Genomic DNA, 54,876 nt, shown 5'->3' with positions numbered 1-54,876 from the left:
GTCGCGCAGCCGTGCGGCCATGCGGTTGGCGTGCGTGGCCAGTTCGTAGAACAGGCCGTCCTCGAACAGCGCGGCGAACTGGGTGCCCAGCACCATGCCCTTGGCCAGCAGCGCGCCGCGCTGCTTGAGCAGGTAGCGGAAATCCGCTTTCAAGGCCGGGTCGAGGATCACCAGCGCCTCACCGAGCAAGGCACCGTTCTTGGTGCCGCCGATGTAGAACGCATCGGTCAGCGCGGCGACGTCGGCCATGCGCAGGTCGTTGCCCTCGGCGGTGAGCGCGCTGCCGATGCGCGCGCCGTCCAGGAACAACAGCAGGCCGTGCGCGTCGCAGAACGCGCGCAGCGCCTGCAGTTCGTGCTTGCGGTACAGCGTGCCGACCTCGGTGGTGTTGGACACGTAGACCAGCCGCGGCTGCACCAGGTGCTCGTTGCCGTGCTCGGCCAGCAGCGGCGCGATCCGCTCCGGCGTGAGCCGGCCGTCGGCCGCGTCCACGGTGAGCACCTTGTGCCCGGTGGCCTCGATCGCGCCGGTCTCGTGGGTGGCGATATGGCCGCAGGCCGCAGCGATCACCGCCTGGTGCGGACGCAGGAACGCGGCGATCGCGGTGAGGTTGGTCTGGGTGCCGCCGACCAGCAGGTGCACGTCGGCGTCGGCGCAGCCGATCTCGGCACGGATCAGCTCGGCGGCGCGCGCGCTGTGCCGGTCCAACCCATAGCCGGCATTCTGCTCGGCGCTGGCCGCAGCCAGGGCGGCGAGCAGGCGCGGATGCGCGCCTTCGCTGTAGTCGTTGCGGAAGCCGATCCGCGGCGCGGCGGCGCTCACAGCCCCTTCGCCGCTTCGGCGACCGCGCGGAACAGCGCGCGGCCCTTGTTCATCGTCTCGTCCCATTCGGTCTGCGGGTCGGAGTCGTAGACGATGCCGGCGCCGGCCTGCACATGCAGGCGGCCGTGCTTGATCACCGCGGTGCGGATGGCGATGGCGGTATCGGCGTCGCCGTGCCAGCCGAGGTAGCCGATGCTGCCGGCGTAGACGTTGCGCTTGATCGGCTCCAGCTCGCGGATGACTTCCAGCGCGCGGATCTTCGGCGCGCCGCTGACGGTGCCGGCGGGGAAGGTGGCGCGCAGCACGTCGGCGTAGCTGAGCCCGGGCAGCAGGGTCCCGGTGACCTCGCTGACGATGTGCATGACGTGGCTGTAGCGCTCGATCACGAAGCGCTCGCCGACGGCGACGCTGCCGGCCTGCGAGACCCGGCCGGCATCGTTGCGGCCCAGGTCGATCAGCATCAGGTGTTCGGCGCGCTCCTTCGGATCGGCGAGCAGCTCCGCCTCCAGCGCCTGGTCCTCTTCCGGGGTCTTGCCGCGCGGCCGGGTGCCGGCGATCGGGCGCACGGTGACCTGGCCGTTCTCCAGCCGCACCAGGATCTCCGGCGAGGAGCCGACCACCTGGGTGTCGCCGACGTCGAGGAAATACATGTACGGCGACGGATTCAGCGCACGCAGCGCGCGGTACACGTCCACCGGGCGCGCAGTGAACGGCACGCTCAGGCGCTGGCTCAGCACCACCTGGAAGATGTCGCCGGCGCGGATGTAGTCCTTGGATTTTTCCACCGCGGCGATGAAGCCCTCGCGGGTGAAGCCGGAGACGAAGTCGCTCTCGTCCAGCACGTCGCGCGCCAGCGGCGCGGGGTAGCCGGCGCCGGGCTGGCGCAGCGTGGTGGTGAGCGCATCGAGGCGCGCCTGCGCGCGCTCCCAGGCGTCGGCCTCGGCCGGGTCGGCATGCACGATCAGGTACAGGCGGCCCTTGAGGTTGTCGAAGACCGCCACTTCCTCGGACAGCATCAGCAGGATGTCAGGGGTGTCCAGCTCGTCGCGTGCGACACCACCGGCCAACCGCGGCTCGATATAGCCGATGCATTCGAAGCCGAACCAGCCGACCAGGCCGCCGGTGAAGCCGGGCACGCCTGCGAGCTTGGGCACGACATGCTGCGCGCGCAGCGCCTCCACTTCGGCAAAGGGATCGGCGACCTCGCGGCGCTCGATCAGCTCGCCATGGTCGCGCACGTCCAGGGTATGGCCGCGGAAGGTGTACACGCGGCGCACCGGCAGGCCGATGATCGAGTAGCGACCGAAGCGTTCGCCGCCTTCGACCGATTCGAACAGATAGGTGTGCGGGGCGTCGGCGAGCTTGAGATAGACCGACAGCGGCGTGTCCAGGTCGGACAGCACTTCGCGGACGACGGGGATGCGGGTGTGACCTTCAGCGGCGTAGCGCTGGAACTGCTCGCGGGTAATCAAGACGGCTTTCCTTCCGGGACTCGGTGACAGGGCGGACGACGGCTGCAGGCCACCATCGCCACGCACGGCGAGCGGAAGTGAAGGAACGCGGGGTCGTCAGGCTGGACACGGCGGCTACTTTACCGCAACTGCGGCGACTGGCAACGGTTGCAGACGCCACCAATCGATCGCGGCGCGGAGGTGGTCGGTGAGGATGTCGCGTCGGGACTGAAGTCCCTCCCACAGGGATCCATTGCCTGGGTACATCTCCGTAGGAGCGGCCTCAGCCGCGACGGGCGTTACCGGGGATGCCGGTCGCGGCTGAAGCCGCTCCTACGAGAGCAACACGCGAGCGACACGATCGCAGATGGAAGGCGTGCGCTGCGGGGTTCGCTAGCGCCCGCGTGCCTGCAGCAGCGGCGAGGCCGGCGGCAGGTGCATGCGCAGGCGGCCGGGCACGCAGTCGATGCGGAAATGGCGCGAGGTTTCCGGTTCGCCATCCAGGTTCAGGGTCAGCGGCTGCGCCGCTTCGATCCGCAGCCACGGCAGGCGCGCGCGCACCGCCACTCGCTCCAGCGCGGCCTGTTTGCCGGACGTGACCAGGGTGCCCAGGGTCGCGGCGACTTCGCCGGTCAGTTCCGGCACCAGGGTCAGGTCGAGCAGGCCATCGTCGAGCAGCGCGTCCGGGCACAGCACCTGGCCGCCACCGGCCTGGCGGCCGTTGCCCAGGCCGAGCGCGATGAAATCGCCTTCCCAGGAAAACTCCGGCCCCTCGAAACGGGCCCGGATCGGATCGATCCGGCCCAGCCGGCTCATGCCGGTGACCAGGTAGGCCAGCCCGCCCAGCATCTTCTTCAGGCCTTCGTCGGTCTCCACCGTGACCTGGGTACCGAAGCCGCCACTGGCGACATTGGCGCACCAGTGCGGGCCGTGCTCGGCCTCGATGCGCAGCAGGTCGATCGGCTGCGCCGTGGTGCGGGCGATCAGTTCCAGCGCCTCCAGCGGCGGCAACGGGATGCCGGTGGCCGTGGCGAAATCGTTGGCCGTGCCCAGGGCCACCAGGCCCAGCACCGGCAATGCCGCGGCCGCCTCCTGGCGATGCGCCAGCGCGCTGGCAACCTCGCTCAGGGTGCCGTCGCCACCGGCGGCGACGATGCAGGCGGCGCCATCGGCCACCGCCTCGGCCACGTAGCGCTCGGCATCGCCCTGCTCCCAGGTGACCCGCACCTGCAGCGGCACGCCGCGTGCACGCATGTCCATGACCGCCTCGCGCAGCGTCTCGTCGCCGGCCGACTTGCCGTTGAGGATCAAACGCCAGTGCGCTGCAGCCATGCCAACCATCCCGGGGTGAGGCGCCCACGCTAACGGGCGCGGCATGGGCGATGCGTGAATCCCGGCGCGGCCGTTGTCATACGCACGTCACCGTGCGTCCGGAACATGGAAGGCCATAGCAAGGAAGACGGATGGAGGCAGGATCAGCCTCCGATTTATCTCCCAGGGGCCGCACCGGCGACGGTGCGGTTCTTTTCTTTTGGCCGCCCGGCGCCGCTCAGCCGGCGGCGAACCTGGCCAGCGCCTCGCCCTGCAGCCGGTAGACGGTCCACTCGTCCTGCGCGCGGGCGCCGACCGCTTCGTAGAAATCGATCGCCGGCTGGTTCCAGTCCAGCACCGACCATTCGAAGCGGCCGCAGCCCTCGGCCACCGCCTGCCGCGCCAGATGCTGCAGCAGCGCCTTGCCGGCGCCGACGCCGCGGTGCGCCGGGTCCACGTACAGGTCTTCCAGGTACAGGCCGTTGCGGCCCAGCCAGGTGGAGTAGTTGTAGAAATACACGGCGTAGCCGATCGGCTGGCCGTCGGCCTCGCAGATCAGTGCCTGCGCGCGGGCGTCGGCGCCGAACAGGCTGGCGCGCAGGCCGGCCTCGTCGGTCTGCACCGCGTCCTCGGCGCGCTCGTAGCGCGCCAGGTCGCGGATCAGGCGCAGGATCAGCGCCGCATCGTCGGCCACCGCCGGGCGGATGTGCAGCACCGCCATCTCAGCGCCCCGCCACCGCGGCGCGCATCTGCTTGATCACCTCGGCGTAGTCCGGTGCGTTGAAGATGGCCGAGCCGGCGACGAAGGTGTCGGCGCCGGCGGCGGCGATCGCGGCGATGTTGTCCGGCTTGACGCCGCCATCGATCTCCAGCCGGATCGGCTTGCCGCTGGCGTCGATGCGGGCGCGGATCGCGCGCAGCTTGTCCAGCGCCGAGGGAATGAAGGCCTGGCCGCCGAAGCCCGGGTTGACCGACATCACCAGCACCAGATCCAGGTCGTCCAGCACCCAGTCGAGGATGTCCACCGGGGTGGCCGGGTTGAGTACCAGTCCGGCCTTGCAGCCGTGCGACTTGATCAGCTGGATGCTGCGGTGCACGTGGCGGCTGGCCTCGGGGTGGAAGCTGATGATGCTGGCGCCGGCCTCGGCGAAATCCGGGATCAGCCGGTCCACCGGTTCCACCATCAGGTGCACGTCGATCGGCGCGGTGACGCCGTGCTTGCGCAACGCATGGCAGACCATCGGGCCGATGGTCAGGTTCGGCACGTAATGGTTGTCCATCACGTCGAAATGGATCCAGTCGGCGCCGGCGCGCAGCACGGTATCCACTTCCTCGCCGAGGCGGGCGAAATCGGCGGACAGGATGGACGGGGAGATGATGCAGTCGGACATGGCGGGGTCTCAGCGCTTGCGCAGGGTGCGGATACGGTCGTAGGCGGTGTTGAGCTGGCTGGCCTTCTTCTCGGCGCGGGCACGCAACTCGGGGCTGGCGCTGGCGACCTTGTCGGGGTGGTACTGGGACATCAGCCGGCGGTAGGCCAGTTCGATCTCGGCGTCGGTGGCGTCGCGGGTCAGGCCCAGCTCCCGGTACGGATCCTCGCGCTGGGACAGCTTGAACCAGTCAGCGTCGAAGGCATGCCCGATCAGCAGCCCGATCAGCGCGCCCAGCACCGGCGTGGGCCGCAGCAGCAGGGCCCCGGCGATGGCGCCGAGCAGTTTTCCGTACCAGGGCATGGGGCAAGGGCGGGCGCGGCGTCAGGGCCGTCCATTTTACGGCACAGCGGGGCATTCCGGCCGTACACTACGCGGCCCGCCGTCCGCCGCGGGCCCGCCGGGTCCCGGGACGGTCGCCATTGCGAAGTCCGTAGGAGTGCCTGTGTCCACCACGCTGTTGCAATCCGATCTGCCCGGCCTGCCCTTGCGCCACCGCGGCAAAGTCCGCGACGTGTTCGATCTCCCCCGCGAGCGCCTCCCGGCCGACGCGCCGCCCGGCGACTACCTGCTGATGGTGGCCACCGACCGCCTCTCCGCCTTCGACGTGGTGCTGCCGGACCCGATCCCCGGCAAGGGCGAGATGCTGTGCCAGGTCTCCAACTTCTGGTTCAAGAAGACCGAACACCTCATGCCCAACCACCTCACCGGCATCGACGTGGCCGCAGTGCTGCCCGAGGGCGTGGACACCGCGCTGTATGCCAAGCGCGCAGTGGTGACCCGCAAGCTCAAGCCGGTGCCGGTGGAAGCCATCGCCCGCGGCTACCTGATCGGCAGCGGCTGGAAGGACTACCAGCGCACCGGCAAGGTCAGCGGCATCGAACTGCCCGATGGCCTGCGCCAGGCCGAGAAGCTGGCCGAACCGATCTTCACCCCGTCGACCAAGGCCGCCGTCGGCGACCACGACGAGAACATCGACTTCGACGCCATGGTCAAGACCGTGGGCGCCGAACTGGCCGAGCGCGTGCGCGACGCGACCCTGCGCATCTACCGCTTCGCCGCCGACTTCGCCGCCGAGCGCGGCATCCTGCTGGCCGACACCAAGTTCGAGTTCGGCACCGACGCCGACGGCCGCCTGTACATCATGGACGAGATGCTGACCCCGGACTCCTCGCGCTACTGGCCGGCCGACCAATACGAGGTCGGAACCAGCCCGCCGAGCTACGACAAGCAATTCGTGCGCGACTACCTGGAGACGCTGGACTGGGGCAAGACCGCGCCCGGCCCGCGCCTGCCGCAGGACGTGATCGACCGCACCCGCGCCAAGTATGCCGAGGCGCTGCAGCGGCTGGCGGGGATTTCGATCGACTGAGTGGGGGGCCATGCGCCGGGTGGCCGGCGCATTGGGCTGATTGCACGAGGCGTCACCATGCGGTTCCTGGACGCGATCGGGCTGCTCATGATCCGATGGCTGTGCCCGACCAGGCTCGGGCACCCGCACGGATGATTGCCTGCCCCCAGAAGGATGCGTTGGCCAGCTCGCCTCGACTTTTTGCCGCGTTCGCACTTTCCATGGCACTGGCCGCCTGCAACCCTCGGCAGGCCGACGCCGCACCGACCGCAAACCCCGTCGCTGACGCATCCACCCGATCGCAGACAGCGCGCCAGGATGACGGCATTGCAGCGCTCGCCGAGTCCTTGCACCTGCGTTGTGAAAATGCGGCCAAGGGAAGCGGCTGCGTTTCGGGCAACATGGACGCCGGCGATTTCTACGATGTCGACATATCCCCACGCTGTGGCACAGACGGAAACTTCGCAGGCGTAGCCGACCACGACACCACACTTCTGGACGCCTTGCCGGTAACCGGCAGCAAGGCACAGGTCGCCGCCAAGCTGTCCGATGGGCAATTCGTCTGCATCCTCGCGACCGCGCATGCGGGTCAACAGGCCACCTACTACTACGTGGTCGCCCTCCCGCCTGCGAGCGTCAGCGCATGCCAGGGCAAGGCAATCTGCAAACAGTATGGCGAGCGTCCGGTCGACTTCGTGACGCAGCGCAAGCGGGGTCGACCGTGCACCATCCCAGCCAATGCGCGTCCTGAAGGCGACTGTGCGCAGGGATGGATCGAACCGCAGAAGCTGGATTTCTTCGCGAACGGACTGTGATCCGTCGCCACGCGCGGGGGTGCTCGATAGTGGTTGAGCGGGCGACTGCAACCCCGGCGTTGGACGATGTGGCCCCCGCGGCAATGCGCTGCCTCGGCTTCAGCCCCGACAAGCTGAAGGAGGTCAGCGTGGCGAACGACAAGGCCTTCGTCGCCGGGACCACGCCGGGCTTCCGTGCGGCGGTGGACCTGCAGCAGCCGGCACCGCCGCTGGAGCAGACCAGCGCGCAGTTGGCCCGCCAGTCCGCGCAGCAGCAGGAGTCGGTGCAGCGCGAGCAGCAGCAGGAAGCCAACAGGAGCATGGCGCGCGCCTGAGCCGCCAAACGGTGTGGGGCGATCGTGCCGACAGCGCGATCGCCCCTGATCGGCGACGCCACCGCTTGCCTGCGATGACCGGCCAGGCGGCGTCCGACGCATCTCGGACCTCGTTCGTCGAAACGGAAAAGCACGCCTCATACCTGCATCGGGCACGATCGAGCCGCCTGCAAGGTCCCCCTGTAGGCGCGGCTTCAGCCGCGACGGGCACGTTCCCGCTCAAACCCGTCGCGGCTGAAGCCGCTCCTACGGGACACGTCCCAGAGATTCTAGAGCCCCTCGAAAGGTCGCTCCGCTGGCCGGGCAGCCTGCATGCGGGCTGCGCGGGCGGGGAACGTTGCGGAGTCGGGTCCAACCGGTAAACGGGAAGGGCGTCCGTGCAGCGGGCAAAGGCTGTCCGCTCCGCCGGATCACCGCGGACGATCCCCTCGCCGCGGTCCTCGCCTCCCGCGGCCCGGTGTCTCCGCATCGCGCCAGCGATGGCGCTATGCTGGGCCGGTTCCTGGGAGGGAAGATGGATACCACCGCCTACGCGCGCCCGATCGACCGTTATTTCGCCAGTTATTCCGACGATCACCGCAATGTCGCCAACCAGCGCATCCACGTGGTCGCGGTGCCGGCGATCCTGTGGTCGGTGGTGGCGCTGCTGTGGTGCATCCCGGTGGGCGGCACCTGGTTCCAGAGCGGGCTGTGGGCGGCGCTGGGCATGTTCGCGGCGTGGATGTACTACAACCGCCTGTCGCGCCCGTTGGGCTACGGCATGCTGGCGGCGTTCTTCTTCTGCGGCTGCCTGTGTCGGCTGCTGGAAGCGCACCTGGGGCTGCAGGGGCTGTTGTGGCTGGCGATCGGCGTGTTCGTGGTGGCCTGGATCGCGCAGTTCATCGGCCATGCGCTGGAAGGCCATCGTCCCAGCTTCCTTACCGACCTGACCTACCTGCTGATCGGCCCGGCCTGGGTGCTGGCCAAGCTGTACCGGCGCATGCACTGGCGCTACTGAACGCGGCCGAGAACGCTGCCGGGCATCGCCAAATGAGCGGGGACGCCGGGTTTCCCTCGTCCACTCGATTGCAGCCCTCATCCGCATCGAGCTGGCGACTGCCGCGGTGCGACATCGAATCAACCCTGCTTCGCCGTGTCCCCGGTCTCCAGACCCAGCATCGCCGCATCCGGCGCGAAGGCGCGCGGCGCGTAGCCGAAATCCTGCCGCGCCGGTTGCAGATCGAACGCCAGGTCCTCGCGCATGCGCTGCAGCGCGGCGCGGTTCATGCCCTGCAGGCGGCCGCAGGCGTGGGCCAGCGTCAGCGCCAGTGCGAACAGCGCGTGCGGCAGCGACAGCAGCCGCGCCGGTGGCCTTAGGACGGCCAGGACCCGCCGCACCATCTCGCGATAGCTGAGCGTCTCGCCGCCACCAAGGGCATAGCTGCGCCCGTGCGTGGCCGGATGCGCCAGCACCGCCAGCGCCGCGTCGGCCAGGTCCTGCACGTGCACCGGCTGGCGCAGGCCGCTCGCGCTGCGTGGCAGCACGAACCAACCCGTGCGCCGCGCCAGCGCCGCGATCGCGCTGAGGGTGCGGTCGCGGCCGGCGCCATAGACCAGGGTCGGCCGCAGCACGGTCGCCGCCGCACCGCGCTCGGCGGCGACCGCGAACACGATGGCTTCGGCCTCGCGCAGGCGCCGGGCGACGTCGCGCTCGGCCGCATCCAGCGAGTCGCGCTTGACCTCCAGGCTGGTGGAGCCGAAGGCGACCACGCGCGCGGCCGCGACCGGCGCGCGCCGGTACCAGTCGGCGAAGGCGTCCAGCGGCCCGCAACTGAACACCACCTCGGCGGCCACCGGCGGCGCCTGCAGCGCGCTGAGTTCGCCGGCATGCCAGTGCAGGCCCGGCTGCGCCGCGCGCGCCTGGCGGGAATAGGCATGCACCTCCCAGCCGGCGGCCAGCAGGCGATGCAGCAGACGCTCGCCGATCTGGCCGCTGCCGCCGAACACCAGCGCAATGCGCGGCGACGCAAGGAACGAAGAGGAAGCGGATGCGGCGGCAGGCGAATCGGTCATCGACACAGGATAGTGCGTGTCCCGCCATTTGCGTCCGGACCGCGCACCGATCGGCACGCTACGGCCGGTGGCGACGGCAAGGCGCGGCGCAGGCATGCGCAGCCGCCGACGATCGCGATGCTCACCGCCGACCTGGCCCGCGCCGCGCGCAGCGCCGCGCGCATCGAAGGCGACGCCGCTGTGCTGCAGAACGCACCCCAACCTGGAACGCACGCGCAACATGGCAGGCGCACGCGTGCAGCGCCGACCTGCGACATTACCCACGCACGCGCGCTCGCAAGCGCGTCACTTGCCCGCAGCTACGCTGTCGGCATGCCCGTGCACGCCTTCCGTTCCCGCGCCGGCCACCGCCGTGATGCGCCTGTTACACTCGGGCTCCTGCTCGCGAATCTCGTATTCCCTGCATGATCCCAGCCCTCGACATCCTGCTGGCCTTGCCATTTCTGATGGCAGTGGCCGTGGTTGCCCTGCGCCACCGCTCGCGCGCCACCCTGGCCTGGGCCGCGGCGCTGGCGCCGTTGGCGGGACTGGCGGTGCTCGGCGCGCTGACGCCCACGGTGCTCGAAGGCGGCATCGTTCGCGCCGACCACGCCTGGTTGCCGCAGATCGGCCTGCAGTTCTCGCTGCGCCTGGACGGGCTGGCCTGGATGTTCGCCGGCCTGGTCCTGGCGATCGGTGCGCTGGTGGTGATGTACGCGCACTACTACCTGAGCGCGCGCGAGAACGCGGCGCGCTTCTATGGCTGCCTGCTGCTGTTCATGGGCGCGATGCTGGGCATGGTGATCGCCGGCAATCTGTTGCTGCTGATGGTGTTCTGGGAACTCACCAGCATCAGTTCGTTCCTGCTGATCGGCTTCTGGTCGCACCGCCAGGACGCGCGCGACGGCGCGCGCATGGCGCTGGTGATCACCGGCGGCGGCGGCCTGGCGTTGCTGGGCGGCGTGCTGCTGCTCGGGCGCATCGTCGGCAGCTACCAGCTCGACGCGGTGCTCGCCGCCGGCGACGTGATCCGCGCCAGTGCGCTGTATCCGTGGGCGCTGGGGCTGATCCTGCTCGGCATCTTCACCAAGAGCGCGCAGTTCCCGTTCCACTTCTGGTTGCCGCACGCGATGGCCGCGCCCACTCCGGTGTCGGCGTACCTGCACTCGGCGACGATGGTGAAGGCCGGCGTGTTCCTGCTGGCGCGGCTGCATCCGGCGCTGGCCGGCAGCGACCTGTTCTTCTACACGGTCAGCGGCATCGGCGCGATCACCCTGCTCACCGGCGCCTGGTTCGCGATCTTCCAGCACGATCTCAAGGGCCTGCTGGCGTATTCGACGATCTCGCACCTGGGCCTGATCACCATGCTGTTCGGGCTGTCCACACCGATGGCGGTGGTGGCCGGCGTGTTCCACATCCTCAACCACGCGGTGTTCAAGGCCTCGCTGTTCATGGCCGCCGGCATCATCGACCACGAGACCCACACCCGCGACATGCGCCGGCTCGGCAACCTGCGCCGCTGGATGCCGATCACCAGCGCGCTGGCGATCACCGCCTCGCTGTCGATGGCCGGCATCCCGCTGCTCAACGGCTTCCTGTCCAAGGAAATGTTCTTCGCCGAGGCGCTGGGCGCCGACGGCCCGGCGGCGATGCGCGTGTTCACCGCGACTTCGGCGCTGCTGGCCGGCGTGTTCGGCGTGGCCTACAGCCTGCGCTTCGTCTACGAGACCTTCTTCGGCCGCGGCCCGCGCGACCTGGACACGATGCCGCACGAGCCACCGCGCTGGATGAAGATTCCGGTGGAGATCCTGGTGCTGGTGTGCGTGGCGGTCGGCATCGTGCCGGCGCTGACCGTGGCGCCGGTGCTGCGCGCTGCCGCCGGCGCGATCCTCGGCGATGCCCTGCCCGACTACAGCCTGGCGGTGTGGCACGGCTGGAACGCGCCGCTGGCGATGAGCATCGCCGGCGTGGTCGGCGGCGTGGCGCTGTATTTCGGCCTACGCCGGCTGACCGCGCTGTATACCGAAGTGCGCCGCTCGCTGGGCAAGCGCGTGTTCCACTGGCACGTGCAGACCCTGTTCGGCCTGGCCGCGCGCTTCACCCGCGTGCTCGCCAACGGCAGCCTGCAGCGCAGCCTGCGCTGGCTGGTGCTGGCCGCGGTGGTGGTGGCCGCCGCGCCGCTGCTACGCGCGGCGCCGCTGTGGCAGCAGTGGCCGGCGCCGCAGGGGATGCCGCTGCTGGGCTGGGGCCTGTGGCTGCTGATCCTCAGTTGCGCGCTGTCCACGCTGTTCCTGTATCGGCAACGGCTGCTGGCGGTGCTGGTGCTGGGTGGCAGCGGGCTGGGCGTGAGCCTGGTGTTCGTGTTCCTGTCGGCGCCGGACCTGGCGCTGACCCAGTTGCTGGTGGAGATGGTCACCCTGGTGCTGATGCTGCTGGGCATGAACTACCTGCCCAAGGCCTCGCCACCGGAGCCGCGGCGCTGGCGGCGTTGGCGCGATGCGGCCCTGGCGATCGCCGCCGGTGGCGGCATGGCGCTGCTGGCGTATTCGGTGATGACCCGGCCGGCAACGACCATGGCCGGCGAACTGCTGCAGCGCGCGCTGCCGGAGGCCTATGGCCGCAACGTGGTCAACGTGATCCTGGTGGACTTCCGCGGCTTCGATACCTTCGGCGAGATCACCGTGTTCGGCATCGCCGCGCTGGTAGTGCACGCGCTGCTGCGGCGCGCGCGGATGGCACCGGAGAAGGTCATGCCGGGGCCGCCGATCAAGCTGCCGGTACCGGCCGACCTGGCGCAGCTGATGTTCCCGCTGACCATGACCGTGTCGATCTTCCTGTTCCTGCGCGGCCACAACGCGCCCGGCGGCGGCTTCATCGCCGGGCTGGTGCTGGCGGTGCCGCTGCTGATGCAGTACGTGATCCAGGGCGCGGCCTCGGTGGAGTCGCGCTTCGGCTTCGACTACATCCGCTGCATCGGCCTGGGCCTGCTGCTGGCCACGCTCGGCGGCATGGTCTCGATGCTGTTCGGCGTGCCGTTCCTGACCAGCGGCCATCTGGACCTGGACGTGCCGCTGATCGGCAGCGTGCCGCTGGCCAGCGCGCTGATCTTCGATACCGGCGTGTACCTGGTGGTGTTCGGCGGCACCATGCTGACCCTGTCGATGATGGGCACGATCAAGCCTTCGCGCACCCGCGATTCGCAGCGCGGGCAGATCGATCCGACGCGGCGGTCGGCCATCACCGGGGAGATGCCCTGATGGAACTGGCACTGGCGAGCGCGATCGGGGTGCTGACGGCGGTCGGCGTGTACTTGCTGCTGCGCGCGCGCAGCTTCGACGTGATCCTGGGCATGACCGTGCTGTCCTATGCCACCAACCTGCTGATCTTCGCCGGCGGCCGGCTGGTGCAGGGCAAGGCGCCGGTACTGCGCGACGGCATCGCCCCGACCCTGGCCGAGCACGCCGATCCGCTGCCGCAGGCGCTGGTGCTGACCGCGATCGTGATCGCCTTCGCGATGACCGCGGTCAGCATCGTGCTGGCGATGCGCAGCCGCGGCGACAACCACAGCGACCACGTCGATGCGCGCCCGGACCCCGATCCTGCCGACGGGGAGGCGCCGTGACCCATCTGCTGATCCTGCCGATCCTGATCCCCTTGCTCGGCGCGGCGCTGTCGCTGTTCGTGGAGCACCGCCGCTACGGCCGCAAAGTGCGCCGCGTGGTCGCCTGGACCGCGATGGCGGCGCTGGCCGCGGCGGTGCTGGCGCTGTGCGTGCAGGTGAGCGATGGCCAGGTCCACGCCTACCTGCTCGGCGACTGGCCCTCGCGGCTGGGCATCGTGCTGATGGCCGATCGCCTGTCGGCGTGGATGCTGGCGACCACCACCCTGCTCGCCGGCGCCTGCCTGCTGCACGCCTGCGCCGGCTGGGACCGCCGCGCGCCGCATTTCCATGCGCTGTTCCAGTTCCAGCTGGCCGGCCTCAACGGCGCGTTCCTGACCGGCGACGTGTTCAACCTGTTCGTGTTCTTCGAGGTGATGCTGATCGCCTCCTACGGCCTGCTGCTCAGCGGCGGGCGCAGCCTGCGCCTGCGCGTGGGCTTCCACTACGTGGTGTTCAACGTCACCTCCTCCACCGTGTTCCTGATCGCGCTGGGCCTGCTGTACGCGCTGCTCGGCTCGCTGAACATGGCCGAGCTGTCGCAGCGCGTGGCGCAGGCGCCACCGCAGAACGTGGCGCTGATCAAGGCCGCGTTCGGCCTGTTGCTGCTGGTGTTCTGCGCCAAGGCCGCGCTGCTGCCGCTGTACCTGTGGCTGCCGGAGACCTATGCGCGCGCGCCGGCGCCAGTGGCGGCGCTGTTCGTGATCATGACCAAGGTCGGCCTGTATGCGGTGCTGCGGGTGAGCACGCTGATCCTGGGCAGCCAGGCGCAGGCGCTGGACGGCTACGGCCGCAACTGGCTGCTGTGGCTGGGCCTGGCGACGTTGCTGCTGGCCGCGCTGGGGGTGCTGGCGGCGGTGCGCCTGCGGGTGCTGATCGGCTACCTAGTGATCGTGTCGGCGGCGACGCTGTTCGTGGCCTTCGCCCTGGACGCGCCGGGCACGCTCGGCGCCGGGCTGTACTACCTGGCGCACAGCAGCTTCGTCGCCGCGGCGCTGTTCATGATCGCCGACCTGATCCGGCGTCGCCGCGGCGGCGCCAGCGACCGCAAGGAGATCATCGCGCCGCTGCCGGGCAAGACCGTGCCCGGCGTGCTGTTCCTGATCGCGGCGATCTCGGTGGCCGGGCTGCCGCCGCTGTCCGGCTTCCTGGCCAAGGTGGCGATCCTCAGCGCGACCCCGGGCGGGCTGAACGCGCCGGTGTGGGCCGCGGTGCTGCTCAGCAGCCTGATGGTGATCATGGGCCTGACCCGCGGCGGCGTGCGCCTGTTCTGGCGCGTGCCCGGCGACCAGGAGGCAGCCGAGGACGGCACCGTCGAGCTGCCGCGCCCGGCGCCGCGCAAGGCGCCGGCGCGGCCGCTGGAAACCGCCGCCACCGTGCTGCTGCTCGGCTACGGCGTGGCGATGACCGTGGCCGCCGGGCCGCTGCTGCGCTACAGCGAAGCCGCCGCCGCGCAACTGCTGCGCCCGGCCGACTACACCACCCAGCTGCGCGCCACCGCGCCGATCCTGCGGGAGCCCTGACATGTCCGCCCGTCCCTGGTCGCGCCGCCTGTTCCCGTCCTGGCCGCTGAGCCTGACCATCATCGCGTTCTGGCTGCTGATGAGCGACAGCTTCAGCCTCGGCCAGCTGCTGCTGGGGGCGGTGCTGGGCGTGGCGGTGCCGCTGTTCGCCGCGCGCCTGGACCGCGAGTTCGCCCGCATCGGCTCGCTGCGCTCGGTACCGAAGATGCTGTGCGTGGCGGCGTGGGACATCGTGCGCTCCAACGTGGTGGTGGCGCTGCAGGTGCTCGGCCCGGAGAAGCGCATCCACCCCGGCTTCATCTGGGTGCCGCTGGACATCGCCAACATCCACGGCATCGCCGCGCTGACCAGCATGATCACCCTGACCCCGGGCACGGTGTCGGCGGCGCTGTCGGACGACCGCAAGTACCTGCTGGTGCACGTGCTGCACCTGGACGATGCCGAGACCGTGATCCGGCAGATCAAGACGCGCTACGAGGCGCCATTGATGGAGATCTTCCCATGAACAGCCACATGTTCATCGAGACCACGATCGTGGTGTGCATGCACGTGGTGGCGCTGGCGATGCTGCTGGCGCTGTGGCGGCTGCTGCGCGGGCCGACCGTGCCCGACCGCATCCTGGCGCTGGACACGCTGTCGGTGACCGCGATCGCCGAGCTGATGCTGTTCGGCATGTACCTGGATTCGCCGGTGTACTTCGAGGCCGCGCTGATCATCGCCATGCTCGGCTTCGGCAGCACCGTGGTGCTGAGCAAGTACGTGCTGCGCCGGGACATCGTCGAATGATCGGCGTGTTGCAGGTGGGGCTGTCGCTGCTGCTGATCGTCGGCTGCTTCTTCATCCTGATCGGCGCGCTGGGGCTGGTGAAGCTGTCGGACTTCTTCAAGCGCCTGCACGCGCCGACCAAGGCCAGTACGTTGGGCGTGGGCTGCGTGCTGCTGGCCTCGGTCGGCTACCACCTGTTCCTGGGCCAGGACCCGCAGCCGCGCGAGCTGCTGATCACCGCGTTCCTGTTCATCACCGCGCCGATCAGCGCGCACATGATGGCCAAGGCGGCGCTGTCGCTGATGCTGGAGCAACGCCCGCAGGTGCCGGGCAGCGACCATGCCGAGCAGGAAGGGCTGCCGCCGCCGGAGCAGCCGGACGGGCGCTGAGCGTGCGGGTCTGCGTAGGAGCAGCTTTTCCGATTCCCGATTCTCGATTCCCCACTCTCGGCACTCACGCCACCAACGCCAGCTCCAGCCCCACCCACGCCAGGAACGCCACCAGCAGCACTGCACCCTCGCCGCGGCTCAGGCGCATGTCGCCGCGCAGCATCGGGTACAGCACCACCGCCAGCGCGATCGCCGCCGGCAGTTCCAGCCGCACGAACGAGGCCGGCAACGGCAGCGGCCGCAGCGCCGCCATGCCGCCGATCACCACCAGCAGATTGAACAGGCTCGAGCCCAGCACGTGGCCGACCACCATGTCGCCCTGGCCACGGCGCGCGGCGGCCACCGCGGCGGCCGCTTCCGGCAGCGCGGTGCCGATGGCCACCGGCAGCAGGCCGACCAGCAACGGCGACAGGCCCCAGGCCGCGCCCAGCCGCGGCGCGTGCTCCACCACCAGATTGGCGCCGGCGTTCAACAGCACCAGGGCGATCAGCAGGCGTAGCAGGTTCAGCACCAGTCCGGTCCGGGTCACCGCGTAGCCGGACACGCCGAGCTGGCGCGCGGCCGGCTCGTGGCGCGCGCGCAGCAGCAGGAAGACGACCACGCCGACGAAGGCCAGCAGCAGCGCCACGCCTTCGGCGCGCGAGATCGCGCCATCCAGACCGAAGCCGATCAGCGCCAGCGTCGCCAGGGTCAGCAGCACCAGCAGCGGCGGCAGCAGGCGCGTGCGCAGCAGCAGCGGCGCCGCCAGCGCGGCCAGGCCCAGGGTCAGGCCGAGATTGGCCAGATTGCTGCCGACCGCGTTGCCCAGCGCCAGGTCCTGCGCGCCGGCTGCGTAGGCGCTCGCATTGACCGCCAGTTCCGGTAACGAGGTGCCGAAGGCCACCAGCAGCAACCCGGCCACGAACGGCGAGGCGCCGCAGCGCTGCGCCAGGCCGGAGGCGGCCTTCACGATCGAATCCCCGCCCAGCGCGAGGAACGCCAGCCCCACCAGCACCCACCCGATCGCACCGGCCATCGCCGACTCCCTGCCCGCAAGATGCGGCGATTCTATGCGCAGCGCCGATGACGCCGCCGTGGTCGTGCCCGGCCGGTCATGGCACGCTGCCGCGGCCGGTCGCGTGCAGGCCGCCACCACTGCACGGCGTTCATGCCCGACCGTGTCTGCTAGCGCCTGCGCCGCGCCCGCCCGCGCCCTCCCTCGCCGCCGCCACAGGAGCCGCCCCATGTCCCGTCCCGATTCCACGCCGCCGCGCCGGCGGCCCTGGCCGGCGCTGGCCGCCATCGCCGCGATCGCCGCGGTGCTCGCCGCCGCCTTCGCCTGGAGCGCCGGCTGGCTGGGCGGCCCGCAGCGGCTGACCGCGCAGCGCATGACCGACGCCATCGAAGCCGGCGGCCCGCCGCATCCGGGCTTCCGCCGCGCGCACAGCAAGGGCGTGTGCGTCAGCGGCTATTTCGAGGGCAACGGCCAGGGCAGCGCGCTGTCCTCGGCGCGGGTGTTCGCACAGGCCTCGGTGCCGGTGCTGGGCCGCCTGTCGATCGGCGGTGGCGACCCGCATGGCGCCGACGGCGCCGCCCGCGTGCGCAGCATGGCGCTGCAGTTGCGCAGCGACGACGGCCAGGAGTGGCGCACGGCGATGAACAGCTTCCCGTTCTTCGTGGTCGCCAGCCCCGAGGGCTTCATGGCGCAGACCGTGGCCGCGCGCCCGGACCCGGCCACCGGCAAGCCGGACCCGGCGAAGATGGCGGCGTTCCTGCAGCGCTACCCGGAAGCGAAGAAGTTCCAGGAATGGGCCAAGACCGCGCCATGGTCGAATAGCTGGGCCAACACCCAGTACAACGGCGTCAACGCGTTCCGCTTCACCGCCGCCGACGGCAGCACGCACGCGGTGCGCTGGTCGATGCGCCCGCAGACCCCGTTCGCACCGCTGTCGGCCGAGCAACGTGCCAAGGCCGATGCCGATTTCCTCAGCGAAGACCTGCAGGCGCGGCTGGCGCGCGGCCCGCTGCGCTGGGACCTGGTGCTGACCGTGGCCGCACCCGGCGATCCGGTCGACGACCCCTCGCAGCCCTGGCCGCAGGACCGCCAACAGGTGGTCGCCGGCACCCTGGTGCTGGACCATGCCGAGCCGCAGGCCACCGGGCCGTGCCGCGACCTCAACTACGATCCGCTGATCCTGCCGCGCGGCATCGCCGGCTCCGGCGACCCGATCCTGGCCGCGCGCTCGGCGGTGTATTCGCAGTCCTTCAACCGCCGCGAGCGCGAGATCGCCCGTGGCCAGGCGCCCGACGCCACCGGCACGCCGCACGGAGGTGCGCAATGAACCGCGACGACCGCGCCGCGCACTTCAACCTGCTCGCGCGCGTACTGCACTGGCTGATGGCGGCGATGATCCTGACCATGCTGTTCGTCGGCGTGGGCATGGTCGCCTCGGTATCGCAGCGGCCCTGGCTGCTGGACCTGCACCGCCCGCTCGGCATCGCCATCCTGCTGCTGGCGCTGGTGCGCCTGGGCAACCGCCTGCGGCACCGGCCGCCGCCGCTGCCGGCCGATCTGCCGCGCTGGCAGCAGGTGGCCGCGCACGCCTCGCACTGGCTGCTGTACGCGCTGATGCTGGCGATGCCGCTGCTGGGCTGGTCGATGCTCTCGGCCGGCGGCTACCCGATCGTGCTGTGGCCGGGCGTGCAGTTGCCGCCGATCGTCCCGCACAGCCCGGCGCTGTATGCCTGGCTGCGCAGCGCGCACGGCTGGCTGGCCTACCTGCTGTTCGCCACGGTGCTGGCGCACCTGTGCGCGGCGCTGTTCCATGCTTGGGTGCGCCGCGATGGCGTGTTCTCGAGCATGGCGCGCGGCCCGGCGGCGGACGCGCGGCGCGAGCAGGGGTAGTCCACCCGACGACATCCACGCGCCGCGCACGCTGGCCCGCTGAGCGCACAGCGGCTGGCGCGGTGGCGCCATGCGCGAGCCGCGCCCAGCGTTTGTGTCGGCGCCGACATGGTCGCGGCTGCGGGCGGCCAGTACACTTGTCGGCGGACGGGCGCGCTCGTCCGCCCCTGTTCTTCCCGCGCACCGGGTATCCCCCTGGGAATCCGGCGCCGCGGCCGCGCCAGCCAGCGCCGTTGTCCCGCAGCCCGCCACCTCGGCGGGCGGGCCCGCACGCCAAGCCAGCTCACCCTCGATCGTCGCCCGGCGCCGCATCCGCGCCGGCGATGGCCCTGCCTGCTGCCTTGGAGTCCGCGATGTCACGTGTTACCCCCACCTGCCGTTTTCCGCGCCGTTCGGCCCTGGCCGTGGCCTGCCTGCTGGCCGCCGTGCCGGCGTTCGCCGCGACCCCGAGCGCGTCCGCCGACGACGGCGCGGACGATGCCGAGCGCGACGTCACCACCCTGGACAAGATCAGCGTCAAGGGCGAGCGCGCCGAGGGCTACAGCGTGCGCAAGACCAGTGCCGGCACCCGCTTCACCCTGGCGCCGCGGGAGATCCCGCAATCGGTGAGCATCATCAGCCACCAGCGCATCGAGGATCAGGGCCTGGACGACATCATCGACGTGCTGGAGAACACCACCGGCGTGTCCAGCACGCGCTCGGACAGCGAGCGCTTCGAGTTCTACGCGCGCGGTTTCTATATCGACAACTACCAGTTCGACGGCATCCCGACCACGATGGTGCAGAACTGGAGCTACGGCGATTCGGCGCTGGACCTGGCCCTGTACGACCGCGTGGAGGTGGTGCGCGGCGCCACCGGCCTGCTCACCGGCGCCGGCAATCCTTCGGCCTCGGTCAACCTGATCCGCAAGCACGCCGACAGCGCCGAACTGACCGGCAGCGTCACCGTCAGCGCCGGCAGCTGGGGCCGCACCCGCTCCACGGTCGACGTCACCACCCCGCTCAACGCCAGCGGCACCGTGCGCGCACGGGTGATCGGCAGCTACCTGGACACCGATTCGTACGTGCAGCGCTACAGCCAGCGCAAGTCGCTGGGCTATGCGGTGATCGATGCCGACCTGACCCCGGACACGCAGCTGAGCGTGGGCTACGACTACCAGAACAAGCACTCCGACGGGGTCACCTGGGGCGGCTTCCCGCTGTGGTATGCCGACGGCAGCCGCACCGACTACCCGCGCTGGTTCAACCCGGCCGCCGACTGGACGTTCTGGGACACCACCAGCAAGCGCGCCTTCGCCACCCTGCAACACGGCTTCGGCAACGGCTGGCAGCTCAAGCTCAACGCCACCCACGACCAGACCGACGTCACCGACAAGCTGTTCTACCCGTACTACACCATCTACGGCTTCGACCGGCAGACCGGCGCCGGCGTGGTGCCGTACTCGGGCTACTACATCATCGGGCGCAAGGTCGACGGCCTGGACGCCTACGCCGAAGGCCCGTTCCAGTTGGGCGGGCGCGCGCACGAACTGATGGCCGGGGTCAGCTACAACCGCCGCCGCTACGTAAACACCGGCGCCTTCGACTTCCCCGGGCCGCTGCCCAGCTACCTGGGCTGGACCGGCGCGTATCCGGAGCCGGCCTGGTCGCCGATCAGCGAGTTCAGCCGCGGCACCGTCACCCAGAAGGCCGGCTATGCGGCGGCGCGGCTGTCGCTGGCCGATCCGCTGAAGCTGATCGTGGGCGCGCGCTACACCGACTGGAAGGTGGACGGCAGCGAGGGCGGGGTGGGCTACGTCCTGCACCAGGAGAAGACCACGCCCTATGCCGGCCTGGTGTACACGCTCGACGACGTCTGGTCGGTCTATGCCAGCTACACCGACATCTTCCAGCCGCAGACCGCGCGCACCGCCAGCGGCGCCTACCTGGATCCGGTGATCGGCAAGAGCTACGAGGCCGGAGTCAAGGGCGCCTGGTTCGACGACCGCCTCAACGCCGCGCTGTCGGTGTTCCGCATCGAGCAGGACAACGTCGCCCAGGCCACCAGCGGATTCGTGCAGGGCACCACAGAGACCGCCTACATCGCCGCGCAGGGCACGGTCAGCCGCGGCGTGGAGTTCGAATTGAACGGCGAACTGGCGCCGGGCTGGAACGCCACTTTCGGCGCCTCGCGCTATGTCGCCAAGGATGCCGCCGGTGCCGACATCAACAGCCAGCTGCCGCAGACCACGCTCAAGCTCTACAGCAGCTACACCCCGCGCAGCCTGAGCGAACTGACCTTCGGCGGCGGCGTCAACTGGCAGAACCGCATCTACTACGTCGACGCCACCTACGGCCGCTTCGAGCAGAGCGGCTACGCGCTGGTCAGCGCCTTCGCGCGCTACCGCCTGTCGCCGGCGTTCTCGGTGCAGCTCAACCTCAACAACCTGCTGGACAAGCGCTACTACGCGCAGATCTACGGCTACGGCGCCTGGGGCGAGCCGCGCAGCGGGACGCTGAGCTTCAGCTGGTCGTTCTGAGCCGACCGCCGACGCCCACGCATGCCGCGGCGCGGCATGCGTGGCGATGGAGGAGGCGCTTAGGCCTCGACGGCGCGCAGCGGCGCGTCGCCGGCGGCGGCGACGCGGTTGCGGCCGCTGCGCTTGCCGCGGTACAGCGCCGCGTCCGCGCAGCGCAGCAGGTCCTCAGTGCTGCGGCCGTGGTCCGGGTAGGCGGCCACGCCGATCGACACGGTCACCGGCGGCAGCGCCTGGCCCTGGTGCTGCACCCGCAGGTCCGCCACCGCGGCGCGGATCTGCTCGGCGCGGCGCTGCGCCACGTCGGCGGCGGCGCCGGGCAGGATCACCGTGAACTCTTCGCCACCGTAGCGGCAGGCGATGTCCTCCGGCCGCACCAACCCGGCCAGCAATTGGCCGAACGCCGCCAGCAAGGCATCGCCGCCGGCATGGCCGAGGCGGTCGTTGAGCGCCTTGAAGTGGTCCAGGTCCAGCATCATCAGCGCCAGCGGCTGCTCGCGGCGCTCGCAGCGGGCCAGCTCGCGCAGCAGCGATTCTTCCAGGTAGCGGCGGTTGTACAGCCCAGTCAGCGGATCGCGGATCGACTGCATGCGCAGGCGCTGGCGCAACTGCAGGTTGTGCAGCGCCATCGCCAGTTGTTCGGCCACCACCTCGACCAGCGGCAGGCGCTCGAGCACGGCCGGGTCGCGGCTGGACAGATGGATCAGGCCCAGCGGCTCGCCCTGCACCACCATCGGCACGCAGGTGCCATGCAGCACCGCGCCGGCGGCGTGGGCACAGGCCGGCGCGGCGCCAGGCCGCTGGATCTGGGTGGCGCGGCTGCGCAGGCCTTCGCAGCCGTTGAGCGGCAGCGTCGGCGCGCACAGCGCATCCTCGCCCCAGTGGGCCACGCAGACAGCCTGCTCGCCCGCCGCGTCGGTGCAGTACACGCTGCAGCCGGCGTCGCCGAGCAGGCGCTCCAGGGCCTGCCGCGCGACCTCCACCGCCTCGTCCGGCTGCACGCAGCTCTGCAGTCCGCGGCTGCAGCGGTTGAGCGTGCGCAGATCCTGTTCGGTGCGCTGCATCTGCTGCACCGTGCCCACCAGCAGCGCATTGGCCTGGTGGCCGCGCTGCTCGGCCTGGCTGCGGCGGCCGATCTCGCGGCGCAGCAGCAGGTACAGCACCAGGGTCAGCACACACACCGCCGGGATGCCGACCACTGCCAGCCGGCGCAGCAGGTCGGCGTTGGCGGCGGTGGAGCGGGCACTGCCGGCCAGCGCCGCGCGCTCGCTGCGCACCATGGTGTCGGTGTTGCGGCGGATCGCCTGCGACAGCGCGCGGCCACGGCGCGCGCGCTCGGGGTCGGGCTTGAGCGTGCCCGCCGCCTTGCCCTGGAAGCGGGCCACGGCGCGCGCGCTGTCGCGCATGCGTGCCTCGATCTGGGCGCGGACCTCCTGTAGCCGCTGCTGCTGGGCCGGGTTGTCCTGCAACAGCGTGGCCAGCTGCTGCAGCCGCGGCGGCAGCGCACGCTGGCACTGCTGGAAATCGACCAGGTGTTCGTGGGTTTCCAGCAGCAGGAAACCGCGTAGGGAGGCATCGCAGTCGGCGAGGTTGAGCTGCAGGCCGTCGATCTCGGCGATCACCCGGTGGCTGCGTTGCACCGCCGCGGTATCGGCGAGGAAGCGCTGGCTGCCCACCAGCACGCCGCCGCTGATGCCCAACAGCAGCAGCAAGGCCAGCGGCACGCCATAGCGGTTGATCGTGGTGGAGGGCATGGCGTCGGCCAATGGGTGGGTGGGAGGCCGCGCGCGCCCTGCACTGCGCTGCGCAGTCAAGCGCAGGGAGCCATGCAAGTTCCAGGCCGAACAACGTGCCGGATCACAGCCAGCCCTTCTGCCGCGCCAGCCGCGCCGCCTCGATGCGGTTGCCGACCCCGAGCTTGCCGATCGCCTCGGACAGGTAGTTGCGCACCGTGCCCGACGACAGCCCCAGCTGCGTGGCAATGTCGCCGGCCGAAGCGCCCTCGCCGGCCAGGCGCAGCACCTGGCGCTCGCGGTCGTTGAGCGGGTCGGCCTCGGACCAGGCTTCCAGCGCAAGTTCCGGATCGATCGCGCGGCCGCCGCGGTGGACCTGGCGGATCGCCTCGATCAGCCGCTGCGGCGGCGCGTCCTTGAGCAGGTAGCCGCCGACCCCGGCGTCCAGCGCCCGCCGCAGGAAGCCGGGGCGGGCGAAGGTGGTGACGATGATGACGCGTACCGGCAGCTGCTGGCGCTGGATGCGCTGGGCCAGTTCCAGGCCGCTGAGGCCGGGCATCTCGATATCGGTGACCAGCAGGTCGGGGGACTGCGCCTGCAGTGCGCGCCAGGCGGCCTCGCCGTCGGCCGCGCTGGCGACCACGTCCAGATCCGCTTCCAGGCCCAGCAGTGCGCCCAGCGCACCGCGCACCATCGCCTGATCCTCCGCCAGCACTAAACGAATCACGGCACCCCCCGGTCCTTGTCGGCCCATTGTAGTGCCCGGGCCGGGCCGGCGCTCAGCCGAGCGCGGCGTCCTGGTCGGCCGGGGCGGGCATCCGCGCCGCCGTTGCGGCCTCCGGCACGACGGCCGCCTCGGCCCGCGGCAACGGCGCCGCGGCGACCAGGCAGGTGCCCAGGCCACGCTCGGAGGCGATGCGCAGGCTGCCGCCCACCGCCTCCAGCCGCTCGCGCATGCTGCTCAGCCCGGTACCCGGCTGCAGCGCGCCGCCGCGGCCGTCGTCGCGCAGTTCCAGCAGGGCCTGGCCGCGCTCGCACCACAGCCGCAACTGCGCGTGATTGGCGCGGGCATGGCGCTGGATGTTGGTGGCGGCCTCGCGCAGCACCAGCGCGAACACCGTCTCCAGCTGCGGGCATGGCGGCAAGGCCTCGACCTGGTAGCGGAAGGTCACCCCCGACGATTCCAGCAGCAGCTTGGCCGCGGCGATCTCCGCCGCCAGTTGCGCGGCGCGGATGCCGCTGACCGCGCGCCGCACCTGGCCCAGCGCCTCGCGCGCGACCTGCCCCACCTCCTCCATCTCGCGCCGCGCCGCGGCCGCGTCATGGGCGAGCAGGCGCGTGGCCAGGTCCGACTTCAGCGCGACCAGCGACAGGGTATGGCCGAGCAGGTCGTGCAGGTCGCGGCCGATGCGCTCGCGCTCGGCCACCGCCGCCAGGCGCCGCACTTCCTCGTGGCTCAGGCGCAGTTGCGCCTCGCCGCGCGCACGGCGTTCGAAACTGATGTTCATCAGTCCCACCGACAGACCGACCACCATCGCGCTGACCATGTACAGCGGCGACCAGCCGCGCAGCGTCCAGGCCAATGCGAACGAGGCCAGCACCAGCAGCATCGCCGCCACCGCCCGCTTCGGCTCGAAGCAGAACGCCAGGAAGGCGCAGGCATAGATGATGTAGCACTGCGCACCGGGGTTGTACGGCAGCACCACGAACGCCAGCGCCGCCATGCCGGCCACGCACCAGGGCAGGTAGCGCCGGTGGCGGTAGTAGGCCACGTAGTACAAGGCCAGGAACACCAGGTAGCTGGCCAGCGTCGGCGGGAACCAGTTGCGGAAGTAGTACGGCTCGTACAGCGGAGTGACGAACAGCCAGATCGACCACACCAGCGACAGCCACACGAACCAGTGGGTGCTGGGCTTGGCCGAGCTCCAGCCGATGCGGCGGGCGATCAGCGAGTCGGGCGAGGCGTGCAGCAAGGCGATCACGTCGGGCTCCCAGGGCGGCATGGCCGCCGCGGCGCATAGCTTAGCGAAGGCGCCGGCGCGCGGAACCGCGCGGCGACGCCGGGATGGACGCGGCGTGCCATCAGCCGCGGCCCAGGCGCCGCTGCGCCAGCGCGTAGAACACCACCGTCACCGCCAGCAGCGCGGCGACGTGGCCGGCACTGCCATGGCAATCGCCCTGCCCGACCACGCGCAGCGCCAGTTGGCCCAGGTGGTAGGACGGCCACAGCGGCGCCAGCGTGGTCAGCCACGCCGGCAGCAACTGCAGCGGGATCCACAGCCCCGACAGGAACGCCATCGGCAGATAGATCAGGTTGACCAGCGCCGGCGCACCGCTGCCGCCGGCGTAGGCGCCCAGCGCCAGCCCGAGCGCGCAGAACGGCAACGTGCCCAGCACGTCGACCAGCAGCAGCCAGAGTCGTTGGCCCGGGCTCAGCATGACCCCGCCGAGCAACCCGGCCAGCACCTGCAGCAATATCCCGATCGCCAGCGCGAACGCCATCGCCAGTGCGGTCCGTGCCAGCAGCAGCGCCATCGGCGGCACCGGCATCGCCCGCTTCAGCGCCAGCAGGCCGCGCTCGCGGTCCAGGGCCAGGCCGACACCGAACCCGAACAACGCCGGCGCCATCACCCCGAACACGCTGTAGCTGGCCATCAGGTACACCGCCGCGTCGTGGCGCCCATGATTGAGCAGCACGCCGAACAGCAGGTAGAACAGCGGCGGGAACAGCAGCGTCGGCAAGGCGAACGACGGCGTGCGCAGCCAGCGCAGCACTTCGTAGCGGATCTCGCGCAGCAGCAGCGCGAACTGGTCGCGCAACGACCAAGTGGCCGCCGGAGGGACAACGGAAAGATCGATCGGGTTCATGCGGCCTCCGCACGGGTGATGGCGAGAAAGGCGTCGGCTAGGCCGGCGCGGCGGACCTCCAGCGCCGTCAGCGCCGGATCGCTGGCGAGCAACCGCGCCACCACCGGTTCGGCCGGTTCGGCGACCACCTCGAGCACGCCGTCGCGGGTGTCGGCGCGGCGCACCTGCGGCCACTGCGCCACCTGCGCCGCCGGCAACGCGCTGCGGCAGCGGATGGTGCATTGCTCGAAGCGCGCCCGCAGGTCGGCGACACTGCCCTCGGCGATCAGCGTGCCGCGCTGCAGCACCGCCACCCGATCGGCCAGCGCCTCGGCTTCTTCCAGATAGTGCGTGGTCAGCAGCACCGCGCAGCCGTCGGCGACCAGTTCGCGGATCGCCCGCCACAGGCCTTGCCGCGCCTCGATGTCCAGGCCGGTGCTGGGCTCGTCCAGGAACAGCACCTGCGGCCGCCCGCAGATCGCCATCGCGAACTGCACGCGCCGCTGCTGGCCGCCGGACAACTGGCCGTAGCGGCGCGCCATCAGTCCTTCCAACCCGGCCAGCACCACGCAATCGGCGACGCTGCGCGGGCGCGGGTAGTAACCCCGCGCCTGCAGCAGCAGTTCGCCCACGCGTAGCGTCTCCGGCAGCCCGGCGGTCTGCAGCATCGCCCCGGCCTGGCGGCGCGCCGCCAGCGAGCGCGGGTCCTGCCCGCACAGGCGCACGCTGCCGGCATCGGGTGTCTGCAGCCCGAGCAGCAGGCTGACCGCGGTGCTCTTGCCGGCGCCGTTGGCGCCCAGCAAGGCCAGCAGCTGACCGCGGTGCAACTGCAGGTCGACGCCATCGAGCGCGAGCAGCGCGCCGTAGCGCTTGTGGACGCCGCTGAGCTGCGCCAGCGGCAACGCATCGTGGTCGGGCATGGGACACTCCGGTGGTGGCAGGGAGTGCCAAGGCTGCGCCGCGGCGGGGACGCCGCCCAGTGCGGCGCGTCAACTGCATCGAATGACATCTGTCACTGGCAGCCCCGGCACGATTGCCGCATGCTGCGATCCACGCCGAGGGGCGGCGTTCTCCCGCTACAGCGCATCGCAGAAAGTGACTTCCGGCCATGCCAACGGCGGCCCGGGACTCGCACACTGCAGCGCGCCGACCGTTTCGTTCAAGGACACGATGAGTACTTCCTCCGACCTGCTCAAGGAACTCCGTATCGACCGCAAGGCGCCGCCGAGCGAGCCGCCGTCGCGGCGCGGACTGTGGATCGCCGTGGTGCTGCTGGTGGTGCTGCTCGCCCTCGGCGCCGGCGCCTGGCTGCTGTTCGGCCGCAGCAAGCCGCTGGAGGTGCGCACCGCCGCGGTGGTGGCGATCGCCCCCGGCAGCAGCAGTGCCTCGGTGCTGGACGCCAGCGGCTACGTGGTGGCGCGGCGCATGGCCACGGTGTCGGCCAAGATCACCGGCAAGGTCCGCGAGGTGCGCATCGAGGAAGGCATGCGCGTGGAGGAAGGCCAGGTGATGGCGACGCTGGACCCGATCGACGCCAACGCGCAGCGGGTGCTGTCGGCCTCGCAACTGGACGCGGCGCGCAGCCTGGTGGCCAACATGCAGGCGCAGGTGCGCCAGGCCGATGCCGACGCGCAGCGGCTGCAGACCCTTGCCGGCCAGCAACTGGTTTCGCGGTCGCAGTACGAGCAGGCGGTGGCGCAGCGCGATGCCCTGCGTGCGCAGTTGCAGAATGCGCAGCGCAACGTGGCGGTGGCCGGCAACCAGCTGTCGATCTCCGATCTCAACGTCGACAACACCATCGTGCGCGCGCCGTTCTCCGGCGTGGTCACCGCCAAGGCGGCGCAGCCGGGCGAGATCGTCTCGCCGCTGTCGGCCGGCGGCGGCTTCACCCGCACCGGCATCGGCACCATCGTCGACATGGATTCGCTGGAAATCGAGGTCGAGGTGGGCGAGTCCTACATCGGCCGGGTCAAGCCGGGCATGCCGGTGGAAGCGGTGCTCAACGCGTATCCGGACTGGAAGATCCCGGCCGAGGTGATCGCGATCATCCCCTCCGCCGACCGCGGCAAGGCCACGGTGAAGGTGCGGGTGGCGCTGAAGCAGAAGGACGCGCGGATCGTGCCGGAGATGGGCGTACGGGTCAGCTTCCTGGAGGCGCCGCAGCCGCAGGCGCAACACACGCCGCAGGGCGTGCGGGTACCGGGCGCGGCGATCGTCAAGCGTGCCGGCCAGGACGTGGCGTTCGCGGTGAAGGAGGACAACACGGTCGAGCAGCGTGCGCTGAAGACCGGCATCGCCCTGGGCGACGACCGCCAGGTGCTGTCCGGCCTGGCCGCCGGCGACACGGTGGTGCTGGATCCGCCGGAGGCCTTGCATGCCGGCATGCAGGTGAAGACGGCGGAGGCCGCGGCGCAGTAGCAACGCACAAGGGCGCGCTGCGCACTGCACCAGCGCCTCGACGTCGTAGCTGTCCGATGTAGTCAGTTCCAACTGCGCCTGCCGCAGCCAAATCGCTCAAGCTCCAGTTCTTGCAGTTGCTGTTGCCGTGCTTGCTTCTGCTTTTCCGATCCCCTCGGCGCAATTGCCATGGGGAAACGAGTACCCGAGTGACGCCGTTGCTGTTGCTTCTGCTGTTGCTTCACCGCCGTTGCGGTTGCTCTTGCTTTTGACTTACCGGGTTCCCTTCCGCAGCGGCGGATGGACCGGGGAAACACCCGAAGGGCGGCGCACAGGGATGTGCGCCGTTCGCGGCAGGGGCAGGATGCCCCTTCCGCGAATCCCCGGTGCATCCGCGGACCCGGAGCGCGCAGCGCGGAGGGCGCAAGGCAGGGCGCGCTTTCTTTTGGTTACTTTTCTTTGCGCGAGCAAAGAAGTGCTTCTCAGCAGCCGAAGGCTGATCAAAGTAACTCGCCCGTTAGGGCGAAAGCCTTTGCTGTTGCTTGAATTTTGCGTGTCAGACGAGAAGGTCTGTAGGAGCGGCTTCAGCCGCGACCAACGTAATCGGTCATGCATGTCGCGGCGTAAGCCGCTCCTACAATCCAGCGGTAACCGCAGTCGCGGCAAATGCAAGAGCAAAAGCTTTCGCCTTGCGGCGAGTTACTTTTGCTTGTGCAAAGAAAAGTAACCAAAAGAAAGCACACCCTGCCTACGCGCCCTCCGCGCTAACGCGCTCCGGGTCCGCGTCCAGCACGGGGATCCGCGGAAGGGGCATCCTGCCCCTGCCGCGGACGGCGTACATCCATGTACGCCGCCCCTTCGGGGTTTTTCCCCGCGCTGGCCGCCGCTTCGGAAGGGAACCCGGCAAGTCAAAAGCAAGAACAACAGCAACAGCAACAGCAACAGCAACAGCAAGAGCAAGAGCAGAAGCAACAAGTGCACTTGCTACCGCAACCGCAACCGTAATCCCTCGCCGCCATCGGCGACCACATCGCCTCCACCTCGTCCACCGCCAGGAACACCACCATGTCCACCCTCGTCACCCTGCGCAACGTCACCAAGACCTACCAGCGCGGCCCCGAGAAAGTCCAGGTCCTGCACGGCATCGACCTGGATATCGCCCGCGGCGACTTCGTCGCCCTGATGGGCCCGTCCGGCTCTGGCAAGACCACCCTGCTCAACCTGATCGGTGGGCTGGACTCGCCCAGCGGCGGCGAGATCGAGATCGAAGGCCAGCGCATCGACCGCATGAGCGGCGGCCAGCTCGCCACCTGGCGCAGCCACCACGTCGGCTTCGTGTTCCAGTTCTACAACCTGATGCCGATGCTCACCGCGCAGAAGAACGTCGAACTGCCGCTGCTGCTGACCTCGCTCGGCGCCGCCCAGCGCAAGCGCAATGCCGAGATCGCGCTGACCCTGGTCGGCCTGGCCGAGCGCCGCAACCACAAGCCCAGCGAACTGTCCGGCGGCCAGCAGCAGCGCGTGGCGATCGCCCGCGCCATCGTCTCTGATCCCACCTTCCTGATCTGCGACGAACCCACCGGCGATCTCGACCGGCGCTCGGCGGAGGACGTGCTGGGCCTGCTGCAGGAACTCAACCGCAGCCATGGCAAGACCATCGTCATGGTCACCCACGACCCCAAGGCCGCCGAGTACGCCACCCATACCGTGCACCTGGACAAGGGCGAGCTGGCCGACGCGCCGGCCGCGCACTGAGCGAGGCGATGCCATGAAGTATTTCTCGTTGATCTGGGCGCAACTGTTCCGCAGCAAGACGCGGACCGTGCTGACCCTGTTCTCGGTGATCGTCGCGTTCCTGCTGTTCGGCCTGCTCGACTCGGTGCGCGTGGCGTTCACCGCCGGCGGCTCGGTGGAAGGGGTCAACCGCCTGGTCGTGGCCTCGCGCCTGTCGATCACCCAGTCGCTGCCGGTGCGCCTGGAAGCGCAGATCCGCAGCGTGCCCGGCGTGCGCGACGTGACCTATGCGATGTGGTTCGGCGGCATCTACAAGGATCCCAAGGACTTCTTTCCGAACTTCTCGGTCGCGCCGAACTTCTTCGACGTGTACAGCGAATACGAGATGCCGCCGGAGCAGCTCAAGGCCTTCCGCGACACCCGCACCGGGGCGGCGGTGGGCGAAGCGCTGGCGAAGAAGCATGGCTGGAAGGTCGGCGACGTGATCCCGCTGCAGGCCACCATCTTCCCGCGTGGCGGCAGCAACGACTGGCCGCTGGAGCTGAAGGCGATCTTCCGCGCCAAGGACCGCGCCAACGTGCAGGCCGAGAACCAGTTGATGATGAACTGGAAGTACTTCGACGAGAGCAACGACTACATCAAGGGCAAGGTCAGCTGGTACACGGTGCGGCTGGACAACCCGGAGCACGCCTCGCGCGTGGCGCAGGCGATCGATGCGCTGTCGGCCAACTCCGACCACGAGACCAAGTCGCAGACCGAGTCGGCGTTCCAGCAGGCCTTCGTCAAGCAGTTCGCCGACATCGGCCTGATCGTCACCTCGATCATGGGCGCGGTGTTCTTCACCCTCGTGCTGCTCACCGGCAACACCATGGCGCAGGCGGTGCGCGAGCGCATCCCGGAACTGGCCACGCTCAAGACCCTGGGCTTCCAGGACCGCACGGTGCTGACCCTGGTGATCGTGGAGTCGGTCTTGCTGATCGTGCTCGGCGGCCTGCTCGGCATGGCGCTGGCGGCGGCGGCGATCCCGGTGCTGGCCAGCGCCAGCCGCGGCGCGCTGCCGGTGCACGCGGTGCCGGTGCAGACCTGGCTGATCGGCGCGGCGCTGATGCTGGTCATCGGCGTGGTGGTCGGCCTGTTGCCGGCGCTGCGCGCGCAGCGGCTGAAGATCGTCGACGCCCTGGCCGGGCGTTGAGCCCGCGCTTTCTCTCCAGCACATCGATGCCACGGACGGCGACGCAGACCCGAGGAACAACGCAATGAAGATGCAATGGTTATGGAATGTCCTGGCGATCGCGGCGCTGGCGATCGGCCTGGGAATCTGGATCGCCCTGCCCTGGTTCATGGTCCTGGCGCTGGTGGCGGTGCTCGCCGTGCTGCTGCTGGTCACCCGCAGCGGCCGGCTGTCGCTGGCGGCCGCGCGCATCGGCATCGCCAGCCTGCCGCAGCGCTGGGGCGCCAGTTCGGTGATCGTGGTCGGCATCGCCGGCGTGGTCGGCGTGCTGGTGGCGATGCTGGCGATGGGCCAGGGCTTCCAGGCGACCCTGGAGAGCACCGGCGACGACACCACCGCCATCGTGCTGCGCGGTGGCTCGCAGGCCGAGACCAACTCGGTCATCACCCGCGACCAGGTGCCGCTGATCGCCAGCCTGGCCGGCGTGGCGCGCGGCGCCGACAACCGCCCGCTGGTCTCGCCGGAGCTGTCGCAGGTGGTGAACCTGCTGTCCAAGTCCGACGGCACCGACGTCAACGCACAGTTTCGCGGCGTCGGCGAGCAGGGCTGGACGGTGCACGACAAGGTCAAGATCCTGCAGGGCCGTCGCTTCACCCCCGGCCTGCGCGAGATCGTGGTCGGCAAGGGCGCGCAGTCGCAGTTCCGCGGCCTGCAGCTCGGCCAGACCCTGACCCTGGGCAACCAGACCTGGACCGTGGTCGGCGTGTTCGCCAGCGGCGACGCCCACGACTCGGAGCTGTGGACCGACACCCAGACCCTGGCCACCACCTACAACCGCAGCGCCTATCAGTCGATCAGCGTGCGCACCCAGGGCCAGGACGGCTTCCGCCAGTTCAAGGCGGCGATGGACGCCGACCCGCGGCTGAAGCTGGACGTGTTCACCACCCGCGAGTACTACCGCAAGCAGGGCGGCAATCTCAGCAAGGTGCTGGAGGTCCTGGGCACCTTCATCGGCACCATCATGGCGATCGGTGCGGTGTTCGGCGCGCTCAACACCATGTACGCCGCGGTCGCCACCCGCGCCCGCGAGATCGCTACCATGCGCGCGCTCGGCTTCCGCGGGCTGCCGGTGGTGATGGCGGTGATGCTGGAGACCATGCTGCTGGCGCTGCTCGGCGGGGTGCTGGGCGGGTTGATCGCCTGGGCGATCTTCAACGGCTACAGCGTCTCCACCCTGGGCAGCAACTTCAGCCAGGTGGTGTTCCAGTTCAAGGTGTCCCCGCCGCTGCTGTGGACCGGACTGAAGTGGGCGCTGGGCATCGGCCTGGTCGGCGGCCTGTTCCCGGCGCTGCGTGCGGCGCGGTTGCCGATCACCACCGCCCTGCGCGCGCTGTAACGCCAGCGCTGAACGCACCGGGCCGGGACCCCTGTCCCGGCCCGGCCCAATGGCGGATGACGCGTCATCGTTTCGTCATCGAAACGCGGTAGAACGGCCGCCGCCGAGGCGCTAGCCTGCGCGGCCATTTGGTTCCACGCCGCCACGTCCATGTCCTCGCGCCTGCGCCTGTTGCTCGTCCTCTGCGCCAGCCTGTGGCTGAGCGCCTGCTCCTCCACCTCGCTCAGCGACCGCCTGGTCGCGCCGGGCGGCGTGTCGCCGTTGATGGACGAGGAACGCATCCAGAGCCTGCTGGCGACCCTGCCCAACCGCAGCGGCCACGTGGTGGTGCCGGGCGGCATCCCGATCTTCTGGCGCGCGATCGACCCGGGCGACTACCACATGCGCTACCGCTACGAGCACGCCGGCCGCGACGCCGGCGGCCACGAGCACGCCGACTTCGCCATGGAGGTGGCGACCCCGGCGCCCGCCACGCATGCCGCCCCACGCGGCACCGTGGTGCTGCTGCACGGCTGGATGATGGACGGCGACTCGCTGCTGCCGTGGTCGCTGGACCTGGCCCAGGCCGGCTACCGCAGCATCAGCATCGACCTGCGCAACCACGGCCGCTCCGGCGGCGGCCCGGCCGGCTATGGCACCCGCGAGTCCGACGACGTGGTCGCGGTGATCCGCGCCCTGCGCGCCAGCGGCGAGGTACAGGGCCCGGTGTACCTGTTCGGTGTGTCCTATGGCGCGGCCACCGCGCTGTTCGCCGCGCAGAAGCTCGGCGACCAGGTCGATGGCGTGGTCGCGATGGAATCGTTCGCCAACGCCGGCCGCGGCATCCGCGACATGATCCCGCACATGCTCGCCAGTCGCCCGCGCGGCTGGATGGCCAGCGCGGCGATGGACCTGGCGCGCTGGCGCTACGGCGGGCAGAACCTGGACGCGGTGATCGCCAACGCCAACCAGCGCCTGGCGCTGAACCTGGACCAGGTCGACGTCACCGCCGCCGCGCGCGCCGCGCCGACCTGCGTGCTGCTGCTGCACGGCAGCGCCGACCAGCACATCCCGGTGGCGCACGGCCGCCTGCTGGCGCTGGACGCCCCGCGCGCCCACTACCTGGAGATGCCCGGCGAGAACCACCTGAGCCTGCCGATGCGGCTGGACCTGCTGGCGCCGACCGTGGAGGACTGGTTCGCCGACCTGCCGGCGCCGCGCCACGGCGGCCGCTGCCCGCAGCCGCTGCCGCCGCGCCTGGATCCGGAGCTACAGCTGACGGGCGGCCCTGCCGCGAGCGGTAGCCGCGGCTGAGCGGCGGGATGACCAGCCATTCGGCTGTGGAAAGCGGGGAGTCGGGATTGGGGATTCGTAACAGCGGGCTGTACTGTCGGCCTGCTGGTTCCGCGGCGGTTCAGGCTCTTGCCAATCCCTAATCCCGAATCCCCGCTCGCCGCCACAGACTCTCACCGGCGAACAGCAGCAACCCGATCCAGATCGCGGCGAAGCCGATCGCCTTGCCGGCGTCGAACGGCTCGCGGAAGAACCACACGCCCAGCAGCAACTGCAGACTCGGCGCGATGTACTGCAGCAGCCCGACCAGCGACAGCGGGATGCGCCGCACGCCGTAGGCGAAGCCGATCAGCGGCACCGCGGTGACCACGCCGCCGAACGCCAGCAGCAGGTCGTTGCGCCAGCCCCATTCGCCGGCGAAGCCGCCGCCGTGACCAGCCTCGCCCCACAGCACGAAGCCCAGCGCCGGCAGGAACAGGTACAGGCTCTCCACGCCCAGCCCGGCCACCGCATCCACCTGCACCAGCTTGCGCAGCAGGCCATACAGGCCGAACGAGCCGGCCAGGCCCAGCGCGATCCACGGCAGCGTGCCGGCGTCGACGGTCAGCCAGGCCACGCCGAGCGCGGCGCAGGCCACCGCCAGCCACTGCAACGGGCGCAGCCGCTCGTGCAGCACCAGCACCCCGAGCAGCACGTTGACCAGCGGATTGATGAAGTAGCCCAGGCTGGTCTCGATCACGTGGCCGGCATTGACCGCCCAGATGTACAGCCCCCAGTTGAAGGCGATCGCCAGGCTGCTCAGCGCCAGCGTGGCCAGCGCGCGCGGCTGCGCGGCGATGCGTCGCCACCATTGCAGGCGCGCGCTGTACGCCAGCCACGCCACCACCAGCAGCGTGCTCCAGACGATGCGGTGGGCGATGATGTGCGGCGACGGCACCGCCTGCAGCAGGTGCCAGTACACCGGCACCACGCCCCACAGCGCGAAGGTCGCCGCGGTGATCCACAGCCCGCGCCGCGCGTCCTGCGCGGAGGCCGCGGTCATCGCCGGGTCCTCGCCACGGTGATCACCACCACCCCGGCCAGGATCACCGCCATCGCGCCGACGTCGCTGGCGCTGAAGCGCTCATGGCCGAGCCAGCTGCCCAGCGCCACCGCGATCACCGGATTGACGTAGGCATAGCTGCCGGCCAGGGCCGGGCGCACGTTCTGCAGCAGCCACACGTAGGCGGTGAAGGCGACGATCGAGCCGAACACGCACAGGTAGGCCACCGCCAGCAGGCCCTGCGCGCTCGGCAGGGTGTGCAGGCGTTCGCCGCTGAGCAGGCCGATCGCCACCAGCATCACGCCGCCGCACAGCATCTGCCCGGCAGCCGCCATGAACGGCATCGGCAGGTCGCGCCCGCGCGACCACACCGAGCCGAACGCCCAGCCGATCGGCGCGATCAACAGCAGCACCAGGCCCAGCGGACTGGCAGTGAGACTGCTGCCGGCGTTGAGCCACACCACCCCGGCGAAGCCGACCACGATACCCAGCCACTCGCCGCGGCTGGCATGGTGGCCGCGCAGCATGCCGAACAGCGCCATCCACAGCGGCACCGAGGCCACCGCCACCGCCGCCAACCCCGACGACACCTGGCGCTCGGCCAGCACCACCAGGCCATTGCCGCAGACCAGCATGAGTGCGCCGAGCATGGCCAGCGGCCGCCACTGCGCGCGCGTGGGCGCGGCCACGCCGCGCCAGCGCAGCACCGCGTACAGCACGCTGCCGGCGATCACGAAGCGGGTCCCGGACACCACGCTCAGCGGCGGTGCACCGCCTTCCAGGGCGAAGCGGATCGCCAGATAGGTCGAGCCCCAGACGACGTAGACCAGGAACAGGGCGAGAACGACGAAGCCACCGCGCGCAGGCGCGGCGGCGACAGGAGCGGACGGCATGGGACGGCGCCAGAGACAGCGGGGGCGCTATTCTAGAGCACCTGCTCTGCGCGCAAGCCGTCGGAACCGCGCGTGTCGCGCCGCCGCCGCGTGCAGATCACTCGTCGAGAAAGGAGTCGTGGATGACATCACACCGCACCTGGATCGCGCTGCCCTTGCTGGCCGCGCTCGGCAGCAACAGCGCGGCAAGCACGCCCGCTGCGCCCTGGGATCTGACCGGGCACCAGCTGCTGGAAGCCCCGCTGGACGGCTCGCTGGCGGCCGACCTGGGTCCGCAGCAACCGCAGGAACTGCGGGTCATGGTGTCCTCGCGCACGGCGGCGGCCTACATGCTCGGCATCGCGGCCGGCAGCGAGGGCGTGCGATGGTGCCGACCGGCCGGCCAGTCCGGTCCACCGGATGTCCAGGCCCTGGTCGCCGATCTCGGCGCGCTGCCCGACACGCGCCTGGACGCGCGCGCCAGCGACCTGGTCGTGCAGGCCTTGGCCAAACGGTATCCCTGCAAGTCCACGCCGCGCCGCCCATCGCGCTGAGGCGCCCGACTGCCTGCAGGGTCGCGTCGGCGCGGCGAGACGGTGATTCGCCACAGCTGGCGCGATAACCGTAGCGGGTGCCGGCGGGTCATTCACCGTGGCAGCACAGCCGGCCGCCACCCGCCGCAGCGGCGCCCGGCGTGCCACCCGCACCACCAGGCCGGTGTTGCAGGCCAGTACGAGCGCGCCGCGTCGCGTCAGTGGCCGCCCTGTGCGCGGCCGTCCCGCGCCGCGCTCCCGCGGAGGAAACGCGATCGGTCTCGCGCAAGGAGTGTGCTGCTCAATGCAGTTCCGGCACTGACGTCTTCGCCGATCAATGGACGTCCATGCCGACGCGGCTGGCACCTGCTCCGGCGCTGCGCGGTCACCCGAAAGACCTAAGAGACGGTTCAGCCGCACGGGCGTATCTGTACGCACATACACCTGCTCGCCGAGCACCGCCATGGCTATCGATACCGCACTGTCGCCGCTGGGCACCGTCACTCCGTATGGCGCCTCGCCGTATGGTTTTTCCAGCCCCGGCGCCTCCAGCGACGCGGCCCAGGCCGGCAATCCGGTCGTCAGCAGCAACGATCCGGCCGCCGTGCAGCAGGCCGTGGAACTGTCCGGCGACGCCTCGGTGATCTTCAGCCTCGGCGGCCTCGCGGGGACCATCCCGGCCGACACGGGCCTGACCTACAACGCAGCCGGGCTGTTCAACAGCATCGTCAGCGCGGGCCCGAGCGACGCGCGTTCGACCACGACCACCGGCACCTCCGGGTCCAGCACCGATCCCTCGACGTCGACCAGCGGCACCGGCACCGCGACCTCGACGACCACCTCGCCGTATCCCACCCTCGACCAGGCCACCCAGACGTACGACGAGGGCCTGCTCGGGACCATCAGCGCGCCACCGTCGATGCCCGGCTTGTACAACGCCAATGGTGTCTTCAGCAGCCAGGGCCTGTCCCCGCAGCTGTCGTCCCTATTGCAGTCCAACCCCAGCCTCAGCGGCACGGTGACCGGCGACCTGCTCAATCAGGGCATCGTCGGCGGGTTGATCGATACCACCGCCTGAGCGGCGGCGGCCCTGCAGCGCCAGCGTGCGTCTGACCGGTCGGCGGCCCTTCTCGTCACGACGCGCCCGACAGCGCACGTCCCCCGTAGAGCGGCGTCAGCCGCGACAGGCGTGACCGATAACGCCCGTCGCGGCTGAAGCCGCTCCTACGGATGACCCTGCAGCACCATTGGGAAGTCCCTTCTGCCACAACCGTGCGCGTCGGCGGCCATCGCCAACAGGCGCCAGCACTGCGCAACCCGCTTGCCGTGGTGGCCAGCGTGCCGCAGACCCGGCATCGTCTTCCTGCGAGATCGCTCAGCCCGGCATCGCCGGGCCACGGCCTTCAGACGCATCGCACGCCGGCAACGCATGCCGCTCCAGTGCGTCGGCGTCGCCGCCGGTCTCGCCGGCCAGCGCATCGTTGGCCGCCTGTGCCGCATCTCCCATGAACAGGGAAGCGGACAGCAGCAACATGCGCATCGGGTTCACGGTCACGACCTGGCAACAAGCGGGCCGCACAGTGTAGAGAATGGCGTCGCGCCGAGACAGCGCGGCGACGTTTTCGCGTGCGCGAGGCGAGGTGCCGTTCAGCGCGCGAGGCGGTCCAGCCAGCAGGCCAGGCCCTGCGCATTGAGCTCGATGTCCATGTGCAGCACCCGCTCCACGCCGGCATCGTCCAGCGGACAGCCATGCAGCCGCGCGCGCTCCAGATACAACGCGGTCAGCGCCGCGACCAGGCAACGATGGCGGTCGGAACGGCCGTCGCAGCCGCGCGCGATCGCCACCATCGCCTCCAGTTGCTCCAGCAGTTCCGCCGCCAGCGTTTCTGCGCCTGCCACCGGGCCGTAGTGGGTGAGATACAGCGTCTGCGGGGCGTAGCCGAGCATGCGCTGGATCGAGGCCTGCATCGCCTCCGGCTCGAACTGCACCGGCGACGAGGTCGGGATCGCGAACGCACCGCGCGGGCTGTCCAGTTCGCGGTAGGACAGGCCGAAGGTGTCGCCACTGAACCAGCTGCGGCTGCGCGCGTCCCACACGCACAGGTGATGCCGTGCGTGCCCCGGAGTGTCGATGCACAGCAGTTCGCGTCCAGCCAGCGACACGCGATGGCCGTCCTCGGCCACCACCACGCGCTCTGCCGGCACCGGCAGAATGCTGCCGTAGCTGCGCGCCATCTCCGCCTCGCCGTACACCGCGGTGGCGCCGGCGATCAACCGCGCCGGATCGATCATGTGCGGCGCGCCACGCGGATGCACCAGCAGGCGCGCGTTCGGCAGGTGCTGCAGCAGCGCACCGGCACCGCCGGCGTGGTCCAGATGCACGTGGGTGAGGATCAGCCAGTCCACGTCGGCCGGCGCCAGGCCGGCGTGCGCCAATGCGTCCAGCAGCACCGGTACGGCATGGCTGGTACCACAGTCGACGAAGGCGCCGCGCCCGTTCTCCACGATCAGGTAGGCGGCATCGAACTGCGCGCGCTGGAAGCCGGTGTCGACGAGATGGATGCTGGGATCGCGTGGCATGGCGCAGAAGCGTGGCTGGGCGAGGCTCCATTCTAGGCGGTATGGAGGGCGCTGCCAGTGCTGCGCGGCAAGGGCCAGGTGAGGACGAATGACGTAGCGGCCCAGACGATGTAGGCGCCGTTTGTGGGAGGAACGTCAGTCCCGACTGCATACGCCCCAGCAAACACACGCGCTGCGGATGTCGCAATAGAACGCGTCATTCGTCTGTAGGAGCGGCTTCAGCCGCGACAGGCCTTCCTGGGAATGCTTGTCGCGGCTGAAGCCGCTCCTACGACGAACCGCCGCGTGTGCTCAGCCCGCCTCGCGCAACCGCGCCAGCGCCGCCAGCACCGTCTCGGCCGGCGCAGCCAGGGTCACCGGTGCCGCCTGCAGCGCATCGGCCTGCGTGGCCTGCTTGAGCGCGGCGATGGTCTGCCCGGCATCGCGCGGCGAGGCGAAGCCGCCGCTCTGCAACAGCAGCGTGCCCTCGCCATCGAGCAGCTTGAAGTAGAACTGGCCGTCGGCCTCGCGGTACTGCTTGAAGCTCGGCAGCGCCGGCTTGGCCGTCGCCGTGTCGGCAGCGCCGCCGGCCTGCGCCGCCAGATCGCGCAGGCCCACCGCGTGCCGCAGTTCAGCCAGGAACGGGATTGCATAGCGTTCGCGCAGGCGCTGCGCGTTGTCGCGCAGCATCGCCTCGATGTCCTGCGGGCGCGCCATCAGCGCCTCGTAGCGCACCCGCATCGGCGCGATCTCGGCCTCGATGCGCTCGAACAGCTGCTGCTTGGCCTCGCCCCAGCCGATGCCGGCGGCGAACGCCTGCGCGAACGCGGCCGTCTCCTCGGCGCTGGCGAAGGCCTGGTACAGCTGGAACAGGGCCGAGCCCTCGGTGTCCTTCGGCTCGCCGGGCGCGCGCGAATCGGTGACGATGGCGAACACCCGCTTCTTCAGCTCCTCGCGCGGGGCGAACAGCGGAATGGTGTTGTCGTAGCTCTTGCTCATCTTGCGCCCGTCCAACCCGGGCAGCGTCGCCACCTGTTCGTCGATCAGCGCATCGGGCAGGACGAAGTGCTCGCGGCCGTAGACGTGGTTGAAGCGCTGCGCGAAGTCGCGCGCCATTTCGATGTGCTGGATCTGGTCGCGGCCCACCGGCACCTGCTGCGCCTTGAACAGCAGGATGTCGGCGGCCATCAGCACCGGGTACATGAACAAGCCGGCGGTGACGCCGGCATCGTCGTCCTCGCCGTCGGCGCGGTTCTTGTCCACCGCCGCCTTGTAGGCGTGCGCGCGGTTGAGGATGCCCTTGCCGGCGACGCAGGTCAGGAACCAGGTCAGCTCGTTGGTCTCCGGCACGTCCGACTGGCGGTAGAACCACACCTGCGCCGGATCCAGGCCCGCGGCCAGCCAGGTCGCCGCGATCTCCAGGGTCGAGCGCTGGGTGCGCGCCGGATCCTGCGCCTTGATCAGGCTGTGCAGGTCGGCCAGGAAGAAGAAACTCTCGATGCCGGGGCGCCGGCTGGCCTGCAACGCGGGACGGATGGCGCCGACGTAGTTGCCCAGGTGCGGCGTGCCGGAGGTGGTGATGCCGGTGAGAACGCGGGTGGTCATGCGGAAGGGACGGTCCGGGAAGTAACCCGTCGAGTTTACCCGCTGCGCGACAACCCCGTTCCGGCGCATGGGGCGTTCAATCCGGCGTCCCCGTCCTGGAGTCGCCGCGATGCACGTTCCTGCGCCGTCCCTGCCCCGCCGTTCCCTCGCCGCCCTCGCCTTCGCGCTGTCATGCATCGGCGGGCTGTGCGGCTTCCGTCCATTGCCTGCGCCACCGGCCTCGGCGCCGGCGGTGCAGTTGCAGGTGATCGATCGCGACGCCGGCGGCGTGCCGCTGCCCGTGCACGCCTGGCGCGGCGAGCGCTGGATCGCGGCCACGCCCGGCCACCGCTACGCGCTGCGCCTGACCAACCTGACCGGCGCACGGGTGCTGGTGGTGCTGTCGGTGGACGGCGTCAACGCGGTCAGCGGCCAGACCGCGGCCAGCGACCAGCGCGGCTACGTGCTGTCGCCCTGGCAACGCACCGAGATCGCCGGTTGGCGCAAATCGTCCGAGGACGTGGCGCAGTTCGTGTTCACCGACCTGGACGACAGCTACGCGGCACGCACCGGACGCCCGCGCAACGTCGGCGTGATCGGCATGGCGGTGTTCGACGAAGCGCGGGCATGGCCCGATGCCGCCTTGAGCGACGCGAACGCCGACACCGACAAGCTCGCCACCGAAGCCGCGCGTGCGGCAACACCGGGCATCCCGGCGCCGAACGCGGTGCCTGCACCGGCAGCGGCCGCAGGCATTCCCGAGCGCAGTGCGGCCGCGCCGCTCGCCGCGACCCCGGCGGCCGACGCGCGGGCATCTGCGCGCGAGGGCAACGCCCCTGCGGCCATGCAACAGCGTCTGGGCACCGGCCACGGCGCGCGCGAATGGTCGCCCTCGCGCGTCACCGAGTTCCAGCGTGCCAGCGACGTGCCGATGCAACGCACCGAGGTGCGCTACGACAGCCGCGCGCGGCTTGTGGCCCGCGGCGTGCTGCCGCGCGACCTGCCGCCGCCGCGCGTGGCGGTCGCGCCGAACGCCTTTCCCGGCGACTACGTGCCGGATCCGCCGGCGCGCTGAGCCAGCACACCCGCAAAAAAAGCACGGGCCGCGAGGCGGCCCGTGTCGACGACGCTGCCGCGGTGCGCGGCTCAGTCGTGGTATTCCTTGCCCAGGCTGTCGCGGAAGGCGTGCACTTCCTTCTCGGCGCGGTCGCGCGCCCAGCCATAGCGTTCCTGCAGCTTGCCGGCCAGGTATTGGGTGTTGCCCTCGGCGACGTCGAAATCGTCGTCGGTCAGGTCGCCCCACTGCGCCTTGATCTTGCCCTTGAGCTGGGTCCACTTGCCGGCAATGATGTCTTTGTTCATGGCATCTCTCGTGATGTGTGAACGGCGCTGCGCGCCGGTCATGCAGCATCGCGCAGCCGGTGTCGCAACCCGATCAACGCAGCGTCAGCGATGCATGAGCATGGTGAATCGTTACGCTTTAGCCGGTGGCCACGCAAAAAAAACGGGCCGGCAAGCCGACCCGTTTTTCGTGACTGAGACCAGGCTCAGTTCTTGGCAGCGTCTTCGACCTTCTCGCCCGCCTTCTGCACGTCCTTGCCGGCACCGGCAACGGTGTTGCAGCCGGACAGCAGGCCCACCGAGAACATCGCCAGCAGCATCCACGCAAACGTACGCTTCATGGGTTTCACTCCTTTACTTGGTCATGGGACGCGGCACACAGGCCGCGCGAAACTCAGCACTTGCCAGCGCTGCAATCCTGCGCCTTGTCTTCCACCTTCTCGCCCGCCTTCTGCATGTCCTTGCCGGCGCCGGCAACGGTGTTGCAGCCGGTCAGCACGCCAGCGCAGAACAGGGTCAGCATCAACAGGGTGGTCAGTCGCTTCATCGTGTCTTCCTCGGGCAATCGCAGGTGGTCGGGTGGACGGCGATAGGCGTCGCCGCGCTACCGTCTGGCGGTGAATCTGCCGTCACGACTGTGGATTTCACGTGAATGAACCGGCGGCCCATTCAGGCTGACGCCACCGGATCAGTCGCGCATCAGCGTCGATTTGCCGAACAGGCTCTCCACCAGGTCCACCGCCAGTTCCGCGGTCAGGTTGCGATGGTCCAGCACCGGGTTCAGCTCCACGATGTCCAGCGAGGCCATGCGTCCGCTGTCGGCGATCATCTCCATCACCAGCTGCGCCTCGCGGTAATTGGGGCCGCCCGGAACGGTGGTGCCCACGCCCGGGGCGATGCTCGGGTCGAGGAAGTCCACGTCGAAACTGACGTGCAGGTGGGTGTCGGCATCCAGCCCGTCCAGCGCCGCCTCCATGGTCCGCTTCATGCCCATCTCGTCGATGTAGCGCATGTCGTACACGTCGACGCGGTGCTGCTTGATCAGCCGCTTCTCGTCCGGGTCGACCGAGCGGATGCCGATCTGCCGCACCTGCTCCGGGCGCAGCGCCGGCACGCTGCCGCCGAGTTCGGTCAGCGCCTGCGGCCCCAGCCCGCACAGGCAGGCCACCGGCATGCCGTGCACGTTGCCCGAGGGCGTCACCTCGCTGGTGTTGAAGTCCGAGTGCGCGTCCAGCCACAACACGCGCAGCTTGCGGCCCTGCTCGCGGCAATGCCGCGCCACTGCGGTGATCGAGCCGATGCCCAGGCAGTGGTCGCCGCCGAGCACGATCGGCATGCGCCCGTCGCGCAGTTCGGCATAGCTGGCCTCCATCAGCGCGCGGTTCCAGGCCACCACTTCGACCAGGTGGCGATAGCCGTCGACCGGCGCCTGCCAGGGATTGCGCGGACCGTCGATGTTGCCGATGTCGCGCACCTCCACGCCACGATTGGCCAGCGCCTCGTGCAGGCCGGCGATGCGCAGTGCCTCCGGCCCCATGCGCGCACCGCGATGACCCGCACCGATGTCGGTAGGCACGCCGATCAGGGACACCGGCAAGAAAGACGACTTCATGCGCATACGCTCCAGCCAAAAAAAGTGGCCCAGTCTAGCGGGACCGGCATGACACGACCCGCCGCGGCGCAGCAGGTGGCGCGCGCGTGGAAGTTGCAGCCGTGTTGAATGACGGGGTGCGACGCATGCGGGACATCGGCGGCTGTGCCGGATGCGAGAAGTCGGGGCCGGCGCCTGGAGAGGCAACGCATCGATGCACACGCCATCGACGCAAGCCTCCAATGACTGGCAACACCGTATCGCGCGTTCTGCGTCGCCCGCGCTTTGCCCAAAGAGGGCGGGCGCGCTTGGTCGGATCGTCCGGCCAAGGAAACTCGCACCAAGTCGGCGCGACACATGCCAACGACGTGCGGTTGGACGTCGACGACGCAGGCTGGCTAAGCTTCTCCGCCGCTTCTGGAGATCGCCTTGGATAAGCCCTTGATCGTGACCCTGGAGGCCGCCTTCGCCGGGCTCACGTTCCTTCCCTGGTTCGCATGGGCGCACAACAGCCTGAACCCCACGCTGATCCTGCACGCGGACCACGTGGAGTACCGCGTCCTGCGCACGCGCACCCGCCCGTACCGTGAGATCGCCAGGGTAGACTACCGGAAGACATGGGGAACCGAGAACGTCGTGCTGGAGTTCCAGGCAGCGAAGACGACCTTCATCGCGAACAGCGGGCTGCTCCGGCGCACCAGAGAGGCCATCGCCTTCTTGCAGCAGCAGGGATGCCCGCTCTCCGCGCGCGCGCAGGCCTTGCTGTTACCGCGAAGCGCGTAGCGCCACTCCCAACAGCGCACCGTGATCCAAGCGCGCTTCGGTTGACGGGCTATTGCTTCGCGCGTTTGCTGCTGCGTGCTTGCCAATCCGCCGCGCCGGTCGCGCAGTCCGGATGGATAGTCGTGAGCACACGCGACAGAAAGCAAAAAGCCGCTGTTTCAGCGTGTTGCTGGCGCGCCGCGGACATCTGCAGGTGCCGACGGAGCGAGAGATGGTGCCACTTATCGGACACGAATCCCCTTGCCCTGCAAGGCTTTCAGGGGTGGCGTGTGCCTTTCGTGCGCCCGGGTAGGGAAACGCATGCCGGAACGGGGTTTCCCGTATCGGCCCCCTTGAAGCCTCGACCTGATTGGGACCACCTTACCCGTCTTCAAAATGGTCGGGGGTGACGTTTGCGTCCAGCATAGCGAACAGGCGCGGCGGTAGCATGGGACAGGCCGCGGAGACTACCCATGATTGAGACCGAAGAGTTCACCATCCTCGAGGCAGAGGCCAAGCACAGCCCGGCAAATGGGCTATCGGGCCGGGGGCTGCAGTGGGTCGGCATTCGGAGCGTCAGCGCCGACTGCAAAAAATGCGACTACAGCTGGTACGCCTTCAGCGGCGACGGAACCTTGGACATGCCGGTAGGCGCCGCCCTCTTGACCTGCCCGCATTGTCGCAACCACGGGCAGTTGCCCATGCGCGAGCTGAAGGCGCTCAGCGAGGGAGCTGCCTAGGCGGCTACGGGCAGCCCAGCCTGCGATCGCCCGAAAGCGGGCGGCCTCTTGCCTAACTGGTGTGCCGCGCCGTCTCTTTGTCGCCGGCGCACCCGCCATTCCCAGGCTTGGCCTGGGCATGTCCATGGCTGGCGATCGTAGTCCGCCGCCTTGGCGTGCGCCCAAGCGGCTTAGCTTCCGCATCGAGTCTTGGTCATGATGGGAGGATACCGACCGCCCGTCTCACGTATTCAGATTGAGCTGGGCAGCGGTCATTATCCTGTCTGCGTTCATCGGCACGGTGAGGGTAACCTGCGAACAGAGTGCTAATGCCTCAGCCATGCCTATCTCGCAGTGAAGTGGCAGAGCTTTGCCGCTCGCCCCAGCGTGCTCGGCAGGCTAAGTTTCTTCAGTAGAATGGGATACGGCACTACCTAGACGCGCATGGTTGGCCAGTGATTTTGCGTTCTGCAATCGAGACAACTGCAAAGCAATAGCCCGCTATTCCCGAGTGGAAGTCGAACAAGGTTCCATAGCGATCGGCACCATTGAAGCAAACCCCGCCGTAGCGGGGTTTGTAAAAATCAGTCGTTGGGCTTTGCCATCTCAGCGACTTTTAGAATAGCGTCCGTATGGACCAATGGTTCGACAATAGCACCGGCCTCGCGCAAATCAGCCGCGACCTCCTCTGCAGCCTTGAGCCTTTTCTTTCCGTCGCTAGCTTTATCAATGGCAAAAAGCACTGTTTTTGGAAGCCTTCTGTGTTTCCTAAGACGATTTATCCTAGATATCCACAAATTTCCATGCTCAAATATCTTATATGGCTCTTCTTGCGTTAGATTGAGCGGCTTTATCACAATCTGCGAAGCAGTGGGGCCAGTCGAAACGAATGGAAATTTGACTGGATAGTCCTCGTCGCCTACGAATGTATCAGTGAAATAAGCACGCAGGTCAGCGGTCACAAGCAACTCGTCCAAACGCTGGCGCATCGTCGTTTCGTGATATTCCTTAGTCGCGAAGTCACGCTCCACAAATCGGTCATAGAGTAGCTGCAACGTCTTGTGCGGATGGTCAGAGGCCATGATCGTACGGGTAGCTCCGAACCGGATTAGTGCCTCCCGAGGGCGAGTAATTTCATCGAAAGCCAACCGCGCTGGAACTTCGCCAGAGTTCACAGCGCTACCGAGCCTCATCAAGTCGCCCTCGATGTACCGCAGGGCCTCCCGATAAACCCTGGCTTCAAGCCCTTCGAAGAAGTCAGTAATACGCTTTGTGCGTTTGATCGGTGCAATACGAGTGTCCAGAAAACGTAACTGAGGACACGCGAGGACAACTCCAACATTCGCGAACTCACCCGTCTCTGGGTACGGCATGAATTGGATGATGGCGTATTGGCAAGGGACTCGCATAGTCATGGGAGCCTCCACAGTTCCTCAGTGCTACACCGTGACAAAAATTGTCTGCAGGCGACGGGGTCGAAATCGATTGGTACAGTCTGCTCGTCATCGTGGAACAGCCACTCTTCCGGAATCAACTCCCAAGTGTGGTCCCACAACTCTAACGTCTTCTGCATACGAGTTGCGTATTGTGCCATGAGCACGAGATCAGCGCGCAAAGCATTGAACTCATTCTGAAAGATGTGAGTCTCACGGAATGCGCCGGCATCGAAGGCCGGGTCGAAGGCCAGATTGTGGTCGATCACCACTAGTTGCTCACTACTAGCATTCCAAAGCAGGTTGGGGTTGCCTCCCATGGCGGTGAGGGTGCGATCAGGATTGTTGATCCACCAATCGAATGCGACCACATCCTGCCGAACTTTCAGCGGCACGCGCCCGAGTTGCGTGAAAAGTATTTCATTCAGATTCGGGGCAACTTGAGAGGCGAACACGGGACCGAAGCCGAGATCACGTCCCTCTGGGTGCAACTCTACAAGCTCTTTAGGCGCGTACGCGATCTCAAAGCTAGGCACGTTGAGGCCAAATCCGGTTGCCAATCTCCCAGCAACCCATTCGCAAATCAAGCTGCGGCGATTGGCGAACGTGCCCTTAACGTAGTAGAGCGCGTCGTCATCACAACGACAAAGGAAAGGTCGCGTGCGTCCCTGCTCTGAACGCCCGAGAATTTCTTCTATCTCGACGGGCGGCTTGGGTAGACCTGTCACGTCCTAGTCAATCCTTGTGGTTGGCCTCCCGCGCGCCTACGGTACGCGCGGGAGGGATTGAGACTAGAAGAATAGCAACGACCTGAACGGGGCGCGGAGACAGATGCGGTGCCAGCAATCCAGGCCCCATGAATGGCTGTCTGGCTGACTCCGGCCACGATCCGCATGCCGCACCTAAGCCAATCCTGCGCCCATCGGTTAGTAGGTTCCCACTCGAAGTCAGGAGGCAGTTTGTAGCGCATGCCGGCGATGCTACGCGTGGCCGTCGCATGGTCCGAGAACAACCTGCTTAGCGCGACTTTGTGCCAATACGGGGAAGTTTGGGAGTCACCGAAAAGGTGGGTTTGGTGCCGCTTATCCGAATCGAACGGATGACCTACTGTTTACAAGACAGTTGCTCTACCGACTGAGCTAAAGCGGCAAGGGGCACGACGCCTGCGGGCGGGCCCGGGGCAGTCTACCTGCTGGCGCGGACCTCGACACGCCCGATGGTGCGGCGCTGAACGCCGGCAGGCGCCGCATTCTAGCGCAGCGTGGCGCAGTCCACGGTGCGCAGGCGCGCGGCGCCAAGCTGGTGGCGCAGGACCGCGGCCTGCGCGGCGGAGTCGGCGCGCAAGTCCAGCCACCAGCGCGACTGGCCGTTGCCGCCGCTGGGGATTAGGTCGGCGTTGAAGCCGGCACGGGCCAGTTCCTGGCGGCGCCGCTCGGCGCCCTCGCGGCTGCGGTACTGGCCCAGGGCGATGGCATTGCCGGCATCGCCCTGGCGCAGTGGGTAATAGTCGCGGATGCCGGCGGCGACGATGCGCTCGGTGGCCTGCCTGAGGCCGTCCTCGCCGCCAATGGTCGGCAGCAGCACGCGGAAGCTGGTGGCGTCGCCGTCGGCGGCCTCGCGCAGGCGCGGACGCGTCGCCCCCGGAGCCAGCGTGGCGACGGCCGCCTGCGCCGCGTCGCGGTCCGCGTACGGCCCTACGCTCAGGCACACCGCTGCGTCGGCGGCGGGCGCTGCCGCAGGCTCGGCCTGGGCCTGGCTGGGAGCGGGCGCAGGGGCGGTGGCAGGCGGCGTGGACGTGGTTGCCGGCGCGGCGGTCGTGGCCGCCGCCGGTGCGCTGGCCGGTGCAGGAGTGGAGTCGGCCGCATCGGCGGCGGCGACGCTGTCCTGCGCAGCGGCAGGTGCGGCCGCCGGCGGCGGCGGCGTGGCGGCCGGCGACGGCGCCTCGTGGACCAGTTGCAACGTCGCCACCCCGGCCGGCACGGCCGGCATCGGCGCCGACGGCGGGGTCGGCGGCTGCATCGCCCACCACACCGCGACGCCGAGGTTGAGGATGGTCAGGACGACGAGCAGGGCGCGAACGAGCATGGCCGGATTCTAGAGCGTGCGGTACGGCTTGGGAGAGACATTGGCCGAAGGTCGCCCGGCCACGGCGCCGTCGCCGCAGCCGCCAGCGCCGGCCCGCTCAGGCGGCACCGGCCGCGGCATGTGCCTGCGCCCACAGCGCCAATCCATCCAGGACCAGCGCGGGGCGCTGCTCGGCGGGCGGCAGCGCGTGCAACAGCGGCGGCACGCCACCCCCATGCAACAGCAGCCGTGGTCGTCGCCCCAGCAGGGCCTCGCCCTGCTGCAGGCTGCGTTCGATCAGCGCCACCGCGGCGCCGTCGCAGCCGGAAGCCAGCGCATCGGCGGTGTCGGTGGCGAACTCGTGGTAATCGCCGCCCTCGGCCGGCAGCTGCGCCGCTTTCTGCTGCAGGGCCTGGCGCATGACGGTCGGCGACGGCGCGATGCGGCCGCCGCGATGCAGGCCGTCGCGGTCGAGCAGGTCCACGGTCAGCGCCGTTCCCACGCCCACCACCAGCACGTCGCCGCCGCCATGCGCGGCGAGCAGGGCCAGGAACCGGTCCACGCCGAACGCCTGCGGTCGCGCATAGGCGATCCGCACCCCGGCGCAGACGGCCTCGGTACGCGCCACCTGCACCTGCGCGAAGCGGGTGCGCAGCGCCTCCAACACGGTGGCGGTCAGGGCCGGCGCGGCGACGCTGGCGACATAGGCGGTGCCGCCCTGCGGCAGCGCCGCCACCGCCGCCGCGTCCATGGCTTCGGCACCATGCGGCCAGGCCTGCACCGTGCCCACCTGCCCGTACGCCAGCGCGGCGAACTTGAAGCGCGAGTTGCCCAGGTCGAACAGCCAGTCGCTCATGCCGCCCTCACGCTGACGTCGCCCGCATGCACGGGCTGCTCGCCGTCGGCGAAGGCCACCCGCAGCGCGCCGTCCTCGGCCAGCCCCAACGCCGTGCCTTCGCGTACCTGGCCGCCATCGTCGATGCGCACCGCGCGTCCGGCCAGCAGATCCAGCGCGGCGTAGCGCGGCAGGAACGGCGCCAGCCCTTCGGTGTCGAACAACGCCAACGCCGGCAGCAGGTGCGACAGCACCGCCGCGGCGATCGCGTTGCGCGACACTGCGCCACCGGCCAGGCGGGTCAAGTCGGTCCACGGCTGGTCGATCTCCGCGGCGCTGGCCGATGGCATCGCCACGTTCAGGCCCAGGCCGATCACCGCCCGCGCCGGCCCGGCGAACTCGCCACCGCCTTCCACCAGCAGGCCACCCAGCTTGCGCCCGTCGGCCAGCAGGTCGTTCGGCCACTTCAGCCCGACCGTCGCGAAGCCGGCCGTATGCAGGGCTTCGGCCACCGCCACGCCGGCCGCCAGGCTCAGGCCACCCAGCCGGCCCAGCCCGCCCTGGAAACTGCGCGCCACCGACAGGTACAGGTGCGCCGCCAGCGGCGAGGCCCAGACCCGGCCGCGGCGGCCGCGCCCGCCGGTCTGGCGCTCGGCCAGCAGCACGTCGCTGCCCTGCGCCGGCGCCGGCCGCTGCAGCAGGGTGGTGTTGCTGGAGACCAGGCTCCAGGCGACCTCCAGCCCGGCCAGCTCGGTGCGGGCCGGCCCGCTCAGCCCGGCCCGGATCGCCGCGGGGTCGAGCAGTTCCAGTGGCCGCGCCAGGCCATAGCCCTCGCCGGCCCGGCCCTCGATCTCCACCCCAGCCGCGCGCAGTGCCTGAATGCGCTTCCATACCGCCGCCCGGGTCAGCCCGCAGGCACGCGCCAGGGCATCGCCGGACACGGGGCCCTGGCTGAGCCTAGCCAACAGTTCGCGCTCGTCCAACGCCGGTTCCATCGCCTCGTTTCGCCCCCGGGCGCGCAACGGCGCGACCTCGTAAACCGAAAAGTATGCGGCAACGCCCTTCGGGCGCCCAGGGCCGGGGTCCTGCAGCGGGTGAAAACCGCGTTAGAATCGGGATTCACCGCCGCTCGCCCTGGATGCCGACGATGCGCCGTTCCCTGTCCTGCCTGCTCCTGTTGCTGCTGCCACTGGCTGCCGCCCACGCGTCCAACGTGCTGGCGGAGAAGCCGCACACCGACTGCACCTACGGCGAGGCGGCCGATGCCGACAGCACGCCGACGCGTCCGCCCACGACGCATGCGCCCGCCTCCACCGGCAAGCCGGCCTCGACCACCACGGGCGGCGGCAGCGACAGCGACCTGGTGCCGCGCATGCGCATGCCGAAGTGGCACAGCTTCCTGCCGGGGATGTTCCGCTGATTCCACGCTGGCTGCGCGGACTGTGGTCGACGCCCGCCGCCATCGATGACGCCACCTGGCAGGCCGTGCGCCGCGACTGCGCCTGGGTCGCGGCCCTGGATGCGCCGCGCGAACAGCGGCTGCGCGCGCTGGCCAGCGCGTTCCTGCACCGCAAGACCATCTCGCCGCTGGGCGGCCTGCAGCTGGATGCCCGGCAGTGCGGTCTGCTTGCCGCCCTGTGCTGCCTGCCGCTGCTGGAGTACGGTGTCGGCGGTATGAGCGGCTGGTCGCAGCTGCTGGTCTACCCGGACGCGTTTCGCGTGCAGCGCAGCCATGTCGACGCGGCCGGCGTTCTGCACGAGTGGGAAGACGAGTTGATCGGCGAATCCTGGGACAGCGGCCCGTTGGTCCTGTCCTGGGCCGACGTGCAGGCCGACCTGGACGATCCGCGTGCCGGCTACTGCGTGGCCGTGCACGAGATGGCGCACAAGCTCGACGCCCTCGACGGCGTCCTGGACGGCACGCCGCTGCTGCCGCGCGCCTGGCAGCGGCAATGGGCCGACGATTTCCAGCGCAGCTACGACGCCTTCTGCGCACGCGTGGACCGCGGCCGCGCCAGCGAGATCGATGCCTACGCCGCCGAAGCGCCGGAAGAGTTCTTCGCCGTGGTCAGCGAATACCACTTCTCCGCGCCGGAGCGCCTGCAGCGCGAGATGCCCGAGGTGGCCGCGCATCTGGTGCGGTTCTATGGGCGCTCCCCGTTTGCGGACTAAGCCGCGATCGCGTCTCCAGGCAGTGCGTCAGTGACAGGGAACGGTCTTCGCCGCGATGAACGCGACGCAGCACGCGGGACGGGAGCCGAGGGCGGACAGCGTCGGGACTGAAGTCCCTCCCACAGTGCACCTACCATGCCGGCTGCAGGCTGCAGCTGTGAGAGCGACTTTCAGGGCACAGAGGCCACATCCGTCACGCTCGCGCCGGACGCAAGTCGCCCCGTAGGAGCGGCTTCAGCCGTGACGCGCTTTACCGGGACATCCTGTCGCGGCTGAAGCCGCTCCTACGGGACATGTCCCGAATGATTATGCGGTGACCTTCGCCGCGAAGAACGCATCACACCAACTTCAGATCCCGCGCATGCGCCTGCGGGAACACCTTCTGCAGCTGCGTCGGCGACAGGCCCCACATGCGGCCGAGCAGGCCGGCGAACATGTCGCGGTAGTTGGTCAGCACCGGGTAGTCGCGGTCCTGGAACAGCTTGTCCTTGCTCACCGCCACCTGCTCGCCGGCGATGCGGCCGCCATTGACCCCGCCGCCCAGCACCCAGTACGTGGTGCCGTGGCCGTGGTCGGTGCCCTTGTCGCCGTTCTCGCGGAAGGTGCGGCCGAACTCGGACAGCACCACCACCACGGTGTTGCGCCACTCCGGCCCCAACGCCTCGGCATAGGCCGACAGCCCCTCGGACAGATTGGCCAGGTTGTTGGCCAGGGCGCCATCGGTGCTGCCCTGGTTGACGTGCGTGTCCCAGCCGCCGACATCCACGAAGCCGAGCCGGTAGCGCTCGCGCATCAGCGTGGCGATGCGGCGGGTCTCGTCGGCGAAGGTGCGCGCGCTGGCGGCGCCGCGGTTGGCCTGCTGCATCTCGTCGCGCAGGGCCTGCGAGACCTGCTGGCGCAGCGCCAGGCCGTCGTGCGCGGCGCTGGCCAACTGCGTGCCGTGGTACATGCCGGCGAGGATATCGGCCTGGCGTTGGTCGAAGGCCGGGGTCGGATTGCGCTTGAGCGAGAGATTGGGAATGTCGCCGCCGCCCTGGAAACTCAGCGGCAGCGAATCGGTGAAGGCGATCGACGGCGTGCCGGTGGCGACTTGCGACAGCCGCGCCAGGAAGCCGGTGCGATAGTCGCTGCGCTGCCCGGCCGGCTGCCCGGCCTCGATGCTGTCCTGGGTCTCGAAGTGGCTGCGCGACAGGTCGTCGGTGCCGGCGAACGGCACGAACGCCAGTTGCTTGTCGTTCCACAACGGCAGCAGCGTGTCGCGCAGCCGCGGGTTCAGGCCCCACTGCGTATCCAGCGCAATGGCGCTGTTGGGATTGGCCGGATCCGGCTTGGCGATCGCCAGGCTCGGCCGCGAGGCGTAGTAGAAATCGCTGGCGTAGGGCACCAGCAGGTTGTTGCAGTCGTAGCCGCCGCGCAGGAACACCACCAACAGGCGCGGCGACGGCGCAGGCGCGGCGAACAGGCGCCCGGCGAACGGCAGGCTCGCCGCGGCGGCGGCGGACGCGAGCAGGAAGCGACGACGGTGCATGACGGATCTCCGTGCGGCGAAGGCCGCAGTCAGCGGTAGTTGAAGTCGGGGGACGCCAGCAGGTAACCGTTCCACTCCTGCTGCGAGCGCGCCTGCGCCAGCGCCTGGCGCGTGGCATCGCTCAGTTGCGGCTCGATCGCGTGGTAGTACAGCGGGGTGCTCAGTTGCGGAAAACCACCGCGCTGCTGCCCATCGACGGTGAACAGCTGGGTGTTGCCGTTGCCGATCGCGCGCGCGATCTCGAAGCGCTGCGCCATCTGCCCGGAACTGTTCCAGGCGCTGGATTGCAGCGACCAGCCATCGGGGGTGATGCGTCCGAAGCTCGGCTCGCCCATCTGGTTCAACCAGCCCAGCAGCGGTTGCGGATTGACGATGGTCTGCCCGTCGTAGGCCAGGCGCAGCGCCGAGACCAGGAACCGGTACGGATCCTTGAACTTGCGCGGCGCACCGGCGGCCATCTCCGGCGCGGTGAACATCACCTGCAGCACCGCGGCGATGTCGCCATCGCTGCGCTGGAAGGTGCGCGCCATCTTCTCCACCAGCGCCGGCGGCGGGTCGTCGGCGACAAAGTAGTCGGCCAGCTGCCGCGAGATGAAATGCGCGCACGCCGGCTGGCGCACGATCAGTTGCACCGCGCGCTCGACCTCGTCGAAACCGCCGCCGGCGATGCGCTGGCCGAGCAGGGTCTTGTCGCCGGGCTGGTGCCGGGCGGGATTGAACTCGAACGCGCCGCGGCGCAGATACTGCCCCTGCAGCGCCGGCGGCAGCTTCGGCGGCCCGTCGCGGTCGACCGGGGCGATGCCGACGCCGGTGAGGATCAGCGCCAGTTGCTGCACGTCCTTCTGCGTGTAGCCGGCATCGACGCCAAGGGTGTGCAGCTCCATCAACTCGCGCGCGTAGTTCTCGTTGACCTTGCCCTTGGCGTTCTGCGCGTTGTCCAGGTACTCCAGCATCGCCGGGCTCTGCAGCGTCGCCATCACCAGGTCGGAGAACTTGCCCAGCGCGTGCGGGCGGATCGCGTTGTCGGCGTAGTCGGCCACGGTCCAGCGCAGGCGACCCTTGTCGGCGAACACACTGAAGTGGTTGAGCCAGAACCACACCATCTGCTCGCGCAGCTGGTCCGGCGCGTAGATGGCGCGCAGCAACTGCGCCTGGCGTGCCTGATTCAACAACAGGTCGCCGCGCTGTTGCGCGGCCTTCTTCGCCGCGACCTTGGCGTCGCCGTCCGGCATGGCCTTGATCGCCTGTTGCGCGGCGGCCTGCTGTTTGAGCAGTTCCTGCACCGGCGTGTGCAGCGCCGCGTATCCGTCCAGTTGCGCGCGTACCGGCGCCGGCAGGCTGGCGTCGCCCGCGTCGTCGGCCTGCAGTTGCTCGCGCAGGAAGCGCTTGCGGCCGGCGCGCTCGAACTGCGCCACGCTGGCGCTGTCCAGGCCGATGGTCATCGACTGCAGCCAGCGCGCGTCGTCGCGCTTGATCACCTTGTCGGTGGCGGCGATGGCGGCAACGGTGAACAGCACCAGCAGCAGCGACAACAGCAGCCGCTGGGTGTTGCGCAACACACGCCGGCCGCGCACGCGCAGACGCGTTGCTGCAGGACGATGCCGGGATGCGGACATGCGGGGCTCCTGGACGAAAAGCGGCGTGAAGACCGGCGCAGTATCGCCAGCTGGACGCCGGTCGCGTTAAGCCACTGTCGGAAAGGCGGCGGACATTTGCACGGGATTCACCTGCTGCTGCGGTGCAGCGGCGCTGGCCCAGGTGAGCCCGGCGCGGTTGGCAGGGCGCTGCGGGATGCCGATCCCGGACCGGCGCCGAGGCGTCGCTGCGCCTACAACCCCGGCGGCAAGGTGACCAGGAAGCGCGCCCCGCCCAGTTCCTCGGAGCGGCTGACTTGCAGTTCGCCGCGGTAGCCCTTGACCAGGTCCTGCACGATCGCCAGGCCAATGCCGTGGCCGTGCACGCGCTCGTCGCCGCGCACGCCGCGCTGCAGGATGTGCGCCACTTCCTCCGGCGCGATGCCGGGGCCGTCGT

At 69.7% G+C, this 54,876-nt stretch carries 55 protein-coding genes, 1 tRNA gene and 2 pseudogenes (2 of these 58 only partly in view); 27 read left to right on the top strand and 31 right to left on the bottom strand.

Going from position 1 to position 54,876, the window contains the following annotated elements; translation table 11 throughout:
• The 6 genes from Q7W82_RS04455 to Q7W82_RS04430 all read right to left on the bottom strand — a co-directional run.
• A protein-coding gene (locus Q7W82_RS04455) for an aminotransferase class I/II-fold pyridoxal phosphate-dependent enzyme (RefSeq protein ID WP_242160194.1) crosses the window boundary here: on the bottom strand, window positions 1-822 show its 5' portion. 249 nt of this gene lie to the left of the window's left edge; only the first 822 of its 1,071 coding nucleotides appear in the window; the start codon lies at window positions 820-822; the stop codon falls past the left edge of the window.
• The gene (gene trpE / locus Q7W82_RS04450) at window positions 819-2,294 is read right to left on the bottom strand and encodes an anthranilate synthase component I (RefSeq protein WP_242084719.1); all 1,476 of its coding nucleotides are present in this window, start codon (window positions 2,292-2,294) and stop codon (window positions 819-821) included. The genes Q7W82_RS04455 and trpE overlap by 4 nt, the downstream gene beginning before the upstream one ends.
• Window positions 2,295-2,666: 372 nt before the next feature.
• A complete protein-coding gene (gene yegS, locus Q7W82_RS04445) occupies window positions 2,667-3,605 on the bottom strand; it encodes a lipid kinase YegS (protein ID WP_242160193.1) in 939 nt (312 codons plus the stop codon).
• Window positions 3,606-3,822: 217 nt separating this feature from the next.
• Window positions 3,823-4,305: a GNAT family N-acetyltransferase gene (locus tag Q7W82_RS04440; RefSeq protein ID WP_242084721.1), complete on the bottom strand. Its 483-nt coding sequence runs from the start codon at window positions 4,303-4,305 to the stop codon at window positions 3,823-3,825.
• 1 nt (window position 4,306) lies between these two features.
• Window positions 4,307-4,975, bottom strand: a complete 669-nt coding sequence (gene rpe, locus Q7W82_RS04435) for a ribulose-phosphate 3-epimerase (protein WP_242160192.1) — start codon at window positions 4,973-4,975, stop codon at window positions 4,307-4,309.
• A gap of 9 nt (window positions 4,976-4,984) precedes the next feature.
• A complete protein-coding gene (locus Q7W82_RS04430) occupies window positions 4,985-5,317 on the bottom strand; it encodes a DnaJ domain-containing protein (RefSeq protein WP_010341396.1) in 333 nt (110 codons plus the stop codon).
• Window positions 5,318-5,459: 142 nt separating this feature from the next.
• Between Q7W82_RS04430 and Q7W82_RS04425 the strand changes: the two genes are divergently transcribed.
• From Q7W82_RS04425 to Q7W82_RS04410, 4 genes are all read left to right on the top strand, one after another.
• Window positions 5,460-6,386 carry a phosphoribosylaminoimidazolesuccinocarboxamide synthase gene (locus Q7W82_RS04425; protein ID WP_242160191.1) on the top strand — a complete coding sequence of 309 codons (927 nt, stop codon included), beginning with the start codon at window positions 5,460-5,462 and terminating at the stop codon, window positions 6,384-6,386.
• A gap of 200 nt (window positions 6,387-6,586) precedes the next feature.
• The gene (locus tag Q7W82_RS04420) at window positions 6,587-7,180 is read left to right on the top strand and encodes a hypothetical protein (RefSeq protein ID WP_242160190.1); all 594 of its coding nucleotides are present in this window, start codon (window positions 6,587-6,589) and stop codon (window positions 7,178-7,180) included.
• 59 nt (window positions 7,181-7,239) lie between these two features.
• Complete coding sequence (locus tag Q7W82_RS04415) at window positions 7,240-7,494, top strand: hypothetical protein (protein WP_242160189.1); 255 nt, start codon at window positions 7,240-7,242, stop codon at window positions 7,492-7,494.
• 514 nt (window positions 7,495-8,008) lie between these two features.
• Entirely contained in the window at window positions 8,009-8,491 is a 483-nt protein-coding gene (locus Q7W82_RS04410) for an Mpo1-like protein (protein ID WP_242160188.1), read from the top strand.
• Between the two features lie 119 nt (window positions 8,492-8,610).
• On the opposite strand, the gene Q7W82_RS04405 is transcribed toward Q7W82_RS04410, so the two are convergent.
• On the bottom strand, window positions 8,611-9,546 hold the full coding sequence (locus Q7W82_RS04405; RefSeq protein ID WP_242160187.1) for an NAD-dependent epimerase/dehydratase family protein: 936 nt from the start codon (window positions 9,544-9,546) through the stop codon (window positions 8,611-8,613).
• Between the two features lie 117 nt (window positions 9,547-9,663).
• Between Q7W82_RS04405 and Q7W82_RS04400 the strand changes: the two genes are divergently transcribed.
• The 7 genes from Q7W82_RS04400 to Q7W82_RS04370 are packed head-to-tail and all read left to right on the top strand — an operon-like array spanning window position 9,664 to window position 15,860.
• A complete protein-coding gene (locus Q7W82_RS04400; protein WP_242160186.1) occupies window positions 9,664-9,954 on the top strand; it encodes a hypothetical protein in 291 nt (96 codons plus the stop codon).
• Window positions 9,951-12,782 carry a monovalent cation/H+ antiporter subunit A gene (locus tag Q7W82_RS04395; RefSeq protein ID WP_242160185.1) on the top strand — a complete coding sequence of 944 codons (2,832 nt, stop codon included), beginning with the start codon at window positions 9,951-9,953 and terminating at the stop codon, window positions 12,780-12,782. The genes Q7W82_RS04400 and Q7W82_RS04395 overlap by 4 nt, the downstream gene beginning before the upstream one ends.
• Window positions 12,782-13,147, top strand: coding sequence for a Na+/H+ antiporter subunit C (locus tag Q7W82_RS04390; RefSeq protein ID WP_017908199.1), 366 nt, complete (start codon window positions 12,782-12,784; stop codon window positions 13,145-13,147). Before Q7W82_RS04395 ends, Q7W82_RS04390 begins: the two co-directional genes overlap by 1 nt.
• Window positions 13,144-14,706, top strand: coding sequence for a monovalent cation/H+ antiporter subunit D (locus tag Q7W82_RS04385; RefSeq protein ID WP_242160184.1), 1,563 nt, complete (start codon window positions 13,144-13,146; stop codon window positions 14,704-14,706). The genes Q7W82_RS04390 and Q7W82_RS04385 overlap by 4 nt, the downstream gene beginning before the upstream one ends.
• A 1-nt stretch (window position 14,707) precedes the next feature.
• On the top strand, window positions 14,708-15,211 hold the full coding sequence (locus Q7W82_RS04380) for a Na+/H+ antiporter subunit E (protein ID WP_242160183.1): 504 nt from the start codon (window positions 14,708-14,710) through the stop codon (window positions 15,209-15,211).
• Window positions 15,208-15,492 carry a K+/H+ antiporter subunit F gene (locus tag Q7W82_RS04375; RefSeq protein ID WP_019797516.1) on the top strand — a complete coding sequence of 95 codons (285 nt, stop codon included), beginning with the start codon at window positions 15,208-15,210 and terminating at the stop codon, window positions 15,490-15,492. The genes Q7W82_RS04380 and Q7W82_RS04375 overlap by 4 nt, the downstream gene beginning before the upstream one ends.
• Window positions 15,489-15,860 (top strand): Na+/H+ antiporter subunit G, encoded by a 372-nt coding sequence (locus tag Q7W82_RS04370; protein WP_242160182.1) that lies wholly within the window; start codon window positions 15,489-15,491, stop codon window positions 15,858-15,860. The genes Q7W82_RS04375 and Q7W82_RS04370 overlap by 4 nt, the downstream gene beginning before the upstream one ends.
• Window positions 15,861-15,924: 64 nt before the next feature.
• Here the strand turns inward: Q7W82_RS04370 and Q7W82_RS04365 are convergent, their stop codons facing one another.
• Window positions 15,925-16,875: a calcium/sodium antiporter gene (locus Q7W82_RS04365; RefSeq protein ID WP_242160181.1), complete on the bottom strand. Its 951-nt coding sequence runs from the start codon at window positions 16,873-16,875 to the stop codon at window positions 15,925-15,927.
• A 208-nt stretch (window positions 16,876-17,083) separates the two neighbouring features.
• Between Q7W82_RS04365 and Q7W82_RS04360 the strand changes: the two genes are divergently transcribed.
• The 3 genes from Q7W82_RS04360 (at window position 17,084) to fhuE (ending at window position 21,263) form a co-directional block, all read left to right on the top strand.
• Window positions 17,084-18,181, top strand: a complete 1,098-nt coding sequence (locus Q7W82_RS04360; RefSeq protein ID WP_242160180.1) for a catalase family peroxidase — start codon at window positions 17,084-17,086, stop codon at window positions 18,179-18,181.
• Complete coding sequence (locus Q7W82_RS04355; RefSeq protein WP_242160179.1) at window positions 18,178-18,744, top strand: cytochrome b; 567 nt, start codon at window positions 18,178-18,180, stop codon at window positions 18,742-18,744. The genes Q7W82_RS04360 and Q7W82_RS04355 overlap by 4 nt, the downstream gene beginning before the upstream one ends.
• Window positions 18,745-19,097: 353 nt before the next feature.
• A complete protein-coding gene (gene fhuE, locus Q7W82_RS04350; protein ID WP_242160178.1) occupies window positions 19,098-21,263 on the top strand; it encodes a ferric-rhodotorulic acid/ferric-coprogen receptor FhuE in 2,166 nt (721 codons plus the stop codon).
• 59 nt (window positions 21,264-21,322) lie between these two features.
• On the opposite strand, the gene Q7W82_RS04345 is transcribed toward fhuE, so the two are convergent.
• The 5 genes from Q7W82_RS04345 to Q7W82_RS04325 form a co-directional block, all read right to left on the bottom strand.
• Window positions 21,323-23,014: a diguanylate cyclase gene (locus tag Q7W82_RS04345; RefSeq protein WP_242160177.1), complete on the bottom strand. Its 1,692-nt coding sequence runs from the start codon at window positions 23,012-23,014 to the stop codon at window positions 21,323-21,325.
• A gap of 103 nt (window positions 23,015-23,117) precedes the next feature.
• Window positions 23,118-23,720: a response regulator transcription factor gene (locus Q7W82_RS04340; RefSeq protein ID WP_242160176.1), complete on the bottom strand. Its 603-nt coding sequence runs from the start codon at window positions 23,718-23,720 to the stop codon at window positions 23,118-23,120.
• Between the two features lie 52 nt (window positions 23,721-23,772).
• Window positions 23,773-24,996 (bottom strand): sensor histidine kinase, encoded by a 1,224-nt coding sequence (locus Q7W82_RS04335; RefSeq protein ID WP_242160175.1) that lies wholly within the window; start codon window positions 24,994-24,996, stop codon window positions 23,773-23,775.
• A 79-nt stretch (window positions 24,997-25,075) separates the two neighbouring features.
• The gene (locus Q7W82_RS04330) at window positions 25,076-25,861 is read right to left on the bottom strand and encodes an ABC transporter permease (protein WP_242160174.1); all 786 of its coding nucleotides are present in this window, start codon (window positions 25,859-25,861) and stop codon (window positions 25,076-25,078) included.
• Window positions 25,858-26,760, bottom strand: coding sequence for an ABC transporter ATP-binding protein (locus tag Q7W82_RS04325; protein WP_242160173.1), 903 nt, complete (start codon window positions 26,758-26,760; stop codon window positions 25,858-25,860). Before Q7W82_RS04325 ends, Q7W82_RS04330 begins: the two co-directional genes overlap by 4 nt.
• A gap of 250 nt (window positions 26,761-27,010) precedes the next feature.
• Between Q7W82_RS04325 and Q7W82_RS04320 the strand changes: the two genes are divergently transcribed.
• The 5 genes from Q7W82_RS04320 to Q7W82_RS04300 all read left to right on the top strand — a co-directional run bounded on the left by Q7W82_RS04320 (window position 27,011) and on the right by Q7W82_RS04300 (window position 33,831).
• The gene (locus Q7W82_RS04320) at window positions 27,011-28,258 is read left to right on the top strand and encodes an efflux RND transporter periplasmic adaptor subunit (RefSeq protein ID WP_242084766.1); all 1,248 of its coding nucleotides are present in this window, start codon (window positions 27,011-27,013) and stop codon (window positions 28,256-28,258) included.
• A gap of 1,044 nt (window positions 28,259-29,302) precedes the next feature.
• Window positions 29,303-29,992, top strand: a complete 690-nt coding sequence (locus Q7W82_RS04315) for an ABC transporter ATP-binding protein (RefSeq protein ID WP_010340093.1) — start codon at window positions 29,303-29,305, stop codon at window positions 29,990-29,992.
• A gap of 13 nt (window positions 29,993-30,005) precedes the next feature.
• The gene (locus Q7W82_RS04310; protein ID WP_242160171.1) at window positions 30,006-31,163 is read left to right on the top strand and encodes an FtsX-like permease family protein; all 1,158 of its coding nucleotides are present in this window, start codon (window positions 30,006-30,008) and stop codon (window positions 31,161-31,163) included.
• Between the two features lie 64 nt (window positions 31,164-31,227).
• Window positions 31,228-32,538 (top strand): ABC transporter permease, encoded by a 1,311-nt coding sequence (locus Q7W82_RS04305; protein ID WP_242160170.1) that lies wholly within the window; start codon window positions 31,228-31,230, stop codon window positions 32,536-32,538.
• Between the two features lie 150 nt (window positions 32,539-32,688).
• Window positions 32,689-33,831, top strand: a complete 1,143-nt coding sequence (locus Q7W82_RS04300) for an alpha/beta fold hydrolase (protein WP_242160169.1) — start codon at window positions 32,689-32,691, stop codon at window positions 33,829-33,831.
• 118 nt (window positions 33,832-33,949) lie between these two features.
• Here Q7W82_RS04300 and rarD read toward each other — a convergent pair whose 3' ends face one another.
• Together rarD and yedA are read right to left on the bottom strand one after the other, a co-directional pair.
• Window positions 33,950-34,852, bottom strand: a complete 903-nt coding sequence (rarD, locus tag Q7W82_RS04295) for an EamA family transporter RarD (protein WP_242160168.1) — start codon at window positions 34,850-34,852, stop codon at window positions 33,950-33,952.
• The gene (gene yedA, locus Q7W82_RS04290; protein ID WP_242160167.1) at window positions 34,849-35,745 is read right to left on the bottom strand and encodes a drug/metabolite exporter YedA; all 897 of its coding nucleotides are present in this window, start codon (window positions 35,743-35,745) and stop codon (window positions 34,849-34,851) included. Before yedA ends, rarD begins: the two co-directional genes overlap by 4 nt.
• 122 nt (window positions 35,746-35,867) lie before the next feature.
• Between yedA and Q7W82_RS04285 the strand changes: the two genes are divergently transcribed.
• Together Q7W82_RS04285 and Q7W82_RS04280 are read left to right on the top strand one after the other, a co-directional pair.
• Window positions 35,868-36,278, top strand: coding sequence for a Rap1a/Tai family immunity protein (locus Q7W82_RS04285; protein WP_242160166.1), 411 nt, complete (start codon window positions 35,868-35,870; stop codon window positions 36,276-36,278).
• 442 nt (window positions 36,279-36,720) lie between these two features.
• The gene (locus Q7W82_RS04280) at window positions 36,721-37,335 is read left to right on the top strand and encodes a hypothetical protein (RefSeq protein WP_242160165.1); all 615 of its coding nucleotides are present in this window, start codon (window positions 36,721-36,723) and stop codon (window positions 37,333-37,335) included.
• Between the two features lie 309 nt (window positions 37,336-37,644).
• Here the strand turns inward: Q7W82_RS04280 and Q7W82_RS04275 are convergent.
• From Q7W82_RS04275 to Q7W82_RS04265, 3 genes and pseudogenes are all read right to left on the bottom strand, one after another.
• Window positions 37,645-37,797: pseudogene (locus Q7W82_RS04275) on the bottom strand (peptidase); the annotation flags it as partial.
• Between the two features lie 107 nt (window positions 37,798-37,904).
• Window positions 37,905-38,837 (bottom strand): MBL fold metallo-hydrolase, encoded by a 933-nt coding sequence (locus Q7W82_RS04270; protein WP_242160164.1) that lies wholly within the window; start codon window positions 38,835-38,837, stop codon window positions 37,905-37,907.
• Window positions 38,838-39,128: 291 nt separating this feature from the next.
• Window positions 39,129-40,421: a tryptophan--tRNA ligase gene (locus Q7W82_RS04265; protein WP_242160163.1), complete on the bottom strand. Its 1,293-nt coding sequence runs from the start codon at window positions 40,419-40,421 to the stop codon at window positions 39,129-39,131.
• Window positions 40,422-40,530: 109 nt separating this feature from the next.
• Between Q7W82_RS04265 and Q7W82_RS04260 the strand changes: the two genes are divergently transcribed.
• Window positions 40,531-41,475 carry a hypothetical protein gene (locus Q7W82_RS04260; protein ID WP_242160162.1) on the top strand — a complete coding sequence of 315 codons (945 nt, stop codon included), beginning with the start codon at window positions 40,531-40,533 and terminating at the stop codon, window positions 41,473-41,475.
• 71 nt (window positions 41,476-41,546) lie between these two features.
• Here Q7W82_RS04260 and Q7W82_RS04255 read toward each other — a convergent pair whose 3' ends face one another.
• The 4 genes from Q7W82_RS04255 to rocF form a co-directional block, all read right to left on the bottom strand.
• Entirely contained in the window at window positions 41,547-41,762 is a 216-nt protein-coding gene (locus Q7W82_RS04255; protein WP_010341025.1) for a CsbD family protein, read from the bottom strand.
• Between the two features lie 185 nt (window positions 41,763-41,947).
• Window positions 41,948-42,082 carry an entericidin A/B family lipoprotein gene (locus Q7W82_RS04250; protein WP_010341024.1) on the bottom strand — a complete coding sequence of 45 codons (135 nt, stop codon included), beginning with the start codon at window positions 42,080-42,082 and terminating at the stop codon, window positions 41,948-41,950.
• A 53-nt stretch (window positions 42,083-42,135) separates the two neighbouring features.
• Window positions 42,136-42,288, bottom strand: coding sequence for an entericidin A/B family lipoprotein (locus Q7W82_RS04245; protein WP_010341023.1), 153 nt, complete (start codon window positions 42,286-42,288; stop codon window positions 42,136-42,138).
• Between the two features lie 141 nt (window positions 42,289-42,429).
• Window positions 42,430-43,353, bottom strand: coding sequence for an arginase (gene rocF, locus Q7W82_RS04240; RefSeq protein ID WP_242160161.1), 924 nt, complete (start codon window positions 43,351-43,353; stop codon window positions 42,430-42,432).
• A gap of 426 nt (window positions 43,354-43,779) precedes the next feature.
• Between rocF and Q7W82_RS04235 the strand changes: the two genes are divergently transcribed.
• The 3 genes and pseudogenes from Q7W82_RS04235 to Q7W82_RS04225 all read left to right on the top strand — a co-directional run bounded on the left by Q7W82_RS04235 (window position 43,780) and on the right by Q7W82_RS04225 (window position 45,310).
• Window positions 43,780-44,115 carry a hypothetical protein gene (locus tag Q7W82_RS04235; protein WP_242160258.1) on the top strand — a complete coding sequence of 112 codons (336 nt, stop codon included), beginning with the start codon at window positions 43,780-43,782 and terminating at the stop codon, window positions 44,113-44,115.
• Between the two features lie 452 nt (window positions 44,116-44,567).
• Window positions 44,568-44,834 (top strand): hypothetical protein, encoded by a 267-nt coding sequence (locus Q7W82_RS04230; RefSeq protein ID WP_242160160.1) that lies wholly within the window; start codon window positions 44,568-44,570, stop codon window positions 44,832-44,834.
• 308 nt (window positions 44,835-45,142) lie between these two features.
• A pseudogene (locus tag Q7W82_RS04225) lies at window positions 45,143-45,310 on the top strand (DUF4224 domain-containing protein).
• Between the two features lie 87 nt (window positions 45,311-45,397).
• Here the strand turns inward: Q7W82_RS04225 and Q7W82_RS04220 are convergent.
• The 6 genes from Q7W82_RS04220 to birA all read right to left on the bottom strand — a co-directional run bounded on the left by Q7W82_RS04220 (window position 45,398) and on the right by birA (window position 50,140).
• Entirely contained in the window at window positions 45,398-46,228 is an 831-nt protein-coding gene (locus Q7W82_RS04220) for a DUF3037 domain-containing protein (RefSeq protein ID WP_242160159.1), read from the bottom strand.
• Window positions 46,225-46,974, bottom strand: coding sequence for a HipA family kinase (locus Q7W82_RS04215; protein ID WP_242160158.1), 750 nt, complete (start codon window positions 46,972-46,974; stop codon window positions 46,225-46,227). The genes Q7W82_RS04220 and Q7W82_RS04215 overlap by 4 nt, the downstream gene beginning before the upstream one ends.
• 345 nt (window positions 46,975-47,319) lie before the next feature.
• A tRNA-Thr gene (locus Q7W82_RS04210) sits at window positions 47,320-47,395 on the bottom strand.
• A 102-nt stretch (window positions 47,396-47,497) separates the two neighbouring features.
• Window positions 47,498-48,331, bottom strand: a complete 834-nt coding sequence (locus Q7W82_RS04205) for an SPOR domain-containing protein (protein ID WP_242160157.1) — start codon at window positions 48,329-48,331, stop codon at window positions 47,498-47,500.
• 97 nt (window positions 48,332-48,428) lie between these two features.
• A complete protein-coding gene (locus Q7W82_RS04200) occupies window positions 48,429-49,166 on the bottom strand; it encodes a type III pantothenate kinase (protein ID WP_242160156.1) in 738 nt (245 codons plus the stop codon).
• A complete protein-coding gene (gene birA / locus Q7W82_RS04195; RefSeq protein WP_242160155.1) occupies window positions 49,163-50,140 on the bottom strand; it encodes a bifunctional biotin--[acetyl-CoA-carboxylase] ligase/biotin operon repressor BirA in 978 nt (325 codons plus the stop codon). Before birA ends, Q7W82_RS04200 begins: the two co-directional genes overlap by 4 nt.
• Window positions 50,141-50,283: 143 nt before the next feature.
• Here birA and Q7W82_RS04190 point away from each other — a divergent pair, with 143 nt between their 5' ends.
• Together Q7W82_RS04190 and Q7W82_RS04185 are read left to right on the top strand one after the other, a co-directional pair.
• Entirely contained in the window at window positions 50,284-50,565 is a 282-nt protein-coding gene (locus Q7W82_RS04190) for a hypothetical protein (protein WP_242160154.1), read from the top strand.
• Window positions 50,532-51,317 carry a M90 family metallopeptidase gene (locus Q7W82_RS04185; RefSeq protein ID WP_242160153.1) on the top strand — a complete coding sequence of 262 codons (786 nt, stop codon included), beginning with the start codon at window positions 50,532-50,534 and terminating at the stop codon, window positions 51,315-51,317. The genes Q7W82_RS04190 and Q7W82_RS04185 overlap by 34 nt, the downstream gene beginning before the upstream one ends.
• 337 nt (window positions 51,318-51,654) lie before the next feature.
• On the opposite strand, the gene Q7W82_RS04180 is transcribed toward Q7W82_RS04185, so the two are convergent.
• From Q7W82_RS04180 to Q7W82_RS04170, 3 genes are all read right to left on the bottom strand, one after another.
• Complete coding sequence (locus Q7W82_RS04180; protein ID WP_019796588.1) at window positions 51,655-52,845, bottom strand: DUF1501 domain-containing protein; 1,191 nt, start codon at window positions 52,843-52,845, stop codon at window positions 51,655-51,657.
• 29 nt (window positions 52,846-52,874) lie between these two features.
• A complete protein-coding gene (locus tag Q7W82_RS04175) occupies window positions 52,875-54,461 on the bottom strand; it encodes a DUF1800 domain-containing protein (RefSeq protein ID WP_242160152.1) in 1,587 nt (528 codons plus the stop codon).
• A 212-nt stretch (window positions 54,462-54,673) separates the two neighbouring features.
• Window positions 54,674-54,876, bottom strand: partial view of a sensor histidine kinase gene (locus Q7W82_RS04170; protein WP_184502808.1) — the final stretch only. The gene runs 1,168 nt beyond the window's last position; 203 of the gene's 1,371 nt are visible here — the last part of the coding sequence; its start codon lies off the right edge, out of view; the stop codon is at window positions 54,674-54,676.

The organism is Xanthomonas indica (genome assembly GCF_040529045.1).
Classification (GTDB): Bacteria; Pseudomonadota; Gammaproteobacteria; order Xanthomonadales; family Xanthomonadaceae; genus Xanthomonas_A; species Xanthomonas_A indica.
The sequence above is the reverse complement of the archived record's forward strand: the minus strand, read 5'-3'. Positions and strand labels throughout refer to the sequence as shown.

Coding starts and splice junctions, on each gene's coding strand:
- yegS (WP_242160193.1), bottom strand. CDS start 3,605: ATGGCTGCAGCGCACTGGCGTTTGATCCTCAACGGCAAGTCGGCCGGC.
- Q7W82_RS04440 (WP_242084721.1), bottom strand. CDS start 4,305: ATGGCGGTGCTGCACATCCGCCCGGCGGTGGCCGACGATGCGGCGCTG.
- rpe (WP_242160192.1), bottom strand. CDS start 4,975: ATGTCCGACTGCATCATCTCCCCGTCCATCCTGTCCGCCGATTTCGCC.
- Q7W82_RS04430 (WP_010341396.1), bottom strand. CDS start 5,317: ATGCCCTGGTACGGAAAACTGCTCGGCGCCATCGCCGGGGCCCTGCTG.
- Q7W82_RS04420 (WP_242160190.1), top strand. CDS start 6,587: ATGGCACTGGCCGCCTGCAACCCTCGGCAGGCCGACGCCGCACCGACC.
- Q7W82_RS04410 (WP_242160188.1), top strand. CDS start 8,009: ATGGATACCACCGCCTACGCGCGCCCGATCGACCGTTATTTCGCCAGT.
- Q7W82_RS04405 (WP_242160187.1), bottom strand. CDS start 9,546: ATGACCGATTCGCCTGCCGCCGCATCCGCTTCCTCTTCGTTCCTTGCG.
- Q7W82_RS04400 (WP_242160186.1), top strand. CDS start 9,664: ATGCTCACCGCCGACCTGGCCCGCGCCGCGCGCAGCGCCGCGCGCATC.
- Q7W82_RS04395 (WP_242160185.1), top strand. CDS start 9,951: ATGATCCCAGCCCTCGACATCCTGCTGGCCTTGCCATTTCTGATGGCA.
- Q7W82_RS04390 (WP_017908199.1), top strand. CDS start 12,782: ATGGAACTGGCACTGGCGAGCGCGATCGGGGTGCTGACGGCGGTCGGC.
- Q7W82_RS04380 (WP_242160183.1), top strand. CDS start 14,708: ATGTCCGCCCGTCCCTGGTCGCGCCGCCTGTTCCCGTCCTGGCCGCTG.
- Q7W82_RS04375 (WP_019797516.1), top strand. CDS start 15,208: ATGAACAGCCACATGTTCATCGAGACCACGATCGTGGTGTGCATGCAC.
- Q7W82_RS04370 (WP_242160182.1), top strand. CDS start 15,489: ATGATCGGCGTGTTGCAGGTGGGGCTGTCGCTGCTGCTGATCGTCGGC.
- Q7W82_RS04365 (WP_242160181.1), bottom strand. CDS start 16,875: ATGGCCGGTGCGATCGGGTGGGTGCTGGTGGGGCTGGCGTTCCTCGCG.
- Q7W82_RS04360 (WP_242160180.1), top strand. CDS start 17,084: ATGTCCCGTCCCGATTCCACGCCGCCGCGCCGGCGGCCCTGGCCGGCG.
- Q7W82_RS04355 (WP_242160179.1), top strand. CDS start 18,178: ATGAACCGCGACGACCGCGCCGCGCACTTCAACCTGCTCGCGCGCGTA.
- fhuE (WP_242160178.1), top strand. CDS start 19,098: ATGTCACGTGTTACCCCCACCTGCCGTTTTCCGCGCCGTTCGGCCCTG.
- Q7W82_RS04345 (WP_242160177.1), bottom strand. CDS start 23,014: ATGCCCTCCACCACGATCAACCGCTATGGCGTGCCGCTGGCCTTGCTG.
- Q7W82_RS04335 (WP_242160175.1), bottom strand. CDS start 24,996: ATGCCGCCCTGGGAGCCCGACGTGATCGCCTTGCTGCACGCCTCGCCC.
- Q7W82_RS04330 (WP_242160174.1), bottom strand. CDS start 25,861: ATGAACCCGATCGATCTTTCCGTTGTCCCTCCGGCGGCCACTTGGTCG.
- Q7W82_RS04325 (WP_242160173.1), bottom strand. CDS start 26,760: ATGCCCGACCACGATGCGTTGCCGCTGGCGCAGCTCAGCGGCGTCCAC.
- Q7W82_RS04320 (WP_242084766.1), top strand. CDS start 27,011: ATGAGTACTTCCTCCGACCTGCTCAAGGAACTCCGTATCGACCGCAAG.
- Q7W82_RS04315 (WP_010340093.1), top strand. CDS start 29,303: ATGTCCACCCTCGTCACCCTGCGCAACGTCACCAAGACCTACCAGCGC.
- Q7W82_RS04310 (WP_242160171.1), top strand. CDS start 30,006: ATGAAGTATTTCTCGTTGATCTGGGCGCAACTGTTCCGCAGCAAGACG.
- Q7W82_RS04305 (WP_242160170.1), top strand. CDS start 31,228: ATGAAGATGCAATGGTTATGGAATGTCCTGGCGATCGCGGCGCTGGCG.
- Q7W82_RS04300 (WP_242160169.1), top strand. CDS start 32,689: ATGTCCTCGCGCCTGCGCCTGTTGCTCGTCCTCTGCGCCAGCCTGTGG.
- rarD (WP_242160168.1), bottom strand. CDS start 34,852: ATGACCGCGGCCTCCGCGCAGGACGCGCGGCGCGGGCTGTGGATCACC.
- yedA (WP_242160167.1), bottom strand. CDS start 35,745: ATGCCGTCCGCTCCTGTCGCCGCCGCGCCTGCGCGCGGTGGCTTCGTC.
- Q7W82_RS04285 (WP_242160166.1), top strand. CDS start 35,868: ATGACATCACACCGCACCTGGATCGCGCTGCCCTTGCTGGCCGCGCTC.
- Q7W82_RS04280 (WP_242160165.1), top strand. CDS start 36,721: ATGGCTATCGATACCGCACTGTCGCCGCTGGGCACCGTCACTCCGTAT.
- Q7W82_RS04270 (WP_242160164.1), bottom strand. CDS start 38,837: ATGCCACGCGATCCCAGCATCCATCTCGTCGACACCGGCTTCCAGCGC.
- Q7W82_RS04265 (WP_242160163.1), bottom strand. CDS start 40,421: ATGACCACCCGCGTTCTCACCGGCATCACCACCTCCGGCACGCCGCAC.
- Q7W82_RS04260 (WP_242160162.1), top strand. CDS start 40,531: ATGCACGTTCCTGCGCCGTCCCTGCCCCGCCGTTCCCTCGCCGCCCTC.
- Q7W82_RS04255 (WP_010341025.1), bottom strand. CDS start 41,762: ATGAACAAAGACATCATTGCCGGCAAGTGGACCCAGCTCAAGGGCAAG.
- Q7W82_RS04250 (WP_010341024.1), bottom strand. CDS start 42,082: ATGAAGCGTACGTTTGCGTGGATGCTGCTGGCGATGTTCTCGGTGGGC.
- Q7W82_RS04245 (WP_010341023.1), bottom strand. CDS start 42,288: ATGAAGCGACTGACCACCCTGTTGATGCTGACCCTGTTCTGCGCTGGC.
- rocF (WP_242160161.1), bottom strand. CDS start 43,353: ATGAAGTCGTCTTTCTTGCCGGTGTCCCTGATCGGCGTGCCTACCGAC.
- Q7W82_RS04230 (WP_242160160.1), top strand. CDS start 44,568: ATGATTGAGACCGAAGAGTTCACCATCCTCGAGGCAGAGGCCAAGCAC.
- Q7W82_RS04220 (WP_242160159.1), bottom strand. CDS start 46,228: ATGACTATGCGAGTCCCTTGCCAATACGCCATCATCCAATTCATGCCG.
- Q7W82_RS04205 (WP_242160157.1), bottom strand. CDS start 48,331: ATGCTCGTTCGCGCCCTGCTCGTCGTCCTGACCATCCTCAACCTCGGC.
- Q7W82_RS04200 (WP_242160156.1), bottom strand. CDS start 49,166: ATGAGCGACTGGCTGTTCGACCTGGGCAACTCGCGCTTCAAGTTCGCC.
- birA (WP_242160155.1), bottom strand. CDS start 50,140: ATGGAACCGGCGTTGGACGAGCGCGAACTGTTGGCTAGGCTCAGCCAG.
- Q7W82_RS04190 (WP_242160154.1), top strand. CDS start 50,284: ATGCCGACGATGCGCCGTTCCCTGTCCTGCCTGCTCCTGTTGCTGCTG.
- Q7W82_RS04180 (WP_019796588.1), bottom strand. CDS start 52,845: ATGCACCGTCGTCGCTTCCTGCTCGCGTCCGCCGCCGCCGCGGCGAGC.
- Q7W82_RS04175 (WP_242160152.1), bottom strand. CDS start 54,461: ATGTCCGCATCCCGGCATCGTCCTGCAGCAACGCGTCTGCGCGTGCGC.